Source organism: Streptomyces sp. Y7, assembly GCF_043195415.1.
Classification (GTDB): Bacteria; Actinomycetota; Actinomycetes; order Streptomycetales; family Streptomycetaceae; genus Streptomyces.
The window spans coordinates 1-57,148 of sequence record NZ_JBIDDQ010000040.1 but is presented as its reverse complement, the minus strand read 5'-3'; the positions used below and the strand labels follow the sequence as shown (position 1 = coordinate 57,148).

Here is a 57,148-nt window from a genome sequence, read left to right as displayed (position 1 = left end):
CAAGGCGCCGACGACGGCCGAGGCGAGGATCATGCCGAGGATGTAGCCGAACGACGGGGCGGCGGCACCGGAGGTGCCGTCCGCGAACCACGGCACGCCCGCGACGCCCGCCAGCGCGTACAGCGCGAGCGCGAGGAAGCCGCGGCCGGCGCCGAGGGCCGTGCCCACCAGCAGCACCGCCAGGGTCTGACCGGTCACCGGCACCGGGGAGCCCGGCACGGGCACGGAGATCTGGGCCGCGAGGCCGGTGAACGCGGCGCCGCCGGCGACGAGCGCGATGTCGCGGACGCGGGAAGCCGGGAGCAGGTCGGCGAGGACCTGACCGGGGCGGGCGGGGGCGGCGGCTGCCGTGCTCATGGGGACTCCGCGAGGGTGAGGGCGGTACGGGACGCTGTGACGCTATCCCAGGGTGTTTCGGTCCCTCACCGTCAGTGGTCGACAAAGGCCGGATCGTGGGGTTAGTCGGCTCCGGACAAAGGGTGGCGGTTACACCGGGTACGGGGTGACCCCGGTCACTGAGGCGGGGACGTACGACTCACAGAACGGGCCTTGGGGCCGACTGTGGGAATGCGCCAAACATGTTGCCGACGTGTGAAGAGCCGTCTCGCCCGTCGGTCGCCGTCTGGGCAGCGGTGGTCCGCTTTGCTAGCTTCGAGCGCATGGTCGCCCAGTCCCGGAACTTCACGTCGCGTCGCCACGTCGACCTGCGACGCGTGGGCGCGGCCGCCTGTCGCCGACCGGGGTGAGTCGGACCGCGGTGACTCCGGCCCGGCTCGCCCGCAGCAGACGGCGCAGTGTCGGACCGGCTCCCGAGGAAGTACCCCATGCCCCGTACCGCGGCACCCACCCTTTCGTCCCCCATCCCCCGTGTCGCCGACCGTGACCGGCGTCGGACCAGCGCCAGTGTGATCCTGCGGTCCGTGCTGGAGCACGGACCGGTCGCGCGCAGCACCATCGCCCGCCTGACCGGGCTGTCACCGGCGTCGGTGACCGACCACTGCGCCCGTCTCACCCGGCTCGGGCTGATCCGCGAGGCTGCCGCGCCCCGGCAGTCGGGCGGGGTCGGGCGGCCGCACGTGCCGGTCGACCTGGACGGCTCGCGGTTCGTGGTGGGCGGGGTGCATGTGGCGGTGCCGCACACCACGGTGGCGCTGCTCGATCTGCGCGGACGGGTCGTCGCCGAGCGCGAGTTGAGGCACACGGGCGACATGGATCCGTACGACGTCCTGGACCGGGCCGCCGACGGGCTGGCCGCGCTGCTGGACGCGGCGCGGGACAGCCGGCCGCTCGGCGTCGGCTTCGCGGCGGGGGGCTGGGTGGACCGGGACTCGGGGGTCGTCGTCGAGCACCCGCTGCTGGGCTGGCGCGAGGTTCCGGTGCGGGAGGTGCTCGGTGCCCGCACCGGGCTGCCGGTGCATGTGGACGGGCACGCGCGGGCGTTGGTGAACGCGGAGCGGCTGTTCGGGCGGGCACGCAGCAGCGGCAGCGTCCTGCACCTGTTCGTCGGCAACGTCGTCGACGCGGCCTTCGCGACCGGCGACGAGGTGCACCACGGCCCTCGCTCCCAGGCCGGCGCCATCGCGCATCTGCCGGTGCCGGGCGGCACGGAGCCCTGCGTGTGCGGTCGCGTCGGCTGCCTCCAGGCCGAGCTGAGCGAGCGGACGTTGTGCCGCCGGGCGCGGGCGGCCGGGGTCATCGAGGGGACGAATCCACGGCATGTCGTGCGCGCCGCACGGGACGGCGATCCGGTGGCCGTGCGGCTGCTGACCGAGCGGGCGCGGATGACCGGGCGGGCGGTGGGGCTGCTGCTCGACGTGCTCAACCCGGAGACCGTCGTCGTCACCGAACTGGGTGTGCTGAGCCGGGACGACTGTCTCGCCGCGCTGCGCGGCGCGGTCGGCAGCGAGCGGGCGGCGGCCGTCGCGCCGACGAGTTTCGCGGATTCCGTGCTCGCGGTGGCCGGCGGTTCGGTGGCTCTGGACGTGTTGTACCGGGATCCGTTGGGCGCGGCACCTGAGGCTATTTAATTCAGAAACTCGGAATGTTGACAAGGGACACCAATGGCCGGGAACCTACTGCTCATGAGCCTGTTCGTGAGCTGTCGCACCCTCTGTTGCTGACACGTCGCCGCGTGTGAAGCGCTCATTTCTTCCTGCCTGAATTCCCTTTCCCGGCCTCTTTCGGACCGGAATTCGGCATGCCTTCTTTCCTTTTGAACTCACGGAGTCCTCCCATGCCTTCTTCCCCCGTGTCCGGCGTCGACCGACGGCTCTTCCTCACCTCCCTGCTCGGCGCGGCGGCCGGCATCGCCGGACTCAGCGGCTGCGCCGACAGCAGTGCGGCCGCCGCGAGCGAGGGCGCCTCCACCGCCCCGCTCGCCAAAAAGGTGCCCACCGGTACCAGCCTGAAGATCTCCTCCTTCCAGAACACTCAGCAACTCCAGTTCAAGCTGGCCAAGTTGGGTGATCCACCCTTCACGGTCAGCAACTGGCTGAACATCGGCGCCGGGCCCGATGTCATCAACGCCTTCCGGGCCAAGTCGCTGGACCTCGCCAACAACGCGGGCATCCCGCCGATCCAGGCGTACTACCAGGGCTTCGACGCGAAGATCGTGGCGATCAACATCACCCGTAAGCCCAACTACCTCTTCGCCACCAAGCCGGGCAGCGACATCCGCTCGGTGGCGGACTTCAAGGGCAGGAAGCTCGCCTTCTCACAGGGCCAGGCGCAGGGTGTCGTCCTGCTGCGCGCGCTGAAGAAGGCCGGGCTGACGTACGACGAGGTGGAACTGGTCCCGCTGACCAGCAACCAGTTCCTCACGGCCCTGCAGTCCGGGCAGGTCGACATCGCCCCGCTCGGCAACAGCCAGGCGCCCGCCTATCTGAAGCAGTACGAGGGCAAGGGCGCCCGCGTCATCACCACCGACGTCGTCGACCTGCTCAACCTGCTGTGGGCACCGGCCTCGGTGCTGAACGACTCCGCGAAGGCCGCCGCGGTCGCCGCGTACATCCCGTACTGGGCCAAGGGCCAGGTGTGGACGTACGAGCACCCGGACGTCTGGAACCGGGAGTTCTACGTCAGGACGCAGAACCTGACCCTGTCCCAGGCCGAGGCGATCACCGAGCTCGCCAACAAGCCGTTGTTCCCGCCGAGCTGGGACGAGGCGATCGAGTGGGAGCAGGAGACCGCGGATCTGCTCGCTGAGGGCGGCTTCGTGAAGAAGTTCGACGTGAGCGGGCTCTTCGACCACCGCTTCGAGGGCATCGCCGCGAAGTCCGTACCGGCCGAGTACCGGAAGTGACCGCCATGACCACGACCACCCTGCACAAGGCAGCCGCCGTCGTCACCGTCGACGAGCGGCCCCGAAAACGCCGCCGCGCTCTCGCGCCGGGCAAACGCCTGCCCGCCGCCCGGCTCGCCGGGCCCCTGCTGGTGCTCGCGCTGTGGGCCGTAGCGTCCGCCGCCGAGGCGCTCGACCCCGCCGCGATCCCCGCGCCCTGGACGGTGGTGGAGACCGGCGTCCACCTGTGGACCGACGGGACGCTGATCACCGACATCGTCACCTCGTTGCAGCGGGCCGCGTCGGGCTTCGCGATCGGTCTGACCGCGGGCGTGGTGCTGGCCCTGGCCTCCGGGCTCACCCGCACCGGGGAGGCGCTGATCGACGGCACGGTGAACCTCAACCGGGCGATCCCGACGCTGGGTCTGATCCCGCTGTTCATCCTCTGGCTGGGCATCGGCGAGACCTTCAAGATCGCGATCATCGCCATCGTCGTCTACATCCCGATCTACCTCAACACGCATGCCGCCCTGTCCGGCATCGACAACCGGTTCGTCGAACTCGCCGAGGTGCAGGGCCTGTCGAAGCTGCGCTTCATCCGGGAGGTCGTCGTCCCCGGCGCGCTGCCCGGGTTCTTCGTGGGACTCCGGCTCGGTGTGACCGGGTCCTGGCTGGGTCTGGTGGTCCTGGAGCAGATCAACGCCACCAGCGGCCTCGGCTACATGATGTTCCAGGCCACGAACTACGGCCAGTCGGACGTCATCCTCGTCGGCCTGGTGGTCTACGGCATCTTCGGCCTCGTCTCGGACAGCACGGTCCGCCTCGTCGAACGGAGGGTGCTGTCATGGCGCCGCACACTGAGCAGCTGACCCGTCCCGCCGTCCGACTCCGGTCGCTGACCCGGTCGTTCGATGAACGCGTCGTGCTCGACGGCATCGACCTGGACATCCCCGCCGGCCAGTTCGTGGCCCTGCTGGGGCACAGCGGCTCCGGCAAGAGCACCCTGCTGCGCGCGGTCGCCGGGCTCGACCACGAGGTCACCGGCAGCGGGCAGCTCACCGCGCCGGACCGGGTGAGCGTCGTCTTCCAGGACTCCCGGCTGCTGCCCTGGCGCCGTGTCCTGGCCAACGTCCTCCTCGGGCTCGACGGCGGGGAGGCGGAGCGCAAGGGCCGCGAGGCCCTCGCCGAGGTCGGGCTGGAAGGCCGCGAGCGTGCCTGGCCGAGCGAGCTGTCCGGCGGCGAGCAGCAGCGCGCGGCGCTGGCCCGCTCGCTCGTCCGCGAACCCGAACTGCTGCTGGCCGACGAGCCGTTCGGGGCGCTGGACGCGCTCACCCGGATCAAGATGCACAACCTGCTGCGGGAGCTGTGGGAACGCCACCGCCCCTCCGTACTGCTCGTCACCCACGACGTCGACGAGGCGATCGTGCTCGCCGACCGGGTGCTCGTGCTCGACCGGGGCCGGATCGGCCTCGACCTGACCATCGACCGGCCGCATCCACGGACCTACCGGGATCCGCTGCTCGGCGAGTACCGCGAACGACTGCTCGCGGCGCTGGGCGTCACAGAGGACCACTGATGACCAGACAGCTCCACCTCAACGCCTTCCTGATGAACACCGGCCACCACGAGGCCTCCTGGCGGCTGCCCGAGAGCGACCCGTACGCGCATGTGGACCTGGCCCACTACGTCCGTCTGGCGCGCACGGCCGAGCACGGCACCTTCGACTCGCTCTTCCTCGCCGACGGCCCGCAGCTGTGGAACAACCTCGCGCAGCGGCCGGCCGGCGCGCTGGAGCCGCTGACGCTGCTCACCGCACTGGCGACGGCGACCGAGCACATCGGCCTGATCGCGACCGCGTCCACCTCCTACAACTCCCCCTACAACCTGGCCCGCAAGTTCGCCTCGCTCGACATCATCAGCGGCGGCCGGGCGGGCTGGAACATCGTCACCACGGCCGGCGCGGAGGCCGCCCGCAACTTCGGCCTCGACGCGGAGCCCGCGCACGCCGAGCGGTACGCCCGGGCCGGCGAGTTCCTGGACGTCGCCCTGAAGCTCTGGGACAGCTGGGAGGACGACGCGATCGTCGCCGACAAGGCGGCCGGGGTGTGGGGCGACGACACCAAGATCCACCCGCCCCGGCACCGGGGGACGTACTTCAGCGTCGAGGGCGCCCTCAACGTCCCGCGCGGCCCGCAGGGCTATCCGCTGCTCGTGCAGGCCGGGTCGAGCGAGGACGGCAGGCTGTTCGCGGCCCGGTACGCGGAGGCGGTGTTCACCGCGCAGCAGACGATCGAGGACGCGCGGGCCTTCTACACCGACCTCAAGGCGCGTACGGCGGCGGCCGGCCGCGACCCCGACCACATCAAGGTGCTGCCCGGCATCGTCCCGGTGCTCGGCTCGACGGAGGCCGAGGCACGGGCGGCCGAGCAGGTGCTGGAGGACCACATCGTGTACACGCACGGGGTGGGCCGGCTGGAGAGCCTGCTGCAACTGGAGCCCGGAACACTGGAGTTGGATGCTCAGCTCCCCGACGACCTGCCCTCCGAGGACGCGGTCGAGGGCGCCAAGAGCCGCTACACGCTCGTGGTGGAGCTGGCCCGGCGTGAGCGGCTGACCGTCCGGCAGCTGATCGGGCGGCTCGGTGGCGGCCGCGGCCACCTCACCTTCGCCGGCACTCCCGAGCAGGTCGCCGACGCCGTCGAGACCTGGTTCACGCGGGGCGCCGCCGACGGCTTCAACATCATGCCGCCGGTGCTCCCCTCCGGCCTCGACGCCTTCGTCGACCACGTCGTCCCGATCCTGCGCGCCCGCGGCCTGCTCCGGGAGGAGTACGGCCCGCGCCGCACGCTGCGCGAGCGCTACGGCCTGCCGCGCCCCGCCAACCAGTACACCGCCCGCGAGAACGCCCTCGTCTGAAAGGACCGCCCATGTCCGGCATCGAAATCCACAAGGTCACCGCGCACATCGGCGCCCGCGTGTCCGGCGTCGACGTCGACCGGCCGCTCGGCTCCGACACGGTCGCCGCGCTGCGCGAGGCCCTCAACGTCCACAAGGCGCTCGTCTTCGACGACGTCAACCTGGACGACGCCACCCAGCAGTCCTTCGTCCGCCACTTCGGCGACGTCACCACCGCCCACCCGACCGTCTCCTCGATCGCCGGGACCCCGAACGTCCTCCCGGTCGACAGCGAGCGTGGCCGCGCCGCCAACCACTGGCACACCGACGTCACGTTCGTCCTCAACCCGCCGCAGGCCACCACCCTGCGCTCGATCACGATCCCGCCGTACGGCGGCGAGACCCTGATCGCCAGTTCGGCGGCGGCCTACCGGCAGCTGCCCGAGCCGCTGCGGAAGCTCGCGGACACCCTGTGGGCGGAGCACACCAACGACTACGACTACGCCGTGGCGGACGAGGAGGTCGACGAGCGGCAGGCCGCCCAGCGCGCCCAGTTCACGTCGATCAAGTACCGCACGGTCCACCCCGTCGTCCGCGTCCATCCGCTGACCGGTGAGCGGGGCCTGTTCATCGGCGGGTTCGCGCAGCGGATCGTGGGTCTGTCGCCGGGCGAGTCCCGCAGGATCCTCGACCTGCTGCAGGCGTACGTCACGCGGCCGGAGAACATCCTGCGGCACCGCTGGTCGGAGAACCAGCTGGTCGTCTTCGACAACCGCATCACCCAGCACTACGCCGTCGACAACTACGACGGACAGCCGCGCCGTCTGCACCGGGTGACCGTCGCCGGTGACGTGCCGGTCGGCATCGAGGGCAAGGCGAGCCACTCGATCGAGGGCGACGCCTCGCACTACACGCCCGTCGCTGCGTGACGCCCATGTCACTCACCGTGCGGTGAGTGTCCGCATAGTGGTCAGCCGCTCCTTCTGAGCGGAGAGGCTGACCACACTGTGGGCGTTTTTTGCCCTCTCACGCATTGGACGAGCCGCGCCCATGCAGGACAGCACCTCCACGGAGACGCCCGCGCGAGCGGACGACGTCTCCCTCTCCCACGGTCTCAAACAGCGTCACCTGTCGATGATCGCCCTCGGTGGTGTCATCGGCGCCGGTCTGTTCGTCGGGTCCGGAGCGGGTATCGCCGCCGCCGGCCCCTCGATCGTCATCGCGTACGTCATCTCCGGCCTCCTCGTGATGCTGGTGATGCGGATGCTCGGCGAGATGTCGGCCGCGTATCCCTCCTCCGGTTCGTTCTCCGCGCACGCCGAGCGGGCCATCGGACCCTGGGCCGGCTTCACGGCCGGCTGGTCGTTCTGGGTACTGCTCTGCACGGCCGTCGGCCTGGAGGGCATCGGTGCCGCGAAGATCGTGACGGGCTGGCTGCCGGGCACGCCGGAGTGGGCCTGGGTGGCCCTGTTCATGGTCGTCTTCTGCGGCGCGAACCTGGCCGCCGTGAAGAACTTCGGCGAGTTCGAGTTCTGGTTCGCCGCGCTGAAGGTCGGCGCGATCGCCCTGTTCCTGGTGCTGGGCGGGCTCGCCATCGCCGGTGTCCTGCCGGGCACGGACGCGCCGGGCACCGCGAACCTCACCGGTGAGGGCGGATTCCTGCCGAACGGCAGCGAGGGACTGATCATCGGCCTGTTGGCCTCGGTGTTCGCCTATGGCGGCATGGAGACGGTCACCATCGCGGCCGCCGAGTCGGAGGACCCGGTCAGCGGTGTCGCGAGCGCGGTCCGCACGGCCATGTGGCGCATCGCCCTGTTCTACATCGGCTCGATGGCGGTCGTGGTCACCCTGGTCCCCTGGGACTCCAAGGAGGTCGTCGAGAAGGGCCCGTACGTCGCCACCCTCGACCACCTGGGCATCCCGGGCGCCGGTCAGCTGATGAACGTGGTGGTCCTGGTCGCCCTGCTCAGCGCCATGAACGCCAACATCTACGGCTCCTCGCGCATCGCGTACTCCCTCGTCCAGCGCGGCCAGGGCCCCGCGGCGCTGGGCCGGGTCTCGGGCGGCGTCCCGCGCGTCGCCGTCCTCGCCTCCTCCGTCTTCGGCTTCGTGTGCGTCGTGCTGTCCTACTGGCGGCCGGACGACGTCTTCCCCTGGCTGCTGAACATGATCGGCGCGGTCATCCTGGTCGTCTGGATCCTCATCGCCGTCTCCCAGCTGCGGCTGCGCCGCCGCCTGGAGCGCGAGACCCCCGAGAAGCTGGTCGTGCGGATGTGGGCCTTCCCGGTGCTGACCTGGGTCGCGATGGCCGGCATGGCGGGGATCTTCGTCCTGATGGCGCGCGAGCCGGACACCCGGGTGCAGCTGTACTCGACGGGCGTCATGACGCTGCTCCTGGCGGCCGTCGGCTACGCCTGGCAGCGCAGGCGCGCCGGCGCCTGACACGCCCCGGACCCCGGCAAAGCCCCCGTGTGATCCACACGGGGGCTTTTTGCTGTTAGCTTGTTGTTGCAAGCTACTTGCAACAAGAGCTCTGAGGGGACCCTTCTTCATGCCCGTCTACACACTCCCGGAACTGCCCTACGACTACTCCGCGCTCGCGCCCGTGATCAGCCCCGAGATCATCGAGCTGCACCACGACAAGCACCACGCGGCCTACGTGAAGGGCGCCAACGACACGTTGGAGCAGCTGGCCGAGGCGCGGGACAAGGAGTCGTGGGGGTCGATCAACGGCCTGGAGAAGAACCTGGCCTTCCATCTGTCCGGGCACATCCTGCACAGCATCTACTGGCAGAACATGACCGGTGACGGCGGCGGCGAGCCGCTCGCCGCGGACGGGGTGGGTGACCTGGCGGACGCCGTCGCCGAGTCCTTCGGGTCCTTCGCGCACTTCAAGGCGCAGCTGTCCAAGGCCGCCGCGACCACGCAGGGTTCGGGCTGGGGTGTGCTGGCCTACGAGCCGCTGAGCGGGCGGCTGATCGTCGAGCAGGTCTACGACCACCAGGGCAACGCCGGCCAGGGCGCCACGCCGATCCTCGTGTTCGACGCCTGGGAGCACGCCTTCTACCTCCAGTACAGGAACCAGAAGGTCGACTTCATCGAGGCCATGTGGCAGGTCGTCAACTGGCACGACGTGGCCCGCCGTTACGAGGCCGCCAAGTCCCGCACGGACGTCCTGCTGCTCGCGCCCTGACGGCAGAGAGCCGTGACAGTCGTCCTGCCTCGTGATCGTCTTCTCACCCTTCACGACCGGCAGGCGGAATGACGGAGGCCCCCGCGAGGACGTGACTCGCGGGGGCCTCCCATGTCTACGGCAGGTCGGGGTCGCAGGGCACGTTCAGGGAGAGCAGGGCGGCGGGGCCGTCGGTGGGGACGCGGAGTTCGCTGATCGCGGCGTTGCGCAGCCGGGGGAACACCCTGCGGTAGTCCCGGGCGGGGATCGACAGCAGTGTGCACAGCACGAGACGCAGGAGGGTGTTGTGGGCGACCACGAGGACGCGCTCCCCGGGGTGGGCGGCGGCAATCCTGCGCAGGGCGGCGGCGCCGCGCCCGGCGGCGGCCGCCGGGTCCTCGGCCCGCGGGAAAGGGTTCGCCACCGGGTCGGCGCGGAACGCCGCCGCCGCGGCCGGGTCCTCGGCCTCGAACTCCGCGAGCGTACGGCCCTCCAGCACACCGAAGTCGCATTCGCGCAGGCCGGGTTCGCGGTGCGGGGTGAGGCCGAGGGCACGGCAGGCCGGGTCGGCGGTGATGACGGCACGGGAGAGGGGCGAGGTCCAGATCGCGTCGACCGGGTGGGCGGCGGCCCAGCAGCCGAGGGCGTCGGCCTGGGCGCGGCCCGTGTCGGTAAGGGACACGTCGCTGATGCCGGCGTAGCGGTTCTCGGCGTGCCACAGGGTCTGTCCGTGCCGGGCCAGCAGCAGCGTCGCATGGGTGCTCGTGCTCATGAGTCCGCAGTATCCCCGTCGAGGCGGGCGTGCGCGTGCGCCGCGACCGGGGGCGGGAGCCAGCCCCGTGCGGTGAGCTCGTCGACGAGGCGGGCGTACGGCTCGGCGAAGCGGGCGGTGCGGTCGGGGCGGGGTTCGACGGTCGCGCCGATGCGGACCATGGCTTCCGCGGCCTGCGCGAGAGAGGGTGCCGCGTTCGTACCGTACGCCGCCAACGCGGCCATTCCCAGGGCGGGTTCCGTCTCCCGCGGCACGCGGGCCGGGCGGCCCAGGACGTCGGCGCGCAGCTGGTTCCAGTACCGGCTGCGGGCGGCGCCGCCCGTGAAGGTGAGGGGGCCGTCGAGGGGGGCGCCCAGGTGGTGCAGGTAGTCCAGGCAGAGCCGTTCGGTGAACGCGACGCCCTGCAGGAGCGCCGCCCACAGGTCGGCGTCCGACTCCGGTTCACCGAGGACCAGCGCGGTGGCCTCGGGCGCGCGGAACGGGAAGCGTTCGCCGGGTGACACCAGCGGGTAGGCGATCGCGCCGGACGGCTCGTACGCGGCGGCCAGCGTGTCCATGGCCGCCGGATCGGCGCCCGAGAACGCCGCCGTGAGCACGCCCGCGCCCACGCTGGAGGCACCGCCCGGCAGCCAACCGCCGTCCGGCGCACGGTGGTTGTAGACCACGCCGGTCGGGTCCCGGACCGGCGTGGTGGAGGCGCCCTTGAGGACCAGCGTGGTGCCGAGCACGGAGTTCCAGGAGCCGGGGCGCAGCGCGGCGGAGGCGATCTGGGCCGCGCAGCCGTCGGTCATCCCGGCGATGACGGGGGTCCCGGCGGGGATGCCGGTGGCATCGGCGGCGGACGCGGTGACCTGGCCGAGGGAGGCGCCGGGGCGTACGACGTCCGGGATCGCCGTGTCGGGCAGGCCGAGGCGGGGCAGCATGGCGGGCCATGCGTCGCGCTCCGGGTCGTAGCCGGTCTTCAGGGCGTGGCTGGAGTCGGCCGGCGGCAGTTCGCCGGTGAGAAGGGAGACGACCAGGTCCGGCTGGTGGGTGATCCGGCCGGGGCCGTACGTCTCGGTCAGCCACAGCGCCTTCGGCAGGGCCCAGGTGTCCTGCACCGCCAGCCCGGCCATCCGCGCCCGTGCCGCGTGCGCGGTGGCCCGTCCGTCGTCGTACATCAGCGCGGGGCTCATCGGCCGCCCCGCCCCGTCCGTCAGCAGCACCGTCCCGGACGTCCCACACACCGCGAGCCCGCCGATCCGCGTGCCTTTGCGGGAACCCAGCGCGGTCCGGGACGCCGTGCACACGCCCTCCCACCACTGTCCCGGATCCTGCTCGTGCCGCACGCCGTCGCGCCAGCCGGCGAGGGGCGCCGAGCCGCTGCCGAGGACCGTGCCGTCCCCGGTGACCAGTAGGACCCGCACGCTCTGGGTGCCCAGGTCGATCCCCAGCCAGGCCTCGTGCTCGTCAGTCATCCGGCCTCCCGCACATCTGGATCCGTTAACTTCTCACTCTGCACCGATATTTTCCCGTGCGCGAGGGATTGACGCCCAACTTCCGCCGTTCCACCCTCTGTTAACGAGTCGACTCGCCGTGTTAACCGCAAGCACCCGGATGGCCGAACCCCACGTGGAGGTCACGGATGGACACGCACGCGCACGACCGCCGACGGTTCCTGGCGCTGAGCGGCGCCCTGGCCGCCACGCCCCTGCTCACCGCCTGCGGTGCCGGGTTCGGCGGCGACGACAGCAAGAGCGACGGTTCGGCGGCCGACGACGTCACCGGCTCCTTCGACTGGAAGCGGGAGAAGGGCACCACCGTCAAGGCACTGCTGAACAAGCACCCGTACACCGACGCACTGATCGCCGACCTGAAGTCGTTCACCGAGCAGACCGGCATCAAGGTCGAGTACGACGTCTTCCCCGAGGACAACTACTTCGACAAGCTCACCGTCGACCTCTCCAGCGGACGCGCCTCGTACGACGTGTTCATGCTGGGCGCGTACATGGTCTGGCAGTACGGCCCACCGGGCTGGCTGGAGGACCTCGGCCCCTGGATGCGCAACTCCTCCGCCACCGGCGCCGAATGGGACCAGGCCGACTTCTTCCCCAACCTCCTCCAGGCCGACCAGTGGTCCCTGAAGGCGGGCGCGCCGCTCGGACAGGGCGGGCAGTACGCGCTGCCGTGGGGCTGGGAGACCAACGTCGTCGCCTACAACACCGACGTGTTCAAGAAGCTGGGCCTGAGGCCCGCCGAGACCTTCGACGAGCTGCGCGACGTCGCCGGCGTCATCAAGCGCAAGGCGCCGGGCGCCGGGTTCGACGGCATGTACGGGATCGCCGTCCGGGGATCCCGCAGCTGGGCGACCATCCACCCGGGCTTCATGACGATGTACGCCCGTAACGGCCTGCGCGACTTCACGGTCGAGGACGGGAAGCTCACACCTGCCATGAACAGCCCGGAGGCCGTCGCGTTCACCGAGGACTGGGCCGGCATGGTCAAGCAGGGCGGGCCGCCGTCCTGGACGTCGTACACCTGGTACCAGTGCTCCAGCGACCTCGGCGCGAAGAAGGCCGGGATGCTGTTCGACGCGGACACGGCCGCCTACTTCCAGGCCGTTCAGGGGGCGAGTCCGGCCTCCGGGAAGATCGCCTTCCATCCCGGTCCCAAGGGCCCGGACGGGTCGCTGGCCACCAACATGTGGATCTGGTCGCTCGGCATGAACGCCAAGAGCAAGAAGAAGAGCGCCAGTTGGCTCTTCCTGCAGTGGGCCACCGGCAAGGAGCACCTGCGCACAAGCGCGATCACGCACAACCACATCGACCCGGTGCGGAAGTCGATCGCCGACGACTCCGCCTACAAGAACAAGATGAAGCACCTCCCGGGCTTCATCGAGACCTTCGAGACGGTCGTCGACCAGACGAAGATCCAGTTCACCCCGCAGGCCCAGTTCTTCGACGCCACCACCAGCTGGGCCGCGGCCCTCCAGGAGATCTACGGCGGCAAGGGCGCCGAGTCGGTGCTCGGCAGGCTGGCGGGCGACCTCGCCGACAAGGTGGGCTAGCGCGATGGGATGGCGGCTCGCCCTTCGCCCGTACGTCCTGATCGTCCCCGCCCTGCTGCTGACCTGCGGGATCCTCTATCCCTTCGGACTCGGCCTCTACTACACGCTGTTCGACTTCTCGGCGAGCAAGCCGCAGCCGGACATGGTGCGGTTCGAGAACTACGAGACCGTCTTCACCCAGGAGGCGTTCTGGAACTCGGCGTGGGTGACGGTGCTGTACGCGGTGGGGGCGGCCGCCGTGGAGACGGTGCTCGGCGTGACCGTCGCCCTGCTGCTGCACCGCTCGTCGATCGTCGGACGGGTGCTGGAGAAGATCCTGATCCTGCCGCTGATGATCGCGCCGGTGATCGCCGCGATCATCTGGAAGCTGATGCTCCAGCCGTCGGTCGGCGTCGTGAACCACCTGCTCAGACCCTTCGGGCTGGGCGGCGTGCAGTGGACGGACACCCCGACCGGGGCGCTGCTGTCGTCCATCGCCGTGGACGTGTGGGTGTACACGCCGTTCGTGGCGATCCTCGCGCTCGCCGGGCTGCGCTCGCTGCCGGCCTCCCCCTTCGAGGCGGCGGCCGTCGACGGGGCGGGCTGGTGGTACACGTTCCGGCGGCTGACGCTGCCGATGCTGTGGCCGTACGTGCTGGTCGCGGTGATCTTCCGGTTCATGGACTCGCTGAAGGTGTTCGACATCATCTACGCCCTGACCGAGGGCGGCCCCGGTGACTCCACCGTCGTCCTGCAGATCAGGGCCTATCTGGAGGCGATCCGCTTCCAGCGCTACTCGTTCGGCATCAGCTACACCATCGTGCTGTGGGCCGTGGTGTATCTCGCCGCGATGGTGCTGGTGAAGCACCTGGGGAAGATCCAGCGGAAGGCGGCTGAGGCGAAATGACCCTGCGCACACGCCTGTTGGGGTGGCTCGCGGACGCCGCCCTCATCCTCTACTTCGTCTTCGCGCTGTTCCCGATCGCCTGGATGGTGATCCTCTCCCTGAAGCCCACGAACGAGCTCTTCTCCACCTACTTCTCCTTCTCCCCCACTCTCGACGGCTACCGCACGGTCCTCGGCGACAGCGAGGGCATCCCGTTCGTGCGGTTCTTCGTCAACAGCCTGGTGGTGTCGGTGGGCGCGGTGGTCCTCTCCCTCCTCGTGGGGCTCCCCGCGGCGTACGCCTCGGCGCGCTGGCGCTTCAAGGGCTCCGAGAACCTGATGTTCACGCTGCTGTCGTTCCGGTTCGCGCCCGAACTCACCGTGATCATCCCGCTGTTCGTGCTGTACCAGAAGCTCGGCCTGTTCGACACGTACGTCGGCATGGTGTGGGTGCTCCAGCTGGTCACCCTGCCGCTGATCGTGTGGATCATGCGGTCCTACTTCGCCGACCTCACGCCCGAGCTGGAACAGGCGGCGCTCCTGGACGGCTACACCCGCAAGCAGGCGTTCGTGCGGGTGGCGCTGCCGCTGGTGAAGCCGGGGGTGGCGGCGGTGTCCCTGCTGGCGTTCATCTTCGCCTGGAACAACTTCGTCTTCCCGCTGATCCTGACCTCCAACGAGGCGCAGACCGTGACCGTGGGCGCGCTGTCCTTCCTCGGCGGCGACCGGCCCAAGTACAACCTGACGGCCGCCGCCGCGCTCGTCTCCGTCGTACCGCCGTTGCTGCTCGCGCTGACGATCCAGCGGTATCTGGTGCGCGGGCTGTCGTTCGGGGCGGTGAAGTCGTGATCCGGCTGCGGGGCATCAGCAAGGCGTACGGGAGGACCACGGCCCTGGACGACCTCGACCTGGAGGTCCGCGAGGGCGAGTTCTTCTGTCTGCTCGGCCCCTCGGGAGCGGGCAAGACCACCACCCTGAAGACCGTCGCCGGGCTGGAGACCCCCGACGCCGGCTCCGTCGAACTCGACGGCCGGGACATGCGCGGCGTCGAACCGTACGACCGCGGTGTCGCGATGTGCTTCGAGAGCTACGCCCTCTACCCGCACAAGTCGGCGTACGACAACCTGGCCTCGCCGCTGCGCTCGCCTCGCCACCGCCTCCCCGCGGCCGAGGCCCGGGAGCGGATCGGCGAGGTCGCCGAACTCCTCGGCATCTCCGCCCTGCTGGACCGCCCGGTCGGCCGGCTCTCCAACGGCCAGCGGCAGCGCGTCGCCCTCGGCCGCGTCCTGGTCCGCCCCGCCCGCGCCTTCCTCCTCGACGAGCCGCTGTCCCACCTGGACGCCAAGCTGCGCCAGCAGATGCGGGCGGAACTGAAGGCGATCGGCGCGGTGCGGCGCACGACCACCCTCTACGTCACGCATGACTCCGTGGAGGCGCTGGCGCTCGGCGACCGGATCGGGGTGATCCGGAACGGGCGGATCGTGCAGACGGGGACGCGGGAGGAGATCTGGTACCGGCCCCATGACACGGAGGTGGCGCGGGCCTTCGGGCGGCCCCGGATCAATCTGCTGCCGGGCGCGGTCACCGCCGACGGCGGTTTCCGTTCCGCCGACGGCAAGGTCGAGTTGCCGGTCCGGGCGGAGGCGGCGCCCGGCACCGACGTCCTGATCGGTGTCCGGCCCCGCGACCTCACCCTCGGCGCGGGCCCCGGTCACGAGCTCACCGGCACCGTCTACGTCACCGAGGTGCTCGGCCGGTCCGTGGAGGTCACCGTCCGGCTCGGCGGGCAGCGCCTGTCCCTGGTCGCCCCGCGCGGCGAGGCGACCTCGCTTCGGCCCGACGATCCGGTACGACTGTCGGTCCGGCCTGAGAACCTGCTGCTGTTCGAGGCCGACCGGCCGGAGCGTCCAGGACGAAGGATCGGACCATGAACCACGCCCAGCAGGGCCCCGCCGCCCGCCAGTCCGCCATGGCCGAGCAGGTCCTCGCCGACGGTTCCGCCACCGCCGCCGAGCTGGCCGAACGGTTCGGGGTGAGCCTGATGACCATCCACCGGGACCTCGACGAGCTCGAACGGCAGGGGATCGTCCGCAAGTTCCGGGGCGGGGTGACCGCGCAGCCGTCCGGGGTCTTCGAGTCCAACGTGCAGTACCGGCTGAAGACCATGCGCGCGGAGAAGGCGGCCGTCGCCGAGCGCGCCCTGCGGATGGTCGAGCCCGGCATGGCGATCATGCTGGACGACTCCACCTCCACCCTGGAGATAGCCCGCAGGCTGCGGCTCGGGGAGGTGACCCCGCTGACGGTCGTCACCAACTTCCTGGAGGCGATCAACATGCTCTCCGACCAGCGCGGCATCCACCTCATGGCGCTCGGCGGCGACTACGACCCGCTGCACTCCTCCTTCCTCGGCGTGTCCTGCGTCGAGGCGATCGGGCAGCTGCGCGTGGACGTCTGCTTCGCGTCGACGTCGGCCGTGCACGGGGGTTACGCCTACCACCAGGAGCAGCACATCGTGTCGGTGAAGCGGGCGATGCTGGACGCTTCCGCCCGCAACGTCCTGCTGATCGACCACACCAAACTCGCCCGGGTCGCCCTGCACCGGGTGGTCCCCCTGTCCCGCTTCGACCTGCTCCTCGTGGACGACGGGGCGTCGGCCGAGGCGCTGCGGGACCTGGACGAGCACAAGGTCACCTACGAAGTCTGCGCGAAGCCACCGACCGCGACGAAGGGCAGCGATGACCGGGCTGGAGCTACGTGATCTGCGCAAGACCTACGCGGTGCGGGGCCGCCCGCCGGTGGACGCCGTACGCGGCATCGACCTGACCCTGCGCTCCGGTGAGCTGCTCGGTCTGCTCGGCCCGTCGGGCTGCGGGAAGTCCACGACCCTGCGGATGATCGCCGGACTGGAGACGGTGACCGGCGGAGACGTCCTGGTCGGCGGTGCGTCGGTGATCTCCCAGCCGGCCCGGCGGCGCAACATCGGGGTGGCGTTCGAGAACTACGCCCTCTATCCGCCGCTGACCGTGGCGGAGAACCTCGCCTTCGGGCTCAGGGCGCGCAGGCGGGCCGACCGGGGGGACGTGGCCCGCAAGGTCGAGGAGATCGCCGAGCGCGTCGACCTCACCGGTATCCTCGATGCCCGCCCCGCGGGCCTGTCCAGCGGCCAGAAGCAGCGCGTGTCCCTGGCCCGCGCGCTGATCCGCGAACCCGACGTACTCCTCCTCGACGAGCCGCTGTCCCATCTCGACGCGGCGCAGCGCGACACCACCCGCCGCGAACTGAAGCGCATCCAGCGGGACTTGGGGCATACGACCATCCTGGTCACCCACGACCAGGAGGAGGCCCTCTCCCTCGCCGACCGGATCGCCGTGATGAAGGACGGCGTGATCCAGCAGCTGGGCACCCCGTACGAGATCTACGACAGCCCCGCCAACCTCTTCGTCGCGGACTTCGTCGGCGAACCGGCGATCAACCTGCTTCCGGGGGTGGCGACGGACGACGGACACGCCCGCCTCTCCGCCACGGCACGGATCGCGCTGCCGGTGCCGGTGGCCGCGGGCCGCGAGGTGGTCGTCGGGATCCGCCCGGAGGACCTGACGCTGACCGGCGAGGAGGGTCTCACCGCCCGCGTCGTGGCCCATGAGCCCCTGCTGGAGTCGGGCATCGCGACCCTCGCCCTCGACGGCGTCGAACGCTCCCTCGTCGTCCTCACCGACGCCGAGGTCCGCCTCGCCCACGACGACCACGTCCACGTCACCGCCGACCCTCATCTCACCCATGTCTTCGACGCCGAGACAGGAGACTCCCTGCGATGACCAACGGGAACCGCGTGCGCGTGCTGGCCGCCGGCGACCACTTCGTCCTGCCCTCGCTCATCAAGGACGCGCTGGGCCATGAACTCTCCTGCGACGTGACGGAGTTGACGCTGGGCTGGCCGTTGGAGCCGTTCGGTCCGGTGGCCGAGGTGACGGAGGCCAGCGACGCCGAGGACGAGCTGATCGAGGCGCTCGCCGGGGCGCAGGTGCTGGTCACGCAGATGGGCCCGGTGACGGAACGCGTCCTGGAGGCCCGCCCCGAGCTGCGGCTGGTGGTCGTGTGCCGGGGCGGCCCGGTGAACGTCAACCTGGACGCGGCCAAGCGGCACGACGTGCGGGTCTGCTACGCCCCAGGCCGCAACGCCGCCGCCACCGCCGAGTTCACCGTCGGCATGCTGCTGGCCGCCCTGCGCCGCATCCCGCAGGCCCACCACCTGCTGGCGCTGCGGGGCAGCTGGGACGGCTCGACGTACTACACCTACGACCACAGCGGCCTGGAACTGGAGGACCTGCCCGTCGGGCTCGTCGGCTACGGCGCCGTCGGCAGCCGGGTCGCGCGGGCGCTGTGCGCCTTCGGGGCGCAGGTCATGGTCCACGACCCCTATGCCCGCGGCGAGATCCACGGCCTGCGGCTGGCCTCCCTCGACGAACTCCTGCGCCGCTCCCGGGTCCTCACCCTGCACGCCCGGCTCACCGCGGAGACCCGCGGAATGATCGGCGCCCGGGAGCTGGCCCTGCTGCCGCGGGGCGCGGTCGTCGTGAACGTGGCCCGCGGCCCGCTGCTGGACGAGGACGCGCTGTGCACCGCCCTGGAGGACGGCCACCTCTCGGCGGCGGCCCTGGACACCTACGCGCGGGAGCCGCTGCCCCCGCACTCGCGGCTGCACGCCCTGGCCGACCGTGTCGTACTGACCCCGCACCTGGGCGGCGCGTCCCGGGCGGTGGCCCACAAGGCGGCGGCGATCGCGGCGGCCGAGGTGGGGCGCTGGGTGCGCGGGGAGCCGCTGGCCAACTGCCTGACGTGACCTGAGGAGGTCGGCATGTACGTCGGTATCGATGTGGGCACGTCGATGGTGAAGGCCGCTGCCTTCGACGGCTCCGGTCACGAACTGGCCGTGGCGGCCCGGCCGGTGGGCCTGGCGCTGCGCGGCGGGTTCGTGGAGCAGGACATGGAGGAGGTGTACGGGACGGTCGTCGCCGTGCTGGAGGAGGTGACCTCCCGGGTCCCGGAGCCGGTCGAACTGGCCGGGCTCACCGGGCAGGGCGACGGGGTGTGGCTGGTCGACAAGGACGGCCGGCCGGTGCGGCCCGCCGCCTCCTGGATGGACGGGCGGGCGCACGAGCTGGTCGACCAGTGGCTGGCGGACGGCACCTTCGAGACGGTGTTCCGGCGCACGGGCAGCGCCATGTTCCCCGGCTGCCCGGGCCCCCTGCTGGCCTGGCTCGACCGCTACGAGCCGAAGTCGCTCGACGCGGCGACCACCGCCCTGTACTGCAAGGACATGGTGTTCCACCGGCTGACGGGGGCGGGGCCCGCAACGGATGTGTCGGACGCCTCGATGCCGTTCCTGGACCCGCGGACGCGGAGCTACGACAACCGGGTCGTGGAGCTCCTGGGGCTGGCCCACCGGCGCGGGCTGCTCGCGCCGGTCAGCGATCCGGTCGCGACGGCGGCGGCACGCGGCGAGGGCCTCGCGGCCGGGACCCGGCTCGCGAACGGGCCGTACGACCTGCCGGCCAGTGCGCTGGGCGCGGGGGTGACCTCGCCCGGCGACGGCCTCCTCATCGTCGGCACCTGTCTGGCCGGCCTGGTCGCCACCACGGACCTGGATCTGACCGGTGAGCCGGGGGGCCTGTACATCAGCACCGACCGGCCCGGGCACTGGCTGCGCGCGATGCCCGCGATGGTCGGAACGGCGGCGCTGGACTGGGTGCTGTCGACGACGGGCGTACGGCACGAGGAGGTCGACGGACTGCTGGCCGAGACCCCGCCGGGGGCGCACGGGGTGCGGGTGCTGCCGTACTTCGCGCCCTCGGGCGAGCGCGCGCCCTTCGTGGAGCCCCGGCTGCGCGCCGAGCTGACCGGGGTGTCGCTGGAGTCGACCCGCGCCGATCTGGTCCGGGCGACCTGCGAGGGCATCGGCTACGCGGCCCGGCACTGTCTGGAGGCGGCCGGGCTGACGGGGACGCTCGCCGTCTGCGGCGGCGGGACGCGCAGCCCGGCCTGGATGCGGCTGCTCGCGGACGTCCTGGGGCGGCCGCTCAGGGTCGTCGAGGGCGAGGTCGGCGCGCGCGGCGCGGTGCTCGCGGCGGCCGAGCGGTACGGCGAGTCACTGGACGCCGGGACGTGGACGCGGCCGACCGCGGTCGTCGAACCGGACGCGGCACGCGCCGCGTACTACGCGCACGGGTACGAGGAACACCTGACCCGCCTGAGTGCGGCGCGCGGCCGGGCCCGGGCCTGAACAGCCCTGCGACGAGAGGGAGTTTGCATGCACCCGAGACGGAGATCCCTGCTGCTCGCGGCCGCCGGTACCACGGCGGCCGCCGCCGTCCCCGCGGCCGCCGCGGCCGCACCCGGGTCCCACCCCCCGCGGCGGCCGCTCGTCATCGGGCACCGCGGCGCGGCCGGCTGGCGTCCCGAGCACACGGCGGCCTCGTACACGTACGCGGTGCAGACCGGCGCCGACTGGATCGAGCCGGACCTGGTGCCGACGAAGGACCATGTGCTCGTGGTCCGGCACGAGAACGAGATCTCGCAGACCACCGACGTGGCCGCGCATCCGGAGTTCGCGGACCGCCGGACGACGAGGACGGTGGACGGACGGGCGGTGACCGGCTGGTTCACCGAGGACTTCACGCTGGCGGAGCTGAAGACGCTGCGGGCGGTGGAGCGACTGCCGCTCGTCCGCAACCGCAACACCGTGTTCGACGGCCGGGAGGAGGTCCTCACCTTCCAGGAGGTCGTCGACCTGGCGCGCGGGCTGTCGAAGGCGTACGGCCGGACGATCGCCGTCTTTCCGGAGACCAAGCACCCGACGTACTTCCGCTCCCTGGGCCTGCCGCTGGAGCCGGAGCTGGCGCGGGTGATCCGGCGCAACCGGCTGGGCCGGCGCGAGTGCGTCGTGCAGTCCTTCGAGCCGACGAGCCTCACGCGGATCGCGGCCGAGAAACTGGGGCTGGATCTGTGGCAGGCGCTGGGCACCACGGGCGGGCCCTACGACCTGGTCTCGTCCGGTGATCCGACGACGTACAAGGACATGATGACCCCGGCGGGGCTGGCGCGGATCGCGGCGTACGCGCGGTGGATCGGGCCGGACAAGTCCTCGCTCGTCGGCACGTCCCTCCTCGCGGACGCGCACACGGCGGGGCTGCGGGTGGGGCCGTACACCTTCCGCGCGGAGAACCAGTTCCTGCCGGCGGACCTGCGCCGGGGAACCGGACCGAACGATTTCGGGGACGCGTTCGCGGAGTACGCGCTGTACTACGGGCTGGGGGTCGACGCCGTGGTGACCGACTTCCCCGATCTGGCGGTGATGGCGAGGAGGGGTTGATGAGGACCCGCACACTGGACTGCCCGACCTGCGGCACCATGCAGATCTTCCGGTTCCTCGACAAGGAGGAGAGGGCCGCGGTACGGGCGAAGGAGGGGCCGGACTTCTTCGTGGACAACCTGTGGCGCTGCACCGGCAAGGGCTGCCTGACGTACTACCCGCAGTTCAACAAGGCCGGCTACGGCCGCCTCCCCGAGAAGTTCCTCGTGGAGGAGACCGCGGCCGGCGAGTGAGCCCTACAGGTTGCTGAAGTCCGGGCCCTTGGTGCGGGTCCGCTTGATCTCGTAGAAGCCCGGCACGGAGGCCACGGCGAGGGTGCCGTCCCAGAGCTTGGCGGCGTCCTCGCCCTGCGGGGCCGGGGTGACGACAGGGCCGAAGAACGCGATCTGCTCGCCGTTGTCGCCGGGGACGGCGATGACCGGGGTGCCGACCTCCTGGCCGACCTTCTCGATGCCCTCCTTGTGGGAGGCGCGCAGCTGCGGCTCGTAGGGGGTGTCGTCCCAGTGCTCCATGAGGGACTCGGGCAGGCCGACGTCCTTCAGTGCGGCGGCGACGGTCTCCTTGCCGGAGCCCTCGCCCTGGTTGTGGAAGCGGGTGCCGAGCGCGGTGTAGAGGTCGCCGAGCACCTCGGTGCCGTGCTCCTCCTGGGCGGCGATGACGACCCGGACCGGGCCCCACGCCTTGGTCTCCAGGAAGTCGCGGTACTCCGCCGGCAGGTCGTCCAGCTTGTCCTCGTTGAGGACGGCGAGGCTCATCAGGTGCCAGCGCACCTCGATGTCACGGACCTTCTCCACCTCCAGCACCCAGCGTGAGGTCATCCAGGCCCAGGGGCACAGCGGGTCGAACCAGAAGTCGACGGGGGTCTTGTCCGACATGTCTCTCCTCATGAGGCAAGCAGGTCTCAGCTGAACCTCTGGGGGAACACCGCTGCTCGCCCGGCCATTCCCCGGTGCCAGGGGTCAGGGGCACATGGCAGGATCGGCCTGTCCGCATACTGAACACGACCCCAGGGAGTGCCACCCGTGCCCGGAGAGAATCTGTCCCGTGACGAGGCCCGGGAGCGGGCCGCCCTGCTGTCCGTCGACGGGTACGACGTGTCCCTCGACGTCCGGTCCGCGCTCGGCGACCACGACTCCGAGGACGGCGGGCCGCGCACCTTCCGCTCGGTGACCACCATCCGCTTCCGCTGCAGCGAGCCCGGCGCGACGAGCTTCGCCGACCTGATCGCGCCGAGCGTGACGGCCGTCTCCCTCAACGGCAAGGACCTCGACCCGAGCGAGGTCTTCGACGGCTCGCGGATCGTCCTGGAGGACCTGGCCGCCGACAATGAACTCGTCGTCGACGCGCGGTGCGCCTACTCCCGCACCGGCGAGGGCCTGCACCGCTTCGTCGACCCCGAGGACGGCGAGGTCTACCTCTACACGCAGTACGAGCCGGCCGACTCCCGACGGGTCTTCGCCAACTTCGAGCAGCCGGACCTCAAGGCGCCGTTCCGCTTCGAGGTGCGGGCGCCGGAGGCGTGGACGGTGTGGAGCAACGGCACCGGTGAACGCACGGACGGCATCTGGAGGTTCGCGGAGACCAAGCCGATCTCGACGTACATCACCTGTGTGGTGGCGGGTCCGTACCACTACGTCACGGACTCCTACGAGCGCGCTCTGGGCGACGGCTCGACGCTGCGGATCCCGCTCGGCGCGATGTGCCGCAAGGGCCTGGCGCCCTACTTCGACGCGGACGACATCTTCCTGGTCACCAAGCAGGGCCTGGACTTCTTCCACGACCACTTCGACTACCCCTACCCCTTCGGCAAGTACGACCAGGCGTTCGTGCCCGAGTACAACCTCGGCGCGATGGAGAACCCGGGGATGGTGACCTTCCGGGAGGAGTTCGTCTTCCGCGGCAAGGTGACGCAGGCGTCGTACGAGGGCCGGGCGAACGTCATCCTGCACGAGATGGCGCACATGTGGTTCGGCGACCTGGTCACCATGGTGTGGTGGGACGACCTGTGGCTGAAGGAGTCCTTCGCGGACTTCATGGGCACGTTCGCCAACGTCGGCGCGACCCGCTTCAAGAACGCCTGGATCACCTTCGCCAACCGCCGCAAGGCATGGGCGTACCGGGCCGACCAGCTGCCCTCCACGCACCCGATCACGGCGGACATCCGCGACCTGCAGGACGCCAAGCTCAACTTCGACGGCATCACCTACGCCAAGGGCGCCTCGGTCCTCAAGCAGCTGGTGGCGTACGTCGGCCAGGACGCCTTCCTGGAGGGCGCGCGGCGCTACTTCAAGCGGCACGCGTACGGCAACACGCAGCTCGGGGACCTGCTGTCGGTGCTGGAGGAGACCAGCGGCCGGGACATGGGCGCGTGGGCGCGTTCCTGGCTCCAGACGGCGGGCGTGAACTCGCTGACCCCGCAGGTGCTGCTGGACGGCGAGGGCCGGGTGAGCGAGCTGGCGGTGGTGCAGGAGGCCGCCGAGTCGCACCCGGAACTGCGCCCGCACCGGATCGGCGTCGGGCTGTACCGCCGGGGCGCGGACGGGGCGCTGGAGCGGTACGCGCGCGCCGAGGTGGACGTGGACGGGCCGCGCACGGTCGTGACGGAGCTGGCGGGCGCCGAGGCGCCGGAGTTGGTGCTGGTCAACGACGACGACCTGACGTTCTGCAAGACCCGCTTCGACGCCACCTCGCTGGCGACGCTGCGGGCCGCGCTGGGCGACATGACCGACCCGCTGGCGCGTGCCCTGTGCTGGTCGGCGCTGTGGAACATGACGCGGGACGCGCTGCTGCCGGCCCGGGAGTTCATCGACCTGGTGCTGCGCTTCGCCCACCAGGAGTCCGACATCGGCGTTCTGCAGATGCTGCACGCCTGGGCCGACTCGGCGCTGACGCACTACGCCGCGCCCGAGTGGCGCGAGGAGGGCTCGCGGCTGCTGACGCAGGGCGCGACGAGCCGGCTGTACGCCGCCGAGCCCGGCAGCGAACACCAGCTGGCGTGGGCGCGGTTCTTCGCCCGGGTGACCGACGAGCCGGGTTCCGCGCTGCTGTCGGGCCTGCTCGACGGTTCGGCCGTGGTCGACGGTCTCGCCGTGGACCAGGAGCTGCGCTGGGCGCTGCTGGACACCCTGGCCACGTACGGCGTCGTCGGTGAGAAGGAGCTGGCGGCCGAGCTGGCCCGCGACGACACGGCGTCCGGCAAGCGGCACCAGGTGCGCTGCCTGGCCGCGCGGCCGTCCGAGGCGGTCAAGGCGCAGGCGTGGGCGCAGGTCGTGGAGTCGGACGCGCTGTCCAACGCCCTGGTGGAGGCGACCATCGCGGGCTTCGTGCAGCCGTCGCAGCGGGAGCTGCTGGCGCCGTACGCCGAGAAGTACTTCGCCGTGATCGAGCGGGTGTGGGCCGAGCGGTCCATCCAGATCGGCATGGACGTGGTCCGGGGTCTGTTCCCGGGGCTCCAGCAGTCGCAGGCCACCCTGGACGCGACGGACGTGTGGCTCGCGGCGCACGAGGACGCGGCTCCGGCGCTGCGGCGGCTGGTGCTGGAGGCGCGGGACGATCTGGCGCGCGGGCTGCGGGGCCAGGAATGTGACGCGGCGGCGTCAACCGGCTGAGACCTTTGGCCAACGGTCGCGGCCTGCGTGACCGTTACGGAATTCAGGCAATAGCAGCCGTAACCCCTGGCCCCACCCGATTGGACCAGGGGTTTTCGGTGCGTACTCGGCATCCGAACACCCGTCCTTTAGTGCTGGGTTGTCCGTTTTTGTCGACGGCCCTGTAACAGCGGTTAGCGGGCCGAGCAGGCACGGGAACCTCCGGGTCATGAACCACAACACCCCGCTCTCCCCGCTGTCCCCCCGCCCCCTGCGCCACCTCTCCGAGATCCACCGCCGTGTCATGACGGCCGCCCGGCTCAAGTCGCACGGCGTCGCCCCCGCCGAGATCAGCGAGCAGTGCCGCCCCGGCGGCCCCTGGCAGCAGATCCTGCCCGGCGTCCTGCTGCTCCACCCCGGCCCGCCGACCAGCGAGGAGCGGCTGCACGCGGTGCTGATGTACGCGTCGCGGGAGCGCACGCCCGGCGTGCCGGCCCAGCCGGACGCGGACAGCGAGGGCCACGCGGGTCCCGCCTACCCCGAGGTGATGATCACGGGCCTCGCGGCGCTGACCCTGCACGGCTTCTCCGCGACGCCGCCGCTGACCGCCCTGGACACGATCGACGTCCTGGTGCCCCGGATGCGCCGGCTGCGCTCCACGGGCTGCGCCCGCGTCCTGCGCGCTCCCGCCCTGCCCGCGCCCCGGCAGGTCACCGGCCTTCCGGTGGCTCCGGTCCCGCGCGCGCTGGCCGACGCCGTCGCCGAGCTCACCGACGCGGGCGCGGTGCGCCGGCTGCTGACCGAGGCCGTGCGCGGCGGGCACTGCGAACCGGCCTCGGTGGTCAGGGAGTTGAACCAGGCGAAGCTGCTGAGCCGCCCGCACGTGGTGGACGCGGTGGACTCGCTGCTGGCCGAGGGCCGCGCCATCGCCGAGGACCGGCTGTACGCGATGGTCCACGAGCACGGCCTGCCCGACCCGGTCTGGAACGTGGACCTGCGCCTGCCCGGCGGCCCCCACCTCGGCGGCCTGGACGCCTACTGGCCCGAGCAGGCGGTGGCCGTGGAACTGGACACCCGCGCACCCCGCCAGGACCGGCGGGAGGGCGACGACGCCCTGTGGTCCGAGTACGCCCGCAAGCGCGAGACCTTGGAGCGGCTCGGCATCACGGTCGTCCACATCACCCCGAAGAAGCTCCGGGACGGGATGGAGCAGCAGGCCGCGGTGGTCCGTACGGCGCTGATGGCGGCGGCCGACCGTGATCCGGCCGCGTACGTCGTGGTGCTGCCGAGGTAGTGACGGACCGCGAAGGCAGCATCAGGAGGGGAGAGGAGGGGCCACCGGTGCCGGGCACCGGCGGCCCCTCCTCGTGTCACCGGGCGAGGGGCGGGCGGGGTGCGCGGTGTCAGCCCTTCTTCAGCACCAGCTCCGTGTTGCGGTCCTTGCGGTCGCCCGCGAGCTTCGTGCTCGCGCCGGGGGCGTTGAGGGACAGCTCCCGGTAGAGGGCGGCGAGGCCCGTCTGGGAGAGGTCGGTGAAGCTGGTGCGGTGCGGGGCCGAGGACTCGATCAGCGTGGTGAACAGCGAGATCGTGCCGTCCTTGTTGTCCACCACCTCGATGATCCGGGCGAGCTGGGGGAAGTCGACGTGGGAGGCGGTGGAGATCTCCCAGAACGCGTGGCCGCCGGTGCCGGAGTGCGGGGTGATGACGTTCTTGTGGATGTGACCGTTCACCCAGGCGAGCACGTTGCGGTGGCTGCCGAGGAGCCGGAGCAGCTCGGCCCCGCCCACCCGCCGCTCGCTCGGGCGGGCCGGGTCACGCCGCAGGTTGTCCATCGTCCCGCTGGTGTGATGACTGAAGATGATCGCGTACGAGTCCTTGTTCTCCCGCAGCGTCCGGTCCAGCCAGGTGAACTGGGCCGCCCCGATGGACCCCTCGTAGTGGCCACCCGGGTCGGTGGTGTCGAGGCTGATGCCGATGACGTCGTCGGCGATGCGGAAGCTGTAGTACTGGGTGCCCGCGTCCAGGTTGGCCGTCGAGTAGCCGTGGCCGACCGGGCCGTGGCCGCGGTGGGCCGGGTTCAGGTGGGCCCGGAGGTAGTCCCTGGGCGTGAACGGGGCGCGGCTCTCGTCCGGGGTGACCGAGCGCATGGAGCGGGCGTGGGCCTTGAGGAAGTCCTTGAAGACGGTGCCCCTCGGGTCCTTGTCCTGCTTGAGGGAGTCCTGGAGCTTCTTGGCGTCCGCGGCGGAGACGTTCATCAGCTTCTTGCCGCCGACGGCGAGGTCGGTGAGGTACGAGTCGCTGTGCGAGGCGTAGGTGCCCAGCGGCATCGCGTCGTGGTTGCCGACGGTCGAGTACCAGGGGATGTTCAGGCCGGGGCTGCGCATCTCGCGGATCGCGGCGGCCAGATAGCCGTCGATGTGCGGGAAGCCGAGCTGCTTGTCGGCGTCGCGGACGGTGTCGTCGGCCTGCCAGTACAGCTTCAGGCCGCTGTTCTGGACGCCCTCGTAGCGCCGCGGGTCACCGGTGTTCGGGGTGACCTTCCCGCCGCTCATCACCGTCAGGAACCACTCCAGCTCGGACCTGCAGTTGTTGTCCGTGTTGTCGCCGGTGGTCATGGCGAAGTGGAGCGGGGCGCCGGTGACGGGGGCGCCCCGCAGCGCGTTGATCCGCTCGACCAGCGCGACGGCGCCGGGCACGGTCAGCGCCTCCTGCGGGCGCCAGGCGTGCACGTCCGTCGAGCGCAGGTACTCCAGGCGCAGCGGGTGCTGGGCGTCGATCAGGTGCAGGTCGGTGAGCTGCACGAAGGAGGCGAGCGCGGTACGGCGGCTCTCGCGGCCGGACTTGGCGGCGGCCAGGTTCTCACGCACGACCCGCTTCCAGCCGGGCCCGTCGACGAGCCGACGGTAGCCGCCGCTGCCCTGCGGCGTGGCGACGTTCGCGACGGTCGTGCCCCGCGTGTACGGCGCGAGGGCGACGGGCACCCTGCGGGAGGCCCCGACGGGCGCCTCGGCGGCGGCGTTGTCCGCGGCGGCGTTCGGCGCGCTCGCGGCTCCGTGGGTGGTGGCGGCCTCGCTGTCCGTGGGCCGCAGGGCGTAGCCGACGCCGGCGGAGAGGGTCACCGCTCCGGTGGCGGCGAGCAGGGTACGGCGGTGGACCCCCAGCGTGGAGCTGGCGACAGAGCGTATGCGCGACATGGCGCGATCTCCCCGAGTGCGAACGCGTCGGCAGTGGTCGCGGGGTGGTCGCGGATGCGAACATCCCGCTCACTGTGGATCGTTGGCACCGGGAATGACCTGCGCATGAACACGACTGCAACGCGCAGCGCCGATCACCGTACGTGGATCTTGGACTACCTTCCGCGTCCACGGCCGCTCCTCGAACGGCCGGGACGCGGTCACTCCCTGTTCATCTTTCGGGGTAACAGAGCTAGTTCCGGGCGGCTGCGATCCGCCCCGCGGCGGGCCGCTCGCGCCACAGTGACAGCCCCTTGCCGACCAGGGAGACACAGCGCAGCTCCGGCACCGCGGCCATCGGGTGCCAGGCCGCCATGTCGGTGGAACCGCCGGTCTCGTAGCGCAGTTCGCCGCCGGTGACCCGGGCCTCGTAGACCAGGCGCACACCGTGGTGGTCGACGCCGCGGCCGAGGCGGGCCGGGAAGAGGCGGTGGGAGGAGTCGATGCCGAGCAGGCCGGTCGGTTCGACGAGGTAGCCGGTCTCCTCCTCCACCTCCCGCACGACCGTGTCGTAGGGATCCTCGCCGTGTTCCATGCCGCCGCCGGGCAGCACCCATTCGAAGCCGCCGCCGGGCGCCGGGGAACGCGCGAGGAGGAGCTGACCGTCACGAACGCATATGGCGTAGGCCGCCACCCTCAACTTCTTCCGCACGGGGGGACGTTAGTCGGCGGGGACCCGATGCGCAGGTGAATTTCCGGCGGTACGGGTGACTCACCCCTTTTTCACCCCTCGCCCCTTATGTATCGGGGGTTTTCCCCACCCGTTCATTTCGATTGGGTCAACTCTTCCCAAACATCCTTCCCTTGCATAAAGCTGTGCGGTCGTCCGGGATCACATACCGAACGCCCGTTGCTCCTTTACCAACAAGGGATGCCGATGACCCTCACCCCCCAGCGCGAACCGAAGCCGGGCCCGAGACGCGCGGCCCGCATAGCCGTGGCCGCCGGACTTGTCGCCGCGCTCTCCGCGGCCGGTCCGATACCCATGGCGATGGCCGTGGACCCCGCGCCGGCGGCGACGGACCCGAGCGTCAAGTCCGCCCACGACAAGCTCGGTTCGGACGACGCCGACCTGCTCGCCGAGGCGAAGGCCGGCGACGCCAGGAACGTCACGATGATGATCGCGACCGCGCCCGGGCAGACCGAGCGGGTCGCCGAGCAGCTGGACGCGGTCGGCTCCGTGGGCCGCACCTACGACAAGCTCGGCTACGTCCGGGCCACCGTCCCCACCGGCAAGGCCGACTCGGCCATCGCCGCGGCGGCGAAGCTCTCCTCGGTGCACGGCATCGACCTGCGCGAGGAGATACCCCTGGACGACCCCGCCGTCGACACGAAGAAGTCGACGGCCGGCGCGACCACGTACCCGGCGCCGGGGAAGACGACCCCGGCCGAGAACCCGTACAACCCGTCCTTCGAGACGGGTGCCGTCGACTTCGTGAAGAAGAACCCGAGGGCGGACGGCCGCGGCATCACCATCGGCATCCTCGACTCCGGCATCGACCTCGCGCACCCGGCGCTGCAGAAGACCAGCACGGGCGAGCGGAAGATCGTCGACTGGGTCACCGCCACCGACCCGCTGCTCGACAGCGACCGCACCTGGCGCCCGATGGTGACCTCGGTCTCCGGGCCCAGCTTCACCTACGGCGGCAAGACCTGGACCGCGCCGGCCGGTTCCTACCAGGTGAGCACCTTCCTGGAGTCGTACACCACGGGGGGCGACGCGGCGGGCGACGCCAACCGCGACGGCGACAAGACCGACTCCTGGGGCGTCCTGTACGACGCCGCGAACGGCACCGTCCGGGTCGACCTCAACAACAACTTCGACTTCGGTGACGACACCCCGATGAAGCCGTACAAGGACGGCTACCAGATCGGGTACTTCGGCACCGACGACCCGGCGACCGACGTCGCCGAGCGGCAGCCGTTCGTCGTGCAGATCCGCAAGGACGTGCCGATGGACCCGCTGGGCGGGGACTGGGTCGGCCAGAAGCGCGACTTCGTCAACATCGGCGTCATCGAGTCCGAGCACGGCACCCACGTCGCCGGCATCACCGCCGCGAACGGCCTGTTCGGCGGGAAGATGAACGGCGCGGCCCCGGGCGCGAAGCTCGTCGCCTCCCGCGCCTGCACCTGGACCGGCGGCTGCACCAACGTCGCGCTCACCGAGGGCATGATCGACCTCGTCGTCAACCGCGGCGTCGACATCGTCAACATGTCCATCGGCGGTCTCCCGGCGCTGAACGACGGCAACAACGCCCGCGCGGAGCTGTACACGCGCCTCATCGACACCTACGGCGTGCAGCTGGTGATCTCCGCCGGCAACTCCGGCCCCGGCGCCAACACCATCGGCGACCCGGGCCTGGCGAGCAAGGTCATCTCGGTCGGCGCGACCATCTCCAAGGAGACCTGGGCCGCCAACTACGGCTCCGCCGTGGAGAAGAACTACGCGATGATGCCGTTCTCCTCGCGCGGTCCGCGTGAGGACGGCGGCTTCACCCCGACGCTGTCCGCGCCGGGCGCCGCGATCAACACCACGCAGACCTGGCTGCCGGGCGGTCCGGTCGCCGAGGCGGGCTACTCCCTGCCGGCCGGCTACTCGATGCTCCAGGGCACCTCGATGGCGTCCCCGCAGGCCGCGGGCGCGTCCGCGCTGCTGCTGAGCGCCGCCAAGGCCGCGCACATCGACCTCACCCCGGCGAAGCTGCGCACCGCGCTGACCTCGACCGCCGACCACATCAAGGGTGTGCAGGCGTACGAGGAGGGTGCCGGCCTCATCAACATCGAGGACGCCTGGGACTCCATCCGTGACGGCGCCACCGCCCACGAGTACTCGGTGAAGGCGCCGGTCGACACCGCGATCGACCAGTTCCTGAAGACCCCGGGCTTCGGCACGGGCGTCTACGACCGCGAGGGCGGCCTCAAGGCCGGGCAGAAGAAGACGTACGACGTCACCATCACGCGTACGTCCGGCGCGGACAAGGCGATCCGGCACGAGCTGCACCTGGAGAACAACGCCGGTGACACCTTCCGCATCGTCGGCTCCGACGAGATCAGCCTCGGCCTGAACAAGCCGGTCACCGTCAAGGTCGCCGCGAAGCCGTCCTCGGCGGGCATCAAGAGCGCGATCCTGGAGGTCGACGACCCGCGCACCGAGGGCGTCGACAAGCAGATCCTCAACACGGTCGTGGTCTCGCAGCCGCTGAAGTACAGCTACTCGGCGTCCGGTTCGGTGCAGCGCAACAGCACCAAGTCGTACTTCGTGACCGTCCCCGAGGGCGCGAAGTCGCTGGAGGTCGCGATCGGCGGGCTGAAGGGCAAGAGCCAGACCCGCTTCATCGCCATCCACCCGTACGGCGTCCCGTCCGACAACACCGGCACCCCGTACTGCTACAACAACTACCTCGACGGCAACGGCTGCAAGCCGGACGTGCGTGCCTACGCCGACCCGCAGCCGGGCGTCTGGGAGATCGAGGTCGAGTCGCGCCGTACGTCGCCGCTGCTCGACAACCCCTACAAGCTGGATGTCACCGTCCTCGGCGCGGCCTTCGACCCGGAGACCGTGACCGTGCCCGAGGCCAAGGTCGGCACGCCGGCCGCCGCCTCCTGGAAGGTGACCAACAACTACGCGGCCCTCGACGGCAAGGCGGCCGGCGGCCCGCTCGGTTCGTCGAAGACGGCGCGCCCGGACATCACCGAGGGCGTCACGCAGACCACCACGGTCGACGTGCCCGCGGGCGCCACGTCGCTGGACGTCTCCATCGGCAACGTCTCCGACGCGGCCGCCGACCTCGACCTGGTCGTCTACGACGCGGCCGGCACCGAGGTCGGCAGCTCCGCCGACGGTGACTCGGAGGAGTCGGTCTCGGTCGCGAACCCGGCGGCCGGCAAGTACAGCGTCGAGGTCATCGGCTACTCGGTCCCGAGCGGCTCGACGGCCTACGACTACCTGGACGTGTTCTTCTCCGCCGCGCTCGGCACCGTCTCGGTGTCCGACGCGCCGGTGAAGCTCGGCACCGGCCAGTCGGCGACCCTCACCGGCAGCGTCACCGCGCAGGCGGCCGCTCCGGAGGGCCGTGAGTTCTTCGGCCAGGTCCAGCTGCTGAACGCGCGCGGCACGGTCGCGGGCGTCGGCAACGTGAAGATCGAGAAGGTCGTTCCGTAGTCCGGAGCACGGAGTACGGCGATCGGGGCGGGCGTCCGTGAGGGCGCCCGCCCCTTGCCGTTCAGCAGCCGAGCTCCCGTGCCTCGGGCAGCGAGGCGGTGATCCAGGCCCGCTCGGGGGCGATGTCCCGCTCGCCGACGGCCCAGAAGTCGGGCTCGCGTTCGCCCTGCGGCACACCGATGAGCACCGGGTCGCCCTTGCGGAGACCGGGCACGAGGTTCTCGTCGACCACGAAGGTCACCTCCCGCTCGCCCTTGTCCGGCCGGTAGTAGCGGGTCATGTCCAGCGTGACGCGCACCGAGGCGGTGCCGGGGACCCGCTCCACGGAGGTGGCCCGCCCCTCGGCCACCAGTCGCGCACAGGCGAGATAGAGCGGGCTGCCGAACTCGGCGCCGCCCGACTGCTGCGAGGGAAGGGCCTTGTCCGCGCTGGACGCCCCCGCGTCGGAACTGACGCCGGACCCGGCCTGCGTCAGCAGCCAGCCCATGCCCGCGAGCACGGACGCGGCGGCGGCCACGGCGAGCGAGCCGAGGGCGACGGTGAGGATCCGGCGCCGGGCGCGGGCGGGCTGCCGTACGGGAGCCGGCTCGGGCCGCGGTGGCGGTGGCTCGGCGAGCGCGTGCCCGATGATGCCGAGCTGCTCGCGCAGCAGCGCCACGTCGGCCGCGGCGGCGGCGTGCTCGGCCAGGAAGGCGTCGTCCGCGCGTGCCGCGTCGGAGAGCGGTTCACCGGTGATCGCGGCCATCAGCGCGTCGGTGCCGCGGCTGTGGTTCTCGGCGGTCATGTCACACCACCTCGTCCTCGTGCAGGCGGGCGCGCAGGGCCCGTACCGCCGTGTGCAGCCTGCTCTTGACCGTGCCCTCCGGGATGCCGAGCTCCGCGGCGATGTCGCGCACCGGGAGGTCGCCGTAGAAGCGCAGCACGAGGACCTGACGCTGGGCGTCCGGGAGCTCGTCCAGGCCCTTGGCCACGGCGAGGGAGAGCAGGCTGGTGTCCTCGCCGGAGGGGTGCTCGGTCTGGCTCAGGGAGGCGAGCCGTTCGCCGAGGCGGTCCTGGCGCTTCTTGGCCCGGTGCCAGTCCATGGCGAGGTTGGAGGCGACGACCGCCGCCCACGCCGACACGTCCCGCGGCGCCTCACGTCCGCTGGCGGCCCTCTCGAGCAGCCGCAGGCGGACCTGCTGTACCCCGTCCGGCAGGTCCGCCTGCGGCACCCCGCCGAGCGCGAGCACCGCCCGCACCCGACGCTCCTGGGCCGCGTCCAGCGGATCGTCCAGGACGTCCCGGACGGCGCCGCCCCCCTGGCCGCCGCGGGCCCTTCTGCGCAGCACAGCCACCCCTCCCCTCGCCGTGTGGTGACTGTGACGCCGGGACGGGCCAAAACGTTCGGGGGAATTTCCGGGGACTTGTCGCCGCTGCACAGAGGCATACGTCACACGGCCGCGTAGGCCGGCCGCCGGCGGGCAGGCGAGCTTGCGGCGCGGGGCCGCCGTAGGGTGAATTTCTCCAGCTCAGCCGGGGTGGGAGCAGGAGATCCGCAACCGGGTGGCGAGTCCGTCGCGTCCCATTGTTTGAGCATCCCGGTCAAACGATTGGAAGGCGGACCAAGGCTGACCGCATGATGGAAACGCCTCGGCCATGCCGCAGACACAGACAAGCCACGTAGAAGGAGTCGCCGTGAGGGTCGGAATCGTCGGAGCCACCGGTCAGGTCGGCACGGTCATGCGCAGGATCCTCAAGGAGCGCGACTTCCCGGTCACCGAGCTGCGGCTGTTCGCCTCGGCCCGTTCGGCGGGTTCGGTCCTGGACGGCGTGACGGTGGAGGACGCGGCGACCGCCGACTACTCCGGCCTGGACATCGTGCTGTTCTCCGCGGGCGGCTCGACGTCGAAGGCGCTGGCGGAGAAGGTCGCCTCCCAGGGCGCCGTGGTGATCGACAACTCCTCCGCGTGGCGCCGCGACCCCGAGGTCCCGCTGGTCGTCTCCGAGGTGAACCCGCACGCGATCGCCGACCGCCCCAAGGGCATCATCGCCAACCCGAACTGCACCACGATGGCCGCGATGCCGGTGCTGAAGCCGCTGCACGCCGAGGCCGGTCTCGAAGCGCTCGTGGTCGCCACCTACCAGGCCGTCTCCGGCTCCGGTCTGGCCGGCGTGGACGAGCTGTTCGAGCAGGTCAAGAAGGTCGGCGACGACGCGCCCAAGCTGACGCACGACGGCAGCGCGGCGGAGTTCCCGGCCCCGAACAAGTACGTGGCGCCGATCGCGTACAACGTCCTGCCGCTGGCCGGTTCGATCGTCGACGACGGCCTGAACGAGACCGACGAGGAGCAGAAGCTCCGCCACGAGTCCCGCAAGATCCTGGAGATCCCCGGTCTGAAGGTCTCCGGCACCTGCGTCCGCGTCCCGGTCTTCTCCGGCCACTCCCTCCAGGTCAACGCCCGCTTCGCCCGCCCGATCAGCGCGGAGCGTGCCAAGGAGCTGCTGGCGGGTGCCCCGGGCGTGGCCCTCAGCGATGTCCCCACCCCGCTCCAGGCGGCCGGCCAGGACCCGTCCTACGTGGGCCGTATCCGCGCCGACGAGACGGTCGAGCACGGCATCGCCCTGTTCGTCTCCAACGACAACCTCCGCAAGGGCGCCGCGCTGAACGCGGTGCAGATCGCGGAGCTGGTGGCGGCGGAGCTGAAGGGCTGACGCCCACCCGCACCAGGCACTGCACAGGGGCGCCCACCCTCACCGGTGGGCGCCCCTGCCGTGTTCAGCGGGGCCTGCGCACCTCGTACAGGAAGCACCCGTACTCCACGGCCCTGACGTGCAGCAGCGCCACGTCCGGGTCGGCGAACGCCTGCGTGAACGCCTCCTCGAAGGCCCCCGGCTCCACGAGCCGGCCGCCGAGGATGCGGCCGTCGGCCGAGTAGCGGCGCACCGTGCGGTGGGCGTTGGCGAAGGGCAGCGCCTCCCCGTCCGGTCCCCCGCACTCCTCGGCGTGGACGAACACGGGCCCCTGCTCGTCGTACGCCCCCGGATCGACGCCCGTCGCCGCCGCCCAGCGGCGCAGCGGCGCGTACGAGACGAGGGCGATGCGTTCCCCGGGAGCACTGCGGCGAAGGCAGCAGCGCAGGGGCGCGCCACCCTCCTCGTCGGTCACGGGAACCATGCGGCGCCCCGCGTCGTCGGCGGTGCGCAGCTCCTTCAGGGCGGTCGGGTCGATGGGGTGTGCGCCAGGGATCGTCATGCCCCCAGCCTCACGCGCGTGGACCCAGCCCGCCGGCGGTCGACGGACATCGCGTTCCGGTCAGGTCCCGTGGAAGGATGACGCAACCGACACATATCGAGGAGATGACCGCGTGCCTGGCACAAACCTGACTCGCGAAGAGGCGCAGCAGCGGGCGAAGCTGCTCACCGTTGACTCGTACGAGATCGATCTCGACCTCTCCGGCGCGCAGGAGGGCGGCACCTACCGGTCCGTGACCACGGTGCGCTTCGACGTCGCGGAGAACGGCGCCGACTCCTTCATCGACCTGGTGGCCCCGACCGTCCACGAGGTGACCCTCAACGGCGACGCACTGGATGCGGCCGAGGTCTTCAAGGACTCCCGGATCGCCCTGCCCGGCCTGCTGGCGGGCCGCAACGTCCTGCGCGTCGTCGCCGACTGCGCGTACACCAACACCGGCGAGGGCCTGCACCGTTTCGTCGACCCGGTCGACCAGCAGGCTTACCTGTACACCCAGTTCGAGGTGCCCGACGCCCGGCGCGTGTTCGCCTCGTTCGAGCAGCCCGACCTGAAGGCGACCTTCCAGTTCACCGTGAAGGCGCCGGAGGGCTGGACGGTCATCTCCAACTCGCCCACTCCGGAGCCCAAGGACAACGTCTGGTCCTTCGAGCCGACGCCGCGCATCTCGACGTACATCACCGCGCTCATCGTCGGCCCGTACCACTCCGTGCACAGCGTGTACGAGAAGGACGGCCAGAGCGTCCCGCTGGGCATCTACTGCCGTCCGTCGCTGGCCGAGTTCCTGGACTCGGACGCGATCTTCGAGGTGACCCGGCAGGGCTTCGACTGGTTCCAGGAGAAGTTCGACTACGCGTACCCGTTCGCGAAGTACGACCAGCTGTTCGTGCCGGAGTTCAACGCGGGCGCGATGGAGAACGCGGGCGCGGTGACCATCCGCGACCAGTACGTCTTCCGCTCGAAGGTGACCGACGCCGCGTACCTGGGCCGCGCCGAGACCATCCTGCACGAGCTGGCCCACATGTGGTTCGGCGACCTGGTCACCATGGAGTGGTGGAACGACCTGTGGCTGAACGAGTCGTTCGCCACCTACACCTCCATCGCCTGCCAGGCACACGCGCCGGGGACGCGCTGGCCGCAGGCGTGGACCACGTTCGCGAACCAGATGAAGACGTGGGCGTACCGCCAGGACCAGCTGCCGTCCACGCACCCGATCATGGCGGAGATCCGCGACCTGGACGACGTCCTGGTCAACTTCGACGGCATCACCTACGCCAAGGGCGCCTCCGTGCTCAAGCAGCTCGTGGCGTACGTCGGCATGGACGAGTTCTTCAAGGGCGTGCAGGCGTACTTCAAGCGCCACGCGTTCGGCAACACCCGCCTGACCGACCTGCTGGGTGCCCTGGAGGAGACCTCCGGCCGTGACCTGAAGGCCTGGTCGAAGCTGTGGCTGCAGACCGCGGGCATCAACATCCTGCGGCCCGAGATCGTCACGGACGCCGACGGTGTGATCACGTCCTTCGCGATCCGCCAGGAGGCCCCGGCCCTGCCGGCGGGCGCCCAGGGCGAGCCGACGCTGCGCCCGCACCGCATCGCGGTGGGCCTGTACAACCTGGACGACAGCAGCGGCAAGCTGGTGCGCGACGAGCGCATCGAGCTGGACGTGGACGGCGAACTGACGACCGTGCCGCAGCTCGCGGGCACCCGCCGCCCGGACGTGATCCTGCTCAACGACGACGACCTGTCGTACGCCAAGGTCCGCCTGGACGAGGAGTCCCTCGCGTTCGTCACCGAGCACCTGGGCGACTTCGAGGCGTCGCTGCCGCGTGCCCTGTGCTGGGCGTCGTCCTGGGACATGACGCGGGACGCCGAACTCGCCACCCGCGACTACCTCTCGCTGGTCCTGTCGGGCATCGGCAAGGAGTCCGACATCGGTGTCGTGCAGTCGCTGCAGCGGCAGGTGAAGCTGGCGGTCGAGCTGTACGCCGCCCCGACCACCCGCGAGGCCCTGCTGACCCGCTGGACGGACGCCACGCTGGCGCACCTGCGGGCGGCGGAGCCGGGCAGCGACCACCAGCTGGCGTGGGCACGGGCGTTCGCCGCGACGGCCCGTACGCCGGAGCAGCTGGACCTGCTGGAGGGGCTGCTGGACGGCTCCCAGGCGATCGAGGGCCTGGCCGTCGACACGGAGCTGCGCTGGGCGTTCGTGCAGCGGCTCGCGGCGGTGGGCCGCTTCGACGAGACGGAGATCGCCGCCGAGTACGAGCGGGACAGGACCGCGGCCGGCGAGCGCCACGCGGCCACCGCCCGTGCCGCCCGCCCGACCGCCGAGGCCAAGGCCGAGGCCTGGGCGTCGGTCGTCGAGTCCGACAAGCTCCCGAACGCCGTCCAGGAGGCGGTGATCGGCGGCTTCGTCCAGACCGACCAGCGGGAACTGCTCGCCCCGTACACCGACACGTTCTTCGAGGTGGTCAAGGGCGTGTGGGACTCCCGCTCGCACGAGATCGCCCAGCAGATCGCCGTCGGCCTGTACCCGGCGCTGCAGATCTCCGAGGAGACCCTGCACAAGACGGACGCCTGGCTGTCGTCGGCCGAGCCGAACGCGGCCCTGCGCCGCCTGGTCTCGGAGTCCCGTGCGGGCGTCGAGCGCGCACTGCGGGCACAGGAGGCGGACGCGGCGGCCGAGTGACGGACCGTCACTGACGCCGACACGTCAGCGGGGGCGCCCGGTGCCGCGGCACCGGGCGCCCTTCGCGTGCGACCGGCGTCCGTCCGGTCTTTTCGAGCACTCCCCTCAGGAGAACTGAAAGGTCAGGCCCTTCTCGATCGTCGCGGCGTCCGCGTCCTCCGCGGCCCAGGCCACATATCCGTCGGGCCGCACCAGCAGGCTCGTGCGGTTCCCGTCCGCCCAGTGCCGCACGGCCGGCAGGTTCTCGCGGTCGGTCCGCGACCCGTACGGCTCCGCCGACGTCCGCGGGGTGACCAGCACGAACCGTCCGCCGCGCAGCGCCTCGTACAGGCGCCCGCTCTCCAGCGCCGCGTCCGGGACGCGGGTGCCGACCAGGCGGTGGGCGCCGCGCGGGGCCGGGTAGGTGTAGCCGATGCCCGAGATCTGGGCGAGGGCCTTCGTCCGGACGGGGCGGACGGCGTTGGCGAAGGCGGAGACGAGGGCGCGGACGGCGCGCAGGGCGGGGTTGTGCGCCCTGGCCAGCCTGACCAGTCCGCCGCTGCTGCGCAGCACCGCCTTGCCGACGGGGTGCCGTTCGGCCTCGTAGGTGTCCAGGAAGCCGTCGGACGCCCGGCCCTGGACGACCGCGGCGAGCTTCCAGCCGAGGTTGGCCGCGTCCTGGAGACCGGTGTTCATGCCCTGGCCGCCGGCCGGCGAGTGGATGTGCGCGGCGTCGCCGGCCAGCAGGACCCGGCCGACCCGGTAGCGCGGCACCTGGCGCTCGTCGCTGTGGAAGCGGGACAGCCAGCGGGCGTCGTGCATGCCGTAGTCGGTGCCCAGGGCGCGCCGGGTGATCTCCTTGACCTCGTCGAGCTCGAGCGGGGCGTCGTCGGGGACCTCGTTCTCGCGGTTCCAGCCCATGACGCGGTACCAGCCGTCGCCGAAGGAGGCGATCATCGCGAAGGCGTCGCCCGCGCCGTTGACGGTGAGCACGCTGTCGGGCCGCTCGGCGAGGCGGACGTCCGCCAGGATCAGCGACTTGATGACCGAGGCGCCGGGGAAGGGCAGGCCGAGCGCCTCGCGTACGGCGCTGCGGTGGCCGTCCGTGCCGACGACGTAGGCAGCGCGGTGGGTGACGACCGTCCCGTCGGTGCCGCGCACGTCGAGGTCGACCCCGTCGCCGTCCTGCCGCAGCCCCACGACCTCGCTCTCGTACCGGAACTCCACACCCAGCTCGCGCGCCCGGCGCTCCAGCAGCCGTTCGACCTCGTACTGCGGGGTGATGAGCAGGAACGGGAAGCGGGAGGGCAGCGTGCCCAGGTCGAGGGAGAGCCGGCGGAAGAGCCGCAGCCGGGTGATGGTGCTGCCGGTGGCGATCAGTTCGTCGGCGAGGCCGCGGGCGTCGAGCTGCTCCAGGGTGCGGGCGTGCACACCGAAGGCCCGGGAGAGGTTGCTGATCTTGCGGGGGCGGCGCTCGACGAGGGTGACGGGGACTCCGGCGGCGGCGAGATCGCCGGCCAGGAGGAGGCCGGTGGGGCCGGAGCCGACGACGATCACGGGGTGCGGGGAGACGGTGCCGGTCATGGTGGCCTCCTGCCAACGAGTGTTTGCCAACGGTTGTTGGTCAACGCTTGTTGGCAACATTAGAAGGGCGCGCCCGAGCTGTCAACACTTGTTGGCCTACACATGTTGGCCTACGGTTGTAGGCATGAACCAGAGCACTCCCCCGCCCCCCGCCCCGTCCCGCCGTTCCGACGCCACGCGCACGGCGATCCTGGACGCGGCCCGCGAACGCTTCGCGGCCGACGGGTACGAGCGCGCCACCATCCGCGCCATCGCCAAGCACGCCAACATCGACCCGTCGATGGTGATGCGCTACTACGGCAACAAGGAAGGCCTCTTCGCGGCAGCCATGGCCATCGACCTGAAGCTGCCGGAGCCCGGGTCGCTCAGCCGGGACGACGTCGGCCGGGCGCTCGTGACGCACTTCCTCGGCATGTGGGAGGAGAACGAGGTGCTCACGGCGCTGCTGCGGGTGGGCGCGACCAACCAGGCCGGCGCCGAGCGCATGCAGGGCATCTTCGCGGACCAGCTGCTGCCGCTCGCCCACCGGGTGTGCCCGGACCCCGAGCAGGCCCCGGCCCGGGCCGCGCTGGCGTCGTCACAGCTGCTCGGACTGGCCCTCACGCGCTACGTGCTGCGTTTCCCGCCGGCCGTGGCGCTGGCCCCCGAGGAACTCGTGGCCTGGCTGGCGCCCACGGTGCAGCGGTATCTGACGGCGCCGCACCCGGCGTAGGAGCGGGCCTCGCGGGATCGGCCGCGTGACATGCGGGAGCGGGCGCCGCGGAACACGCCGAGGGCGCCGTCCTCGTCGCACCTACGGCACATGCACGTACGCACGACGAGGGCGACGCCCTCGGCGGAAGCAGGGATCGGGCGGGAACGCCCCGGTCGGGCCTTCGCCCGGCCGTGTCAGGCCTTCGCCTTGCCCTTCGGCTGACGGTCCGTGGAGCGGTCCAGGACCATCACGAGGCCCACGATGACCAGGAAGATCACGGTCGGGGCAATGACGAACTGGGCCACCGTCTCCATGACGGACAGGCCCTGGCCGGGATCGTCGCCGTCGTCACGCGTGAGCGCGAGCGCGGGGGACGACATCAGGAGCATCATCAGCGTCGTACCGGCAGCCAGGGCGCCGGCGCGCAGGGCGTTCTTCTTGTCCACGGGGCCAAAAGTATCGAACGACGCGGGGGCCCGCGCGCCCGGGGTGCCGTATGAGGCCCCCCTCGGCCCGGTACCGGCCCCCCGCAGCGTTCGCGGGGTCACTCCTGCCGGCCGGACCCGCCCCGCAGCACCTCGGCCAGCGCCCACAGCCGGGACGACCCCGCGAGCTCCTCCAGCGTCACCGGCCTGCCGTCCGCGTCGGCGATCGGCAGGCGCCAGTTCGGGTACTGGTCCCACGTCCCGGGCAGGTTCTGCGGGCGGCGGTCGCCGACGCCGTCGGGGAGCCAGACGCCGATCATCCGGGCCGGGGTGCGCAGCAGGAAGCGGTGGACGGCCTGGATCTCGGCCTCCTCCTCCGAGGCGCAGTGCCCGCCGCGCGCCCCTCGCAGCAGCCCCAGCCGGGACAGCAGCTCCAGCCACTCCCCCGTGTCCGCCGCTGCCGCCGCCCGCTCCTCTTCCAGCGGCCGGGTCAACAGGCCCAGGCTGTCGCGGAGTTCGACGTGTTCGCCGGTGAGGCGGGCCGCGGTGGACGGCAGGTCGTGGGTGGTGGCGGTGGCGAGGCAGTCGGCGCGCCAGGACTCCGGCGGCAGCGGGCGGCCGTCGCCGTCCCAGTCCCGCTCGAACCAGAGCACGGAGGTCCCGAGCACACCCCGCGAGCGCAGCGCCTCCCGCACCCCCGGCTCGACCGTGCCGAGGTCCTCCCCTATGACCACCGCACCGGCCCGCTCGGCCTCCAGCACCAGGATGGCGAGCATGGCCTCGGCGTCGTAGCGGACGTACGTCCCCTCCGTCGGCGCCTGACCCTGCGGTACCCACCACAGCCGGAACAGCCCCATGACGTGGTCGATGCGCAGGGCGCCCGCGTACCGGCACAGCGCCCGCAGCAGGCGGCGGTAGGGCTCGTACCCGGACGCGGCGAGCCGGTCCGGGCGCCAGGGCGGCAGGCCCCAGTCCTGGCCGCGGGCGTTGAAGGCGTCCGGTGGCGCGCCCACCGACATGCCGGCGGCGAAGTGCTCCTGCTGCGCCCAGGCGTCCGCGCCTCCGGGGTGCACCCCGACCGCGAGGTCGTGCACGATCCCGAGCGGCATCCCCGCCTCCCGGGCGGCCCGCTGGGCGGATGTCAGCTGGCCGTCGGTGAGCCAGGCGAGACGGCAGTGGAAGTCGATCCGGTCCATCAACTCGGTGCGCGCGCGGGCGGTTTCGGGCGACCGGGGATCCCGTAGCCCTCGCGGCCACCGCTGCCAGTCCGAGCCGTGCACCTCGGCCAGCGCGCACCACGTGGCGTGGTCCTCCAGCGCGTCGCCCTCCCGGGCGAGGAAGTCGACGTACGCGGCCCGCCGTCCGGGCCCGAGCGGCACCTCGCGCACCAGCTCCAGCGCCTCGCGCTTGGCCTCCCACACGGCGTCCCGGTCGATCAGCGCGCCCTTCTCCAGCACCGCCGCGCGCAGCCGGCCGGCCCGCTCCAGCAGCGCCGCCACCCGCGCGCGGTCCTCGACATGGGCGAACTCGGGCACGTCCTCGACCCGCAGATGCACCGGGTCGGGGAAGCGCCGGGAGGACGGGCGGTAGGGGGAGGGGTCGGTCGGGTTTCCGGGTACGGCCGCGTGCAGCGGGTTGACCTGGACGAATCCGGCGCCGAGCGCCCGGCCGGCCCAGGAGGCCAGTTCGGCGAGGTCACCGAGGTCGCCCATGCCCCAGGAGCGGCGGGAGAGCAGGGAGTACAGCTGGACGAGGAGGCCGTAGGAGCGTCCGGTGGGGGTGGGCAGGCGGGGCGGCGCGACGACCAGGTGGCTGGTCGTCGTACGGCCGTCCGGTGTGGTCACCGTCAGGCGGTGGACTCCGGGCGGGAGGCGGTCGGCGTCGGTCAGGGTCTCGCCCTGCTCGGTCTCGATGCGCAGCCGGGTGCCGGACGGGAGCGCGGCCAGCGCGTCGGGCCGGTCGCCGCTCCAGCTCACCACGGTCGGCGGCAGCAGCCGCTCGGCCAGCTCGCGCTCCCGCGCGGCGAGCGCGGCACCGACGGCGGCGGGCGTGCTCGCGTCCACGTCGAGGGCGGCCAGGGCGAGGGTGAGGGTGGCCGCGGACGCCGTGACCGTACGGTCGGCGGACGGCTGGTAGGAGGTGGCGACGCCGTGCAGCTCGGCGAGCCGCGTCAAAGCGTCGGAGGGGAGTTCCGCAGGGCCTTCGGGCCCTTCAGCACAGGCTTCGGCCGACCGCTGCGCTGTCATCTACGGCCTCGTGCAGTCCATGTCCATACCGGTGTCCATACCCAGGTCCCAGGTCGCCGCCTCACTCGTCAGCGGCGCGGCGTCGGCGAGCGGCGGCTCACTGGTGAGCGGCTCGGCGTCGGGGAGGGGCGGTTCGCTGGTCAGGGGGGTCTCGGTGCAGGCGCCCTCGGCGCTGAAGACGCAGGCGTACATCTCGGGCTCGGTGAAGACGCCGTCGTACATCTCGGGCTCGGCGGGCGCCTCGGGTTTGGACAGGGCCGATGCTGTGGGCACGGAGGCCTCCTTGTCGGTCGCGGCATCGCGGGCGTTACCGCAGCCCTACCCAGCGGACGCGATGGCAGACGTACAGATGGCAACAACGTGCCTCTCCTCACATTCCGCTCCCCTCAGGGCCACGGATCCGGGCGGACAGAACCGCGGTGACATATTCGCCGCGTCCCACTATTCACTCAGTACATGTACTCAGTACATAATGATCGTCATGAGCACCCGTCACATCCTGCTGGGCCTGCTCGCCACGGGGCCGAGCCATGGCTACGACCTCAAGCGACGCCACGACGAACGTTTCCCGCAGGCCCGTCCGCTGGCCTACGGGCAGGTCTACACGACCCTGCAACGGCTGGTCCGCGACGGGCTCGCCGAGGTCGACGGCACCGACTCGGACGGCGGTCCGGAGCGGACGATGTACCGCTCGACGAAGGACGGAGCGCGCGAACTGGCCCAGTGGGCGGGCGAGATCGCGCCGCCGGCGCCGTTCGTGACGAACGAGATCTTCGCCAAGGTCGTCGTGTCGATCCTGTCCGGCGGCGCCCCCGACACCTATCTACGGGCCCAGCGCGCCGCCCACATGACGCGGATGCGGGAGCTCACGGCGCTCAAGACCGCGCCCGGCGCGGACCTCGCGTCGGTGCTCTCGGCGGACTACGCCCTCAACCACCTCGACGCCGACCTCCGTTGGATGACGACCACGGCGGACCGGCTCACCACCCTGACCGCGGAGGTCGACTCAGCATGAGCAACGAAGAGGACGGCTCGGTACCGCTGCTGGCGGCCCGCGACCTCGTCAAGGCGCACGGCAGGACCGAGGCCCTGCGCGGCGCCACGGTCGCGCTGCGGCCCGGCGAGATCCTCGCCGTCACCGGCGCCAGCGGCAGCGGGAAGTCCACGCTGCTGCACTGCCTGGCCGGCATCGTCCGTCCGGACTCCGGCTCGGTGACGTACGGCGGCGAGCGCCTCGACCGGCTGCCCGAGCAGCGGCTGAGCGAGCTGCGGCGCACGGAGTTCGGGGTGGTCTTCCAGTTCGGCCAGCTGATCCCGGAGTTGACGGCCCTGGACAACGTCGCGCTGCCGCTGCTGCTCGGCGGCGCCCGGCGGCAGGAGGCGCAGGTGCGGGCCGGTGAGTGGCTGGAGCGGTTCGGGGTGCGCGGGCAGGAGGAGCTGCGACCCGGCGAGATGAGCGGCGGCCAGGCCCAGCGGGTGGCCCTCGCGCGGGCCCTGGTCACCGCACCGAAGGTCGTCTTCGCGGACGAGCCGACCGGCGCGCTGGACTCCCTGGCGAGCGAGCAGGTGATGTCGGCCCTCACGCACACGGCCCGCGAGTCGGGCACCGCGGTCCTGCTGATCACCCACGACGCCCAGGTGGCGGCGTACGCGGACCGTGAGGTCCGGCTGACCGACGGCGCGGTGCTGCCGCAGGAGGTGGCGGCATGAGAGCCGACCTCCGGCTGGCCTGGCTGCTCACCCGGGGATCCGACCGGCGCGAGTGGTGGCGGGTCGCGCTCACGGCGGTCGGGGCGGCGCTCGCGACCGGCATCGGGCTCGCGTTCGTGACGATCGCTTCGATCAGGGGCCGCTACACCGTGTCGGCCGGCTCGGGGCTCCTCGACGACTCCAGCGACCGCCAGGGCGTGATGATCACACTGCTGTTGCTGCTGGTGCCGGTGCTCGGGTTCCTCGGGCAGTGCGCCCGCGTGGGAGCGGTGCACCGGGACCGGCGCCTTGCCGCGCTGCGGCTCGCGGGGGCCACACCCACGCAGGTGCGGCGGATCGCGGCACTGGAGACGGGGCTGGCCTGCCTGGCCGGATCGGCCCTGGCCACAGCGGTCGCCGTCCCCCTCCTGCTCGGCCTGTGGCAGCACCCCGAGCCCGCGGCCTGGGTCGGCATGGCCCTCACCGCCGTGGCCGTCCCCGTGCTGGGCGCCGCCGTGAGCGCGCTGGCGCTGCGCCGCGTGGTCGCCTCGCCCCTGGGCTGGGTACGGCGGGTGCGTCCGACGCGGGGGCCGGGAAAGGTGTTCGGCGCCCTGACCGTGCTCCTGGTGGCGATCGCCGCCTACGTCGGTCTGAACACGTACCGCGGCAACCGGCTCGGTGTCGCCCTCGGCCCGCTGACGGTGTTCGCCGTGAGTCTGCTGCTCGGCGCCGCGGCCATCTGGCTCGCGGGGTGGTCGTCGCGGCGGCTGGGCACCACTCTCGCCGCCCGCGCTCAGCGCCCCGCGCTGCTGATCGCCGCGGAGCGTCTGCGGGACGACCCATGGGCGGCGGCCCGCACCCATGCCGCGGTGCTGCTGGTGACCGTCGTCGGTACGGCCTTCGTGGGCATCCGCGCGGTGATGCTGCACATCGTGAACGGCACCACTCCGCTGTCCGAGAGGAACGCGTACTACACCACCGGGCTCGACCTCTCCGGCGCCGCGATCCTGGTCGCGCTGGCGCTGACCCTGTCGTCCCTGGCCGTCGGCACGGCCGAGTCGTCGGCCTCCCGCCGCCGGCAACTGGCCGCGCAGGCCGCCGCGGGCGTGCCGCGGAGCGTGCTGGGACGGGCGCTGCTGCTGGAGACCGCGCTGCCGCTCGCCCCGGCGGTGCTGCTCGCGGGCGCCGGCGGCACAGCGATCTATGTGGGCTGGGCCGAGCTGATCGACGACGCGGTCGGGCCCGTACCGCTGCTGCCGGTCCTGGTCCCGGTGGCCGTGTACGCCGCCTGTCTGCTGGCCGCGGCCCTGTCGCTGCCGCTGCTGCGGCGGTCCGTGCGGCCGGCGGAGCTGCGGTACGTGTGAGCCGGCCTGCCGCGGGCGGCACGAGCCGCCGTACGGCCCGCTCCTGACGCGAGCGCGACCGGGCAGCCGTCCGGCCCCGAGGGCACGGGGGACCCTCGGGGCCGGTGGCACACGCGCCGTCCGCCAGGTATGCGAAGGCCCGGATCGTCAGGCGGAAATGCCGTCGATCCGGGCCAAGGCGTCATCCGCGCCGTATGGCTGCAAGTACGGCAACCAGCGCGGGTCCCTATGCCCGGTGCCGATGATGCGCCAGGCGAGTCCGGTGGGTGGAGCGGGTTTGTGGCGCAGCCGCCAGCCGATCTCGAAGAGGTGTCGGTCGGCCTTCACGTGGTTGCAGCGGCGGCACGACGCCACCACGTTGTCCCAGACGTGCTTGCCCCCGCGGCTGCGCGGAATGACATGGTCGACGCTGGTTGCGACGCCACCGCAGTACATGCACCGGCCCCCGTCGCGGGCGAAGAGCGCCCTGCGGGTAAGAGGAACGGGCCCCCGATAGGGAACCCGGACGAATCGCTTGAGCCGGACCACGCTGGGTGCGGGGACTGTGACGGTTGCGCTGTGCATGAAGGCGCCGGACTCCTCGAGGCATACGGCCTTGTTCTCGAGGACGAGGACGAGCGCGCGGCGGAGCGGTACGACGCCGAGTGGCTCGTACGACGCGTTGAGGACCAGGACATGCGGCACGGATGCCTCCTTGGGCGTCGGCGGCGCGTGGCTCGCGCCGGGACGATCTGTAGTCAGTCTCCCCTCTTGCCTGGTGAAAGCGCCACCATGTCCCGGTAACGGGCTGGGAGTGTTTTCGACCACATCTCATTCATCCCCAGGACGATGAACGGTTCATCCCACCAGTTCATCCCCAGGTAGGCACGTTTCCTCCCTCGAACATGGCGACGATCCACACACGATGCCCCGATAGTGTGGTGGGCCTGCCCCGTCGGTGACCTTTTCGTTACCTTGATCGACCTTGACCGCCGACCGGTGGGGCGGGCCGCTTGGAGGTACCTGCCGTGTCCCTGTCCGCCGTCCTACTGGCCGCCGCCCCGTCCCCGACGCCCTCGGAGACGACGACCCCGGCGGTCCCGTCGATCCGGGACGCCCACGAGAGCGCGGCCGAGGCCGCGAGCTGGGTCGAGCAGAACTGGAGCACCTGGCTCGCGATCAGCCTCCGGGTCCTGCTGATCCTGGTGATCGCGGGCGTGCTGAGAGTCTTCGTGCGGCGGGCGATCACCAAGCTCATAGACCGGATGAACCGCACCGCCCAGGCGGTGGACGGCACGGCCCTGGGCGGCCTGCTGGTCAACGTCGAGCGGCGCCGTCAGCGCTCGCAGGCGATCGGCTCGGTGCTCCGCTCGGTGGCCAGCTTCCTGATCATGGGCACGGCCGCCCTGATGGTCCTGGCCACCTTCGAGATCAATCTGGCCCCGCTGCTGGCGTCGGCGGGTGTCGCGGGTGTGGCGATCGGTTTCGGCGCCCGCAACCTGGTCACGGACTTCCTCTCCGGCGTCTTCATGATCCTTGAGGACCAGTACGGCGTCGGCGACTCGATCGACGCGGGCGTGGCCTCCGGCGAGGTCATCGAGGTCGGCCTGCGCGTGACCAAGCTGCGCGGCGACAACGGCGAGATCTGGTACGTCCGCAACGGCGAGGTCAAACGCATCGGCAACCTCTCGCAGGGCTGGTCCACGGCCGGCGTCGACGTCACCGTCCGCTCCTCGGAGGACCTGGACAAGGTCCGGGAGGTCATCGGCGCGGTCGGCGAGCGGATGAGCAAGGAGGAGCCCTGGAACGAGCTCCTGTGGGGCCCGATCGAGGTGCTCGGCCTGGACAGCGTGCTGCTCGACTCGATGGTCGTCCGCGTCTCGGCGAAGACCATGCCCGGCAAGGCCCTGACGGTGGAGCGCGAACTGCGCTGGCGCATCAAGCGCGCCTTCGACGAGGCCGACATCCAGATCGTCGGCCGCGCTCCCCTCATGGTCGAGGAGGAGACCGCGGCGGACCCGACGGCGGGCATGGCCGCCCCCTCGGCCTACGCCAGCGCCACCTCGCCCCAGTCCCAGGCGGCGACGCCCCTGACGCCGCCGAGCGTGACGAAGTAGCCGTAGCGCGTCAGAGGGGCTCCCGGCATCGCCGGGAGCCCCTCTTTTCTTCGCGCGCCGTGAGCCCCGCTCCCGCCATGGCGGCGGCATACATCCCCCGGTTGTGCGGCCCGGCCCCGCGGTTGTTTGATCCGCGCGCGCCCGGCTGGCTTGGATGGCCGGGACCGGCGGGCGGTCCCAGGTGAGGGGGGTGATGGGCGATGTCGGGCGGGCGGTCGTCGGATCGGCGGTTCGGATGGCTGTGGGCGGCCTACGCGGTCAGCGCCCTCGGCACCTGGCTGGCCTTCGACGCGTTCTCGCTGATCGCGGTCGTCGTGCTGCACGCCGGGGCGACGGAGGTGGCGCTGCTGGCGGCGTCGGGGCTCGCGGTGGGCGCGGCGCTCGCGGTGCCGCTCGGGGCGTGGGTGGAGTTCCGGCCGAAGCGGCCGGTGATGATCGCGGCGGATCTGATCCGGTGCGCGGCGCTGCTGAGCCTGCCCGTCGCGTTCGCGCTGGAGGCGCTCGATCTCGGGCAACTGCTTCTCGTGTCGGTGGCGGTGGCCGCGGCGGACATCACCTTCAACGCGGCGAGCGGGGCGTATCTGAAATCCCTCCTGCCGCCGGAGGACCTGCTCGTGGCGAACGGCCGCTTCGAGGCGACGATGTGGACGGCCACGGCGCTCGGCCCGCCGCTGGGGGGCGCGGCGTTCGGGATGTTCGGCCCGATGGCGACGGTCCTGGCCAACGCGGTCAGCTTCCTCCTCTCCGCGCTCGGCATCCGCGCGATCGGCGGTGCGGAAGGGCAACAACTCGACGCGGGAAGCCGCGGCCCCGGTAAGGAAGGACAACTGCTCCACGGCGAGAGCCGAGACCCCGGTAAGGAAAGGCAACAGCTCCACGGCCAGAGCCGACAACCCGGTAAGGAAAGGCAACAGCCGCACCCTGAAAGCCCGGAACCCGGTGAGCAAGGACACCAATCCCGCCCTGACGCCCGCTCAGGCCCTCGCGTGCGTGACCTGCGGGCGGGCTGGCGGCACCTCCTCGCCCACCCCACGCTGCGCCCGCTGTTCCTCAACACCGTCCTGGTCAACTCCCTGATCATGGCGTCGGCTCCGCCGCTCGCCGTCCTGATGCTCGGCCCGCTCGGCTTCGCCCCGTGGCAGTACGGCCTCGCCTTCGCCGTGCCGTGCCTGGGCGGCCTGCTGGGCTCCCGGCTGTCCCGGCGCCTGACCGCGCGGCACGGCCGGCACCGCGTCCTGCTCGCCGCCGGCACCCTGCGCGCCTGCTGGCCGCTCGGCCTGGCCCTCGTCGGCCCGGGCACCGCGGGCCTCGTCCTCGTCATGGTCGTCGAGTTCGGCCTGATCACCTGCGCGGGCGTCTTCACCCCGGTGCTCGCCACCGCCCGCCTCGACCTGACCCCGTCCGACCGCGTCACCCGCACCCTCGCCGCATGGTCGATCACCACGAAAGCGGCGACCGCGGCGACGACCGCGCTGTGGGGATGGCTGGCGGCCCTGACCGGCCCGCGCACGGCGATCGCCCTCGCCGGCGCCCTGTTGCTGGCGACACCGCTCCTGCTCCCATGGCATGAGCACGCACGGCGGGTCGACGCCCTCGGGTAACGACTCGGTTGCCTGCCGGACCACCTCTCTTGACGCCGACTTCCCACCGGGCTTACGTTCCTCCGCAGCGAATAGGAAACTTTCCTAACAGTGACCTTGGATGGACTTCCGTCGTAGATCACTGAGAAGCTGGTCAGCCGAGAGGCAGGTGTCGTCACCATGGCAGGAACCGCCGGTACGCCGGGCACCCCGCGCGTCCTGCGCGCCATGAACGACCGTGCCGCCCTGGACCTCCTCCTGGAGCACGGGCCGCTGTCCCGCACCCGGATCGGCAAGCTCACCGGCCTGTCCAAGCCGACCGCCTCCCAGCTGCTGGCCCGCCTGGAGGCCGCCGGCCTCGTCCTGGCGACCGGCACGACGGAGGGCCGTCCCGGCCCCAGCGCCCAGCTGTACGAGGTCAACCCGACCGCCGCGTACGCCGCCGGGCTCGACGTCACCCCGGAACGCATCCTCGCCGCCGTCTCCGACATCACGGGCCGCACCGTCGGGTCGTACGAACTGCCCACCCCCGGCAGGCGCCCGGCCCAGCCCGTGGTCCGGCAGGTCACCGACGCGCTCGACGGCGCGGTGAAGGCGGCCGGACTGGCCCGCGACGACGTCCACCGGCTCGTCATCGGCACTCCCGGCGCCTTCGACCCCAACACGGGCCGGCTGCGCTACGCCTCCCACCTCCCCGGCTGGCACACCCCCGCGCTCCTGGACGAACTCGCCGCGGCCCTGCCGATGCCGGTCGAGTACGAGAACGACGTCAACCTCGTGGCGGTGGCCGAGCAGCGGCTCGGCGCGGCCCGCGGCCACGAGGACTTCGTGCTGCTGTGGAACGAGGGCGGCCTCGGCGCCGCCCTGGTCCTCGGCGGCCGGCTGCACCGCGGCTGGACCGGCGGCGCCGGCGAGGTGGGTTTCCTGCCTGTTCCCGGCACCCCCCTGGTCCGGCAGGTGACCAAGGCCAACAGTGGTGGCTACCAGGAGCTGGCCGGTTCCCAGGCCATCCCCCGGCTCGCACGCCAGATCGGGATGTCGTCCGTCCCGTCGACGCCGTACGCCGAGGCCGCCGCCACCCTCGTCGCGCGGGCCGCCGGCGAGGACACCGTCCTCAACCGGCTGCTCCTGCAGACCTACGCGACCCGGCTGGCCACCGGTCTGGCCTCCCTGGTCTCCGTCCTCGACCCCGAACTGGTCGTCCTCAGCGGCGCCTCCCTCACCGCGGGCGGCGAGGTGCTGCGCGCCCTCGTCCAGTCCGAGCTGGAGGAACTGGCCGCGTCCCGGCCCCGGCTCGTCGTCGGCGACGTCCGTGAACACCCCGTGCTGCGGGGCGCGTTGGAGAGCGCGCTGGCGACCACCCGCGACGAGGTCTTCAACACCTCCCGCTGACCACCCACCCCGTTCGACTCACCCCCCGCCTTCCCCATCACCCACCCCGTCCCGCCCCTGGGAGACCTCGCCATGCCCGGAAAGTCCTGGAAAGTCATACCCTCTGCCTCGCGCAAGACCGCCGCCGCGCTCGCCGCCTCCGCCTCCCTGGCCCTGCTCGCCACGGCCTGTACGGGCCAGTCGGAGTCCGGCGCCAACGACGACCCCGACGCCAAGACGACGATCACCTTCTGGCACGGCTGGAGCGCGCCCGCCGAGGTCAAGGCGATCCAGGAGAACGTCGACGCGTTCGAGAAGGCGCACCCGAACATCACCGTGAAGGTCGTCGGCAACATCAACGACGACAAGCTCAACCAGGCGCTGCGCGCGGGCGGTTCGAACGGCCCGGACGTGGTCTCGTCGTTCACGACCTCCAACGTCGGCAAGTTCTGCTCCTCCGGCGCCTTCCTCGACCTGAAGCCCTTCATCGAGAAGTCGAAGCTCGACCTCGACAAGCTCATCCCGAAGCCGATGCTGGACTACACCCAGTTCGACGGCACCCGCTGCGCCCTGCCCCTGCTCGGCGACGCCTACGGCCTCTACTACAACAAGGACGCCTTCGAGAAGGCCGGCATCAAGTCGCCGCCGAAGACCTGGTCGGAGTTCGCGCAGGTCGCCAAGAAGCTGACCGTCAGCAAGGGTGACAGTTACCAGCAGCTCGGCTTCATGCCCACGTACCACGGCTACGAGACGGTCGTGGACCACTACATGTCCCAGTGGGACCACGCCTACTTCGACAAGGACGGCAAGTCCAGCATCGCCGAGGACCCGGCGTTCGCCGAGATGTTCACGTACCAGAAGAAGCTCGTCGACGACCTCGGTGGCTTCGCCAAGCTGGAGAAGTACCGCAACACCTTCGGTGACGAGTGGGGCGCCAAGCACCCCTTCCAGACCGGCCAGGTGGCCATGCAGCTCGACGGCGAGTGGCGGCTCGGCATGGCGAAGGACGCCGGCGTCGACTTCGAGATCGGCACCGCCCCGATGCCCGTCGCCGACGACGAGGCGGACGAGTACGGCAAGGGCTTCCTCTCCGGCACGATCATCGGCATCGCCCCGCAGAGCGAGAAGCAGAACGCCGCGTGGGAACTGGTGAAGTACCTGACCACCGACACGCAGGCCGTCGTCTCCTTCGCCAACGCCATCCACAACGTGCCCTCCACGTTCGAGGCCCTGAAGTCGCCCGACCTGAAGGTGGACCCCGGCTTCAAGACGTTCCTGGACATCGCCCAGAACCCGCACTCGAACACACCGCCGGCCTCCGTCAACGGCTCCACGTACCAGACGACGCTCCAGGACTTCGGCTACCAGTACGAGTCCGGCAAGGTGAAGGACCTCAAGGCCGGTCTGGAGAAGACCGCGAAGCAGATCGACACCGACATCGAGCAGGCGAAGTAGCCTCCCGATGTCCACGCACACTCTCCGCGCGAAGCGCCGCAGGTCGGCGCTTCGGACGGTGGCCTTCCTGTCACCGTGGCTCATCGGGTTCGGCGTCTTCTTCGCCTATCCGCTGGTGTCCACCGTGTACTTCTCCTTCATGAAGTACGACGGCTTCGGCACACCGGTGTTCCGCGGCCTGGGCAACTGGGCCTACGTCTTCAACGACTACCCGCTGTTCTGGCCGGCGCTGCGCAACACGCTCTGGCTGGTGCTGGTGATGGTGACCTGCCGGGTGGTGTTCGGCCTCGGCATCGGCCTGCTCATCACCAAGATCAAAACCGGCACCGGTGTCTTCCGCACCCTCTTCTACCTGCCGTACCTCGCCCCACCGGTGGCCGCGACCCTGGCCTTCGTCTTCCTGCTCAACCCCGGCACGGGCCCGGTCAACTCCATCCTCGGGGACCTCGGCCTCCCGACCCCCGGCTGGTTCACGGACCCGGCCTGGTCCAAGCCGGCCCTCACCGCGCTCGCGCTGTGGGGCGTGGGCGACCTCATGGTCATCTTCATGGCCGCGCTGCTCGACGTACCGAAGGAGCAGTACGAGGCAGCGGAGCTGGACGGCACGTCGGCCTGGCAGCGGTTCCGCTACGTCACCCTGCCGAACATCTCGCCGATCGTGATGTTCGCCGTGGTCACGGGCGTGATCCAGACCATGCAGTACTACACCCAGCCACTGGTGGCCGGGAAGGTCGCCTCCGGCATCATCGGCGGCTCCGGCCAGCAGTTCGAGCCCGGCTACCCGGACAAGTCCACGCTCACCCTCCCCCAGCTCGTCTACAACCTCGGCTTCCAGCGCTTCGACTACGGCTCGGCCTGTGTGGTCGCACTCGTACTGTTCGCCCTCGCCATGGCGTTCACCGCGCTGCTGATGCGGCGCCGGGGCGGACTGATCCAGGCAGGTGACTGACCATGACCCAAGTGCTGGACAAGCCCGTGCGGTTGGAGCCCCCGTCCGTGGCCGAGCGCACGGCCCGCCGCAAGGCGCTCCTGGAGTGGATAGCGGTCCATTCCCTCGGCGTCGCGGCCGCGCTCTTCTTCACCCTGCCCTTCCTCTTCGTCGTCCTGACCTCCCTGATGAGCGACCAGCAGGCACTCACCCGCGATCTGGTCCCGGACACCTGGGAATGGGGCAACTACACCAAGGTCTTCGACACCCCCGGCTTCCTGACCTGGTGGAAGAACACACTGATCTACGCGGGCCTCGGCACGGTCCTGACCGTCGTCTCCTCGATCCCCGTGGCCTACGCGCTCGCCAAGTTCCGCTTCCGAGGCCGCAACACAGCCCTCATGCTGGTCATCTCGATGATGATGCTGCCGCCCCAGGTGGTCATCATCCCGATGTACCTGTTCTGGGCGAAGCAGCTGGACCTCTCGGGCACCCTGTGGCCCCTGATCATCCCCATGGCGTTCGGGGACGCGTTCTCGATCTTCCTCCTCCGCCAGTTCCTCATGACCATCCCGAACGAGTACCTGGACGCGGCGAAGGTCGACGGCTGCGGCGAACTGCGCACGCTCCTTCGGGTCGTCCTCCCCATGGCGAAGCCGGGCATAGCCGCGGTGGCCCTCTTCCAGTTCTTCTACGCGTGGAACGACTACTTCGGGCCCCAGATCTACGCGTCCGAGAATCCCGGCGCCTGGACGCTCTCCTACGGCCTGGAGTCGTTCAAGGGCGCCCACCACACCGACTGGAACCTGACCATGGCCGCGACCGTGCTGGTCATGGCCCCCGTGATCCTCGTGTTCTTCTTCGCCCAGAAGGCGTTCGTAGAGGGCGTCACGCTCACCGGAGTAAAGGGTTGATGCACGCATGAAACTCACCGTGGTCGGCGGAGGCTCGACCTACACCCCCGAACTCATCGACGGCTTCGCCCGCCTCCGCGACACCCTCCCCATAGAGGAACTGGTCCTGATGGACCCGGCGCAGGACCGCCTGGAACTGGTGGGCGGCCTGGCCCGCCGCATCTTCACCCGCCAGGCCCACAACGGCAGGATCACCACCACCACCGACCTGGACGCGGCAGTGGACGGCGCCGACGCCGTCCTCCTCCAACTCCGCGTCGGCGGCCAGGCCGCCCGCGAACAGGACGAGACCTGGCCCCTGGAATGCGGCTGCGTCGGCCAGGAGACCACCGGAGCCGGCGGCCTGGCGAAGGCCCTGCGCACGGTCCCCGTGGTCCTCTCCATCGCGGAGCGCGTCCGCCGCGCCAACCCCACCGCCTGGATCATCGACTTCACCAACCCGGTCGGCATCGTGACCCGGGCCCTGCTCCAGGAGGGCCACAGGGCGGTCGGCCTGTGCAACGTGGCGATCGGCTTCCAGCGCAAGTTCGCGACGATGCTCGGCGTCTCCGCCTCCGACGTCCACCTCGACCACGTGGGTCTCAACCACCTCTCCTGGGAGACCGGTGTGCGTCTGGGCGGCCCCGAGGGCGAGGACGTCCTGCCGAAACTGCTCACCGACCACACCGAGACGATCGCCGCGGACCTGCGCCTCCCCCGCGCCGTGCTGGACCGCCTGGGCGTGGTCCCCTCCTACTACCTGCGCTACTTCTACGCGCACGACGAGGTGGTCCGGGAACTGCGCACCAAGCCGTCCCGGGCCGCCGAAGTCGCCGAAATGGAAAGGAAGCTGCTGGCCCTCTACGCCGACCCGGCCCTCGACGAGAAGCCGGAGCTGCTCGCCGAGCGAGGCGGCGCGTACTACTCGGAGGCGGCGGTCGACCTGGCGGCGGCGCTGCTGAACGGGGCGGGCAGCCCCTATCAGGTGGTCAACGCCCGCAACAACGGAACGCTGCCGTTCCTCCCCGACGACGCGGTGATCGAAGTGCAGGCCGCCGTCGGCGGACAGGGCGCGACCCCACTCCCCGTCCCGCACGTCGATCCCCTGTACGCGGGCCTGATGGCCCAGGTGACGGCGTACGAGGACCTGGCCCTCGAAGCGGCCCTGCACGGCGGCCGGACCCGCGTCTTCAAGGCGCTGCTGTCGCACCCCCTGATCGGCCAGTACGCGTACGCCGAAAAACTCACCGACGACCTCATCGCACACAACCGGGAGCACCTCGCGTGGGCATGACCGCACGTGTCCTCGCCGTCGACGCGGGCAACAGCAAGACCGACGTGGCGGTGGTGGCGGCCGACGGAAGCGTCCTCGCCACCGCCCGCGCGGGCGGCTTCCGGCCACCGGCCGTGGGCGTGGAGCAGGCGCTGGACACGCTCGCCGAGGCGGTGGACGCGGCCTTCACCGCCGCGGGCGTGACCGCCGTCGACCACGTCTCGGCCTGCCTGGCCAACGCCGACTTCCCGGTGGAGGAAGAGACCCTGGCAGCCGCGCTGCACGCACGCGCGTGGAGCTCGACGGTCGAGGTCCGCAACGACACCTTCGCGATCCTCCGCGCCGGGGTGACCGAACCCCGCGGTGTGGCCGTCGTGTGCGGCGCCGGCATCAACTGCGTAGGCATGCGCCCCGACGGCCGCACGGCCCGCTTCCCCGCACTGGGCCGCATCTCCGGCGACTGGGGCGGCGGCTGGGGCCTGTCGGAGGAGGCCCTGTGGCACGCGGCCCGCGCGGAGGACGGCCGCGGCGCACCCACGGACCTCGCCCACACCCTGCCCGCCCATTTCGGCCTGCCCACCATGTACGCCCTGATCGAGGCCCTGCACCTGGAGCGCATCGAGGACATCCGCCGCCACGAGCTGACCCCGGTCCTCTTCGCCACGGCGGCCTCCGGCGACCCCGTCGCCCGCTCCCTGGTGGACCGCCTGGCCGACGAGGTGGTCGCGATGGCCACGGTCGCCCTGACCCGCCTGGACCTCCTGGAGGAGGAGACCCCGGTCCTCCTGGGCGGCAGCGTCCTGGCCGCCCGCCATCCCCAACTCATCGACAGCATCCGCGACTTGCTGACGATCCGCGCCCCCAAGGCAGTCCCGAACGTGGTCACAGCGAGCCCCGTACTGGGAGCAGCCCTCCTCGGCCTGGACGCCGTGCGGGCCCCCACGGACACCCACGCACGCCTGCGGCGCCACTTCGAGCCGTAGGAGGCCGGACACCGGCTGCGGGCCCGTCGTGGCCGATCGCGCAGTTCCCCGCGCCCCCAGGAAAGGACGTTGCAAGCGAGCTGCGCCATGACGTGACCGCCGCCGTCACGACCGTTCGCGCAGTTCCCCGCGCCCCTGAAAGCAGGTGGGCCTGCGCCGAGAAGTAGCCGCGGTCGCGAACGGCGGCAAGGGGACGTGCCGGGGGGTGCCCGCCCGCAGCGGCGGGCGTCAACGCAGAGCACCCACTTGAAAGACAGCAACCGCCCGACCGAGGACGGACACCCCCCGGC

The 57,148-nt window shown here is 71.4% G+C and carries 49 protein-coding genes (1 of these 49 cut by a window edge); 35 read left to right on the top strand and 14 right to left on the bottom strand.

From position 1 onward, the window contains the following. Positions 1-357, bottom strand: the 5' portion of a protein-coding gene (locus ACGFW6_RS43055) for a biotin transporter BioY (RefSeq protein ID WP_393522645.1). 225 nt of this gene lie to the left of the window's left edge; only the first 357 of its 582 coding nucleotides appear in the window; it begins with the start codon at positions 355-357; its stop codon lies off the left edge, out of view. A gap of 467 nt (positions 358-824) precedes the next feature. On the opposite strand from ACGFW6_RS43055, the gene ACGFW6_RS43050 reads away from it, so the two are divergent. From ACGFW6_RS43050 to ACGFW6_RS43015, 8 genes are all read left to right on the top strand, one after another. Further along, entirely contained in the window at positions 825-2,027 is a 1,203-nt protein-coding gene (locus ACGFW6_RS43050; protein ID WP_393522643.1) for an ROK family protein, read from the top strand. A 206-nt stretch (positions 2,028-2,233) separates the two neighbouring features. Further along, positions 2,234-3,301 (top strand): ABC transporter substrate-binding protein, encoded by a 1,068-nt coding sequence (locus tag ACGFW6_RS43045; protein WP_393522640.1) that lies wholly within the window; start codon positions 2,234-2,236, stop codon positions 3,299-3,301. Positions 3,302-3,306: 5 nt separating this feature from the next. Then, complete coding sequence (locus ACGFW6_RS43040; protein WP_393522637.1) at positions 3,307-4,149, top strand: ABC transporter permease; 843 nt, start codon at positions 3,307-3,309, stop codon at positions 4,147-4,149. Continuing rightward, complete coding sequence (locus ACGFW6_RS43035) at positions 4,125-4,856, top strand: ABC transporter ATP-binding protein (protein ID WP_393522634.1); 732 nt, start codon at positions 4,125-4,127, stop codon at positions 4,854-4,856. Before ACGFW6_RS43040 ends, ACGFW6_RS43035 begins: the two co-directional genes overlap by 25 nt. Then, positions 4,856-6,196 (top strand): LLM class flavin-dependent oxidoreductase, encoded by a 1,341-nt coding sequence (locus ACGFW6_RS43030; RefSeq protein WP_393522631.1) that lies wholly within the window; start codon positions 4,856-4,858, stop codon positions 6,194-6,196. Before ACGFW6_RS43035 ends, ACGFW6_RS43030 begins: the two co-directional genes overlap by 1 nt. A gap of 11 nt (positions 6,197-6,207) precedes the next feature. After that, positions 6,208-7,104, top strand: coding sequence for a TauD/TfdA dioxygenase family protein (locus tag ACGFW6_RS43025; protein ID WP_393522629.1), 897 nt, complete (start codon positions 6,208-6,210; stop codon positions 7,102-7,104). Between the two features lie 121 nt (positions 7,105-7,225). Continuing rightward, positions 7,226-8,617, top strand: a complete 1,392-nt coding sequence (locus ACGFW6_RS43020) for an amino acid permease (protein ID WP_393522626.1) — start codon at positions 7,226-7,228, stop codon at positions 8,615-8,617. Between the two features lie 109 nt (positions 8,618-8,726). Next, on the top strand, positions 8,727-9,368 hold the full coding sequence (locus tag ACGFW6_RS43015) for a superoxide dismutase (RefSeq protein ID WP_393522624.1): 642 nt from the start codon (positions 8,727-8,729) through the stop codon (positions 9,366-9,368). Positions 9,369-9,483: 115 nt separating this feature from the next. Here the strand turns inward: ACGFW6_RS43015 and ACGFW6_RS43010 are convergent, their stop codons facing one another. Then, positions 9,484-10,119, bottom strand: a complete 636-nt coding sequence (locus ACGFW6_RS43010) for a histidine phosphatase family protein (RefSeq protein ID WP_393522621.1) — start codon at positions 10,117-10,119, stop codon at positions 9,484-9,486. Continuing rightward, complete coding sequence (locus ACGFW6_RS43005; protein ID WP_393522618.1) at positions 10,116-11,576, bottom strand: FGGY-family carbohydrate kinase; 1,461 nt, start codon at positions 11,574-11,576, stop codon at positions 10,116-10,118. Before ACGFW6_RS43005 ends, ACGFW6_RS43010 begins: the two co-directional genes overlap by 4 nt. 167 nt (positions 11,577-11,743) lie before the next feature. Here ACGFW6_RS43005 and ACGFW6_RS43000 point away from each other — a divergent pair, with 167 nt between their 5' ends. Genes ACGFW6_RS43000 through ACGFW6_RS42955 form a run of 10 tightly spaced genes read left to right on the top strand, consistent with a single transcriptional unit; the run spans position 11,744 to position 21,631 of the window. Next, positions 11,744-13,165 carry an ABC transporter substrate-binding protein gene (locus ACGFW6_RS43000; RefSeq protein ID WP_393522615.1) on the top strand — a complete coding sequence of 474 codons (1,422 nt, stop codon included), beginning with the start codon at positions 11,744-11,746 and terminating at the stop codon, positions 13,163-13,165. 4 nt (positions 13,166-13,169) lie between these two features. After that, positions 13,170-14,051, top strand: a complete 882-nt coding sequence (locus ACGFW6_RS42995) for a carbohydrate ABC transporter permease (RefSeq protein WP_393522612.1) — start codon at positions 13,170-13,172, stop codon at positions 14,049-14,051. Beyond that, positions 14,048-14,878: a carbohydrate ABC transporter permease gene (locus tag ACGFW6_RS42990; RefSeq protein ID WP_393522609.1), complete on the top strand. Its 831-nt coding sequence runs from the start codon at positions 14,048-14,050 to the stop codon at positions 14,876-14,878. The genes ACGFW6_RS42995 and ACGFW6_RS42990 overlap by 4 nt, the downstream gene beginning before the upstream one ends. After that, on the top strand, positions 14,875-15,960 hold the full coding sequence (locus tag ACGFW6_RS42985) for an ABC transporter ATP-binding protein (protein WP_393522606.1): 1,086 nt from the start codon (positions 14,875-14,877) through the stop codon (positions 15,958-15,960). Before ACGFW6_RS42990 ends, ACGFW6_RS42985 begins: the two co-directional genes overlap by 4 nt. Further along, on the top strand, positions 15,957-16,787 hold the full coding sequence (locus ACGFW6_RS42980; RefSeq protein WP_393522603.1) for a DeoR/GlpR family DNA-binding transcription regulator: 831 nt from the start codon (positions 15,957-15,959) through the stop codon (positions 16,785-16,787). The genes ACGFW6_RS42985 and ACGFW6_RS42980 overlap by 4 nt, the downstream gene beginning before the upstream one ends. Then, positions 16,765-17,844: an ABC transporter ATP-binding protein gene (locus tag ACGFW6_RS42975; protein WP_393522600.1), complete on the top strand. Its 1,080-nt coding sequence runs from the start codon at positions 16,765-16,767 to the stop codon at positions 17,842-17,844. The genes ACGFW6_RS42980 and ACGFW6_RS42975 overlap by 23 nt, the downstream gene beginning before the upstream one ends. Further along, positions 17,841-18,869 (top strand): 2-hydroxyacid dehydrogenase, encoded by a 1,029-nt coding sequence (locus ACGFW6_RS42970; RefSeq protein ID WP_393522597.1) that lies wholly within the window; start codon positions 17,841-17,843, stop codon positions 18,867-18,869. The genes ACGFW6_RS42975 and ACGFW6_RS42970 overlap by 4 nt, the downstream gene beginning before the upstream one ends. A 15-nt stretch (positions 18,870-18,884) precedes the next feature. Next, on the top strand, positions 18,885-20,309 hold the full coding sequence (locus tag ACGFW6_RS42965) for an FGGY family carbohydrate kinase (RefSeq protein ID WP_393522594.1): 1,425 nt from the start codon (positions 18,885-18,887) through the stop codon (positions 20,307-20,309). 27 nt (positions 20,310-20,336) lie between these two features. Further along, positions 20,337-21,398, top strand: a complete 1,062-nt coding sequence (locus ACGFW6_RS42960) for a glycerophosphodiester phosphodiesterase family protein (RefSeq protein WP_393522592.1) — start codon at positions 20,337-20,339, stop codon at positions 21,396-21,398. Then, entirely contained in the window at positions 21,398-21,631 is a 234-nt protein-coding gene (locus ACGFW6_RS42955; protein WP_393522590.1) for a hypothetical protein, read from the top strand. The genes ACGFW6_RS42960 and ACGFW6_RS42955 overlap by 1 nt, the downstream gene beginning before the upstream one ends. A 3-nt stretch (positions 21,632-21,634) precedes the next feature. On the opposite strand, the gene ACGFW6_RS42950 is transcribed toward ACGFW6_RS42955, so the two are convergent. Continuing rightward, positions 21,635-22,273: a DsbA family protein gene (locus ACGFW6_RS42950; protein ID WP_393522587.1), complete on the bottom strand. Its 639-nt coding sequence runs from the start codon at positions 22,271-22,273 to the stop codon at positions 21,635-21,637. Positions 22,274-22,420: 147 nt separating this feature from the next. Here ACGFW6_RS42950 and pepN (ACGFW6_RS42945) point away from each other — a divergent pair, with 147 nt between their 5' ends. Together pepN (ACGFW6_RS42945) and ACGFW6_RS42940 are read left to right on the top strand one after the other, a co-directional pair. Next, entirely contained in the window at positions 22,421-25,006 is a 2,586-nt protein-coding gene (pepN, locus tag ACGFW6_RS42945; protein ID WP_393522585.1) for an aminopeptidase N, read from the top strand. Between the two features lie 208 nt (positions 25,007-25,214). Continuing rightward, positions 25,215-26,279: a hypothetical protein gene (locus tag ACGFW6_RS42940; protein WP_393522582.1), complete on the top strand. Its 1,065-nt coding sequence runs from the start codon at positions 25,215-25,217 to the stop codon at positions 26,277-26,279. A 109-nt stretch (positions 26,280-26,388) separates the two neighbouring features. Here the strand turns inward: ACGFW6_RS42940 and ACGFW6_RS42935 are convergent, their stop codons facing one another. Beyond that, positions 26,389-28,179 carry a TIGR03767 family metallophosphoesterase gene (locus ACGFW6_RS42935; RefSeq protein ID WP_393522579.1) on the bottom strand — a complete coding sequence of 597 codons (1,791 nt, stop codon included), beginning with the start codon at positions 28,177-28,179 and terminating at the stop codon, positions 26,389-26,391. Between the two features lie 232 nt (positions 28,180-28,411). Then, positions 28,412-28,870, bottom strand: coding sequence for an NUDIX hydrolase (locus ACGFW6_RS42930; protein ID WP_393522576.1), 459 nt, complete (start codon positions 28,868-28,870; stop codon positions 28,412-28,414). Positions 28,871-29,095: 225 nt separating this feature from the next. Between ACGFW6_RS42930 and ACGFW6_RS42925 the strand changes: the two genes are divergently transcribed. Continuing rightward, the gene (locus ACGFW6_RS42925) at positions 29,096-32,380 is read left to right on the top strand and encodes a S8 family serine peptidase (protein ID WP_393522573.1); all 3,285 of its coding nucleotides are present in this window, start codon (positions 29,096-29,098) and stop codon (positions 32,378-32,380) included. 61 nt (positions 32,381-32,441) lie between these two features. Here the strand turns inward: ACGFW6_RS42925 and ACGFW6_RS42920 are convergent, their stop codons facing one another. Together ACGFW6_RS42920 and ACGFW6_RS42915 are read right to left on the bottom strand one after the other, a co-directional pair. Beyond that, positions 32,442-33,164, bottom strand: a complete 723-nt coding sequence (locus ACGFW6_RS42920; protein WP_393522570.1) for a hypothetical protein — start codon at positions 33,162-33,164, stop codon at positions 32,442-32,444. A 1-nt stretch (position 33,165) separates the two neighbouring features. Further along, positions 33,166-33,714: an RNA polymerase sigma factor gene (locus tag ACGFW6_RS42915; protein WP_393522567.1), complete on the bottom strand. Its 549-nt coding sequence runs from the start codon at positions 33,712-33,714 to the stop codon at positions 33,166-33,168. A gap of 340 nt (positions 33,715-34,054) precedes the next feature. Between ACGFW6_RS42915 and ACGFW6_RS42910 the strand changes: the two genes are divergently transcribed. Then, complete coding sequence (locus ACGFW6_RS42910) at positions 34,055-35,071, top strand: aspartate-semialdehyde dehydrogenase (protein WP_030955963.1); 1,017 nt, start codon at positions 34,055-34,057, stop codon at positions 35,069-35,071. A gap of 64 nt (positions 35,072-35,135) precedes the next feature. On the opposite strand, the gene ACGFW6_RS42905 is transcribed toward ACGFW6_RS42910, so the two are convergent. After that, positions 35,136-35,612 (bottom strand): DUF1203 domain-containing protein, encoded by a 477-nt coding sequence (locus ACGFW6_RS42905; RefSeq protein ID WP_393522564.1) that lies wholly within the window; start codon positions 35,610-35,612, stop codon positions 35,136-35,138. Between the two features lie 112 nt (positions 35,613-35,724). On the opposite strand from ACGFW6_RS42905, the gene pepN (ACGFW6_RS42900) reads away from it, so the two are divergent. Beyond that, positions 35,725-38,298, top strand: coding sequence for an aminopeptidase N (gene pepN / locus ACGFW6_RS42900; protein WP_393522561.1), 2,574 nt, complete (start codon positions 35,725-35,727; stop codon positions 38,296-38,298). A 105-nt stretch (positions 38,299-38,403) separates the two neighbouring features. Here the strand turns inward: pepN (ACGFW6_RS42900) and ACGFW6_RS42895 are convergent, their stop codons facing one another. Beyond that, a complete protein-coding gene (locus tag ACGFW6_RS42895; protein ID WP_393522558.1) occupies positions 38,404-39,861 on the bottom strand; it encodes an FAD-dependent monooxygenase in 1,458 nt (485 codons plus the stop codon). Between the two features lie 124 nt (positions 39,862-39,985). On the opposite strand from ACGFW6_RS42895, the gene ACGFW6_RS42890 reads away from it, so the two are divergent. Next, entirely contained in the window at positions 39,986-40,573 is a 588-nt protein-coding gene (locus tag ACGFW6_RS42890; protein ID WP_393522555.1) for a TetR family transcriptional regulator, read from the top strand. Between the two features lie 176 nt (positions 40,574-40,749). Here ACGFW6_RS42890 and ACGFW6_RS42885 read toward each other — a convergent pair whose 3' ends face one another. The 3 genes from ACGFW6_RS42885 to ACGFW6_RS42875 all read right to left on the bottom strand — a co-directional run bounded on the left by ACGFW6_RS42885 (position 40,750) and on the right by ACGFW6_RS42875 (position 43,448). Beyond that, positions 40,750-41,001 carry a hypothetical protein gene (locus ACGFW6_RS42885; protein WP_393522553.1) on the bottom strand — a complete coding sequence of 84 codons (252 nt, stop codon included), beginning with the start codon at positions 40,999-41,001 and terminating at the stop codon, positions 40,750-40,752. A gap of 98 nt (positions 41,002-41,099) precedes the next feature. Next, positions 41,100-43,226: a 4-alpha-glucanotransferase gene (gene malQ / locus ACGFW6_RS42880; protein ID WP_393522550.1), complete on the bottom strand. Its 2,127-nt coding sequence runs from the start codon at positions 43,224-43,226 to the stop codon at positions 41,100-41,102. Next, positions 43,227-43,448, bottom strand: a complete 222-nt coding sequence (locus ACGFW6_RS42875; protein ID WP_393522650.1) for a hypothetical protein — start codon at positions 43,446-43,448, stop codon at positions 43,227-43,229. It lies immediately after the preceding gene. 259 nt (positions 43,449-43,707) lie between these two features. Between ACGFW6_RS42875 and ACGFW6_RS42870 the strand changes: the two genes are divergently transcribed. From ACGFW6_RS42870 to ACGFW6_RS42860, 3 genes are read left to right on the top strand one after another with little or no spacing between them, the layout of a single operon-like run. Continuing rightward, positions 43,708-44,241, top strand: a complete 534-nt coding sequence (locus tag ACGFW6_RS42870; protein WP_393522547.1) for a PadR family transcriptional regulator — start codon at positions 43,708-43,710, stop codon at positions 44,239-44,241. Continuing rightward, the gene (locus ACGFW6_RS42865) at positions 44,238-44,936 is read left to right on the top strand and encodes an ABC transporter ATP-binding protein (RefSeq protein WP_393522545.1); all 699 of its coding nucleotides are present in this window, start codon (positions 44,238-44,240) and stop codon (positions 44,934-44,936) included. The genes ACGFW6_RS42870 and ACGFW6_RS42865 overlap by 4 nt, the downstream gene beginning before the upstream one ends. Continuing rightward, complete coding sequence (locus tag ACGFW6_RS42860; RefSeq protein ID WP_393522542.1) at positions 44,933-46,279, top strand: FtsX-like permease family protein; 1,347 nt, start codon at positions 44,933-44,935, stop codon at positions 46,277-46,279. Before ACGFW6_RS42865 ends, ACGFW6_RS42860 begins: the two co-directional genes overlap by 4 nt. A gap of 147 nt (positions 46,280-46,426) precedes the next feature. Here the strand turns inward: ACGFW6_RS42860 and ACGFW6_RS42855 are convergent, their stop codons facing one another. Continuing rightward, complete coding sequence (locus ACGFW6_RS42855; RefSeq protein WP_086843133.1) at positions 46,427-46,963, bottom strand: HNH endonuclease; 537 nt, start codon at positions 46,961-46,963, stop codon at positions 46,427-46,429. 323 nt (positions 46,964-47,286) lie between these two features. Between ACGFW6_RS42855 and ACGFW6_RS42850 the strand changes: the two genes are divergently transcribed. The 8 genes from ACGFW6_RS42850 (at position 47,287) to ACGFW6_RS42815 (ending at position 56,858) form a co-directional block, all read left to right on the top strand. Next, complete coding sequence (locus tag ACGFW6_RS42850) at positions 47,287-48,375, top strand: mechanosensitive ion channel family protein (protein WP_393522539.1); 1,089 nt, start codon at positions 47,287-47,289, stop codon at positions 48,373-48,375. Between the two features lie 200 nt (positions 48,376-48,575). Beyond that, positions 48,576-49,976, top strand: a complete 1,401-nt coding sequence (locus ACGFW6_RS42845; RefSeq protein ID WP_393522536.1) for an MFS transporter — start codon at positions 48,576-48,578, stop codon at positions 49,974-49,976. Between the two features lie 159 nt (positions 49,977-50,135). Beyond that, positions 50,136-51,347, top strand: a complete 1,212-nt coding sequence (locus tag ACGFW6_RS42840; protein WP_393522534.1) for an ROK family protein — start codon at positions 50,136-50,138, stop codon at positions 51,345-51,347. Positions 51,348-51,419: 72 nt separating this feature from the next. Beyond that, the gene (locus ACGFW6_RS42835; protein WP_393522531.1) at positions 51,420-52,781 is read left to right on the top strand and encodes an ABC transporter substrate-binding protein; all 1,362 of its coding nucleotides are present in this window, start codon (positions 51,420-51,422) and stop codon (positions 52,779-52,781) included. 7 nt (positions 52,782-52,788) lie between these two features. After that, positions 52,789-53,730, top strand: coding sequence for a carbohydrate ABC transporter permease (locus ACGFW6_RS42830; RefSeq protein ID WP_393522528.1), 942 nt, complete (start codon positions 52,789-52,791; stop codon positions 53,728-53,730). A gap of 2 nt (positions 53,731-53,732) precedes the next feature. Next, entirely contained in the window at positions 53,733-54,623 is an 891-nt protein-coding gene (locus ACGFW6_RS42825; RefSeq protein WP_393522525.1) for a carbohydrate ABC transporter permease, read from the top strand. Between the two features lie 7 nt (positions 54,624-54,630). After that, a complete protein-coding gene (locus ACGFW6_RS42820) occupies positions 54,631-55,896 on the top strand; it encodes a 6-phospho-beta-glucosidase (RefSeq protein WP_393522522.1) in 1,266 nt (421 codons plus the stop codon). Beyond that, a complete protein-coding gene (locus ACGFW6_RS42815; RefSeq protein ID WP_393522519.1) occupies positions 55,887-56,858 on the top strand; it encodes an N-acetylglucosamine kinase in 972 nt (323 codons plus the stop codon). Before ACGFW6_RS42820 ends, ACGFW6_RS42815 begins: the two co-directional genes overlap by 10 nt. Positions 56,859-57,148: the final 290 nt, after the last annotated feature.

Excerpts from the sequence above, each read along its gene's own strand:
- ACGFW6_RS43050 (WP_393522643.1), top strand. The coding sequence starts at position 825 with ATGCCCCGTACCGCGGCACCCACCCTTTCGTCCCCCATCCCCCGTGTC.
- ACGFW6_RS43045 (WP_393522640.1), top strand. The coding sequence starts at position 2,234 with ATGCCTTCTTCCCCCGTGTCCGGCGTCGACCGACGGCTCTTCCTCACC.
- ACGFW6_RS43040 (WP_393522637.1), top strand. The coding sequence starts at position 3,307 with ATGACCACGACCACCCTGCACAAGGCAGCCGCCGTCGTCACCGTCGAC.
- ACGFW6_RS43035 (WP_393522634.1), top strand. The coding sequence starts at position 4,125 with ATGGCGCCGCACACTGAGCAGCTGACCCGTCCCGCCGTCCGACTCCGG.
- ACGFW6_RS43030 (WP_393522631.1), top strand. The coding sequence starts at position 4,856 with ATGACCAGACAGCTCCACCTCAACGCCTTCCTGATGAACACCGGCCAC.
- ACGFW6_RS43025 (WP_393522629.1), top strand. The coding sequence starts at position 6,208 with ATGTCCGGCATCGAAATCCACAAGGTCACCGCGCACATCGGCGCCCGC.
- ACGFW6_RS43020 (WP_393522626.1), top strand. The coding sequence starts at position 7,226 with ATGCAGGACAGCACCTCCACGGAGACGCCCGCGCGAGCGGACGACGTC.
- ACGFW6_RS43015 (WP_393522624.1), top strand. The coding sequence starts at position 8,727 with ATGCCCGTCTACACACTCCCGGAACTGCCCTACGACTACTCCGCGCTC.
- ACGFW6_RS43010 (WP_393522621.1), bottom strand. The coding sequence starts at position 10,119 with ATGAGCACGAGCACCCATGCGACGCTGCTGCTGGCCCGGCACGGACAG.
- ACGFW6_RS43005 (WP_393522618.1), bottom strand. The coding sequence starts at position 11,576 with ATGACTGACGAGCACGAGGCCTGGCTGGGGATCGACCTGGGCACCCAG.
- ACGFW6_RS43000 (WP_393522615.1), top strand. The coding sequence starts at position 11,744 with ATGGACACGCACGCGCACGACCGCCGACGGTTCCTGGCGCTGAGCGGC.
- ACGFW6_RS42995 (WP_393522612.1), top strand. The coding sequence starts at position 13,170 with ATGGGATGGCGGCTCGCCCTTCGCCCGTACGTCCTGATCGTCCCCGCC.
- ACGFW6_RS42990 (WP_393522609.1), top strand. The coding sequence starts at position 14,048 with ATGACCCTGCGCACACGCCTGTTGGGGTGGCTCGCGGACGCCGCCCTC.
- ACGFW6_RS42980 (WP_393522603.1), top strand. The coding sequence starts at position 15,957 with ATGAACCACGCCCAGCAGGGCCCCGCCGCCCGCCAGTCCGCCATGGCC.
- ACGFW6_RS42975 (WP_393522600.1), top strand. The coding sequence starts at position 16,765 with ATGACCGGGCTGGAGCTACGTGATCTGCGCAAGACCTACGCGGTGCGG.
- ACGFW6_RS42970 (WP_393522597.1), top strand. The coding sequence starts at position 17,841 with ATGACCAACGGGAACCGCGTGCGCGTGCTGGCCGCCGGCGACCACTTC.
- ACGFW6_RS42965 (WP_393522594.1), top strand. The coding sequence starts at position 18,885 with ATGTACGTCGGTATCGATGTGGGCACGTCGATGGTGAAGGCCGCTGCC.
- ACGFW6_RS42960 (WP_393522592.1), top strand. The coding sequence starts at position 20,337 with ATGCACCCGAGACGGAGATCCCTGCTGCTCGCGGCCGCCGGTACCACG.
- ACGFW6_RS42955 (WP_393522590.1), top strand. The coding sequence starts at position 21,398 with ATGAGGACCCGCACACTGGACTGCCCGACCTGCGGCACCATGCAGATC.
- ACGFW6_RS42950 (WP_393522587.1), bottom strand. The coding sequence starts at position 22,273 with ATGTCGGACAAGACCCCCGTCGACTTCTGGTTCGACCCGCTGTGCCCC.
- ACGFW6_RS42940 (WP_393522582.1), top strand. The coding sequence starts at position 25,215 with ATGAACCACAACACCCCGCTCTCCCCGCTGTCCCCCCGCCCCCTGCGC.
- ACGFW6_RS42935 (WP_393522579.1), bottom strand. The coding sequence starts at position 28,179 with ATGTCGCGCATACGCTCTGTCGCCAGCTCCACGCTGGGGGTCCACCGC.
- ACGFW6_RS42925 (WP_393522573.1), top strand. The coding sequence starts at position 29,096 with ATGACCCTCACCCCCCAGCGCGAACCGAAGCCGGGCCCGAGACGCGCG.
- ACGFW6_RS42920 (WP_393522570.1), bottom strand. The coding sequence starts at position 33,164 with ATGACCGCCGAGAACCACAGCCGCGGCACCGACGCGCTGATGGCCGCG.
- ACGFW6_RS42905 (WP_393522564.1), bottom strand. The coding sequence starts at position 35,612 with ATGACGATCCCTGGCGCACACCCCATCGACCCGACCGCCCTGAAGGAG.
- ACGFW6_RS42895 (WP_393522558.1), bottom strand. The coding sequence starts at position 39,861 with ATGACCGGCACCGTCTCCCCGCACCCCGTGATCGTCGTCGGCTCCGGC.
- ACGFW6_RS42890 (WP_393522555.1), top strand. The coding sequence starts at position 39,986 with ATGAACCAGAGCACTCCCCCGCCCCCCGCCCCGTCCCGCCGTTCCGAC.
- malQ (WP_393522550.1), bottom strand. The coding sequence starts at position 43,226 with ATGACAGCGCAGCGGTCGGCCGAAGCCTGTGCTGAAGGGCCCGAAGGC.
- ACGFW6_RS42875 (WP_393522650.1), bottom strand. The coding sequence starts at position 43,448 with ATGTACGACGGCGTCTTCACCGAGCCCGAGATGTACGCCTGCGTCTTC.
- ACGFW6_RS42870 (WP_393522547.1), top strand. The coding sequence starts at position 43,708 with ATGAGCACCCGTCACATCCTGCTGGGCCTGCTCGCCACGGGGCCGAGC.
- ACGFW6_RS42865 (WP_393522545.1), top strand. The coding sequence starts at position 44,238 with ATGAGCAACGAAGAGGACGGCTCGGTACCGCTGCTGGCGGCCCGCGAC.
- ACGFW6_RS42860 (WP_393522542.1), top strand. The coding sequence starts at position 44,933 with ATGAGAGCCGACCTCCGGCTGGCCTGGCTGCTCACCCGGGGATCCGAC.
- ACGFW6_RS42845 (WP_393522536.1), top strand. The coding sequence starts at position 48,576 with ATGTCGGGCGGGCGGTCGTCGGATCGGCGGTTCGGATGGCTGTGGGCG.
- ACGFW6_RS42840 (WP_393522534.1), top strand. The coding sequence starts at position 50,136 with ATGGCAGGAACCGCCGGTACGCCGGGCACCCCGCGCGTCCTGCGCGCC.
- ACGFW6_RS42835 (WP_393522531.1), top strand. The coding sequence starts at position 51,420 with ATGCCCGGAAAGTCCTGGAAAGTCATACCCTCTGCCTCGCGCAAGACC.
- ACGFW6_RS42830 (WP_393522528.1), top strand. The coding sequence starts at position 52,789 with ATGTCCACGCACACTCTCCGCGCGAAGCGCCGCAGGTCGGCGCTTCGG.
- ACGFW6_RS42825 (WP_393522525.1), top strand. The coding sequence starts at position 53,733 with ATGACCCAAGTGCTGGACAAGCCCGTGCGGTTGGAGCCCCCGTCCGTG.
- ACGFW6_RS42820 (WP_393522522.1), top strand. The coding sequence starts at position 54,631 with ATGAAACTCACCGTGGTCGGCGGAGGCTCGACCTACACCCCCGAACTC.